This window comes from Oceanobacillus caeni (assembly GCF_019037185.1).
In the GTDB taxonomy this organism is placed as follows: domain Bacteria; phylum Bacillota; class Bacilli; order Bacillales; family Amphibacillaceae; genus Oceanobacillus; species Oceanobacillus caeni.
In genome coordinates this window covers 1-57,671 of the sequence record NZ_JAHHXM010000017.1, presented here as the reverse complement: position 1 = coordinate 57,671, position 57,671 = coordinate 1, and the positions used below count along the sequence as shown (strand labels likewise).

At 36.1% G+C, this 57,671-nt stretch carries 64 protein-coding genes, 1 tRNA gene, 1 riboswitch and 2 other annotated features (1 of these 68 running past the window's edge); of the genes, 28 read left to right on the top strand and 37 right to left on the bottom strand.

Annotation, left to right across the window (positions count from 1 at the left end; translation table 11 throughout):
- The 4 genes from KM885_RS10770 to KM885_RS10755 all read right to left on the bottom strand — a co-directional run.
- Nucleotides 1-260 carry the beginning of an NADPH:quinone oxidoreductase family protein gene (locus KM885_RS10770; RefSeq protein WP_216883947.1) on the bottom strand. 733 nt of this gene lie to the left of the window's left edge, so 260 of the gene's 993 nt are visible here — the first part of the coding sequence; the start codon lies at nt 258-260; the stop codon falls past the left edge of the window.
- Between the two features lie 80 nt (nt 261-340).
- Entirely contained in the window at nt 341-1,234 is an 894-nt protein-coding gene (thrB, locus tag KM885_RS10765; protein WP_216883946.1) for a homoserine kinase, read from the bottom strand.
- A complete protein-coding gene (gene thrC, locus KM885_RS10760) occupies nt 1,231-2,292 on the bottom strand; it encodes a threonine synthase (RefSeq protein WP_047185624.1) in 1,062 nt (353 codons plus the stop codon). Before thrC ends, thrB begins: the two co-directional genes overlap by 4 nt.
- Complete coding sequence (locus KM885_RS10755; RefSeq protein ID WP_047185623.1) at nt 2,289-3,590, bottom strand: homoserine dehydrogenase; 1,302 nt, start codon at nt 3,588-3,590, stop codon at nt 2,289-2,291. The genes thrC and KM885_RS10755 overlap by 4 nt, the downstream gene beginning before the upstream one ends.
- A gap of 257 nt (nt 3,591-3,847) precedes the next feature.
- On the opposite strand from KM885_RS10755, the gene KM885_RS10750 reads away from it, so the two are divergent.
- The gene (locus tag KM885_RS10750) at nt 3,848-4,006 is read left to right on the top strand and encodes a hypothetical protein (RefSeq protein WP_167507328.1); all 159 of its coding nucleotides are present in this window, start codon (nt 3,848-3,850) and stop codon (nt 4,004-4,006) included.
- 208 nt (nt 4,007-4,214) lie between these two features.
- Here KM885_RS10750 and ptsP read toward each other — a convergent pair whose 3' ends face one another.
- Entirely contained in the window at nt 4,215-5,921 is a 1,707-nt protein-coding gene (ptsP, locus tag KM885_RS10745; RefSeq protein WP_047185622.1) for a phosphoenolpyruvate--protein phosphotransferase, read from the bottom strand.
- Nucleotides 5,922-6,092: 171 nt separating this feature from the next.
- Nucleotides 6,093-6,857 (bottom strand): Cof-type HAD-IIB family hydrolase, encoded by a 765-nt coding sequence (locus KM885_RS10740; RefSeq protein WP_204798292.1) that lies wholly within the window; start codon nt 6,855-6,857, stop codon nt 6,093-6,095.
- Between the two features lie 221 nt (nt 6,858-7,078).
- Here KM885_RS10740 and KM885_RS10735 point away from each other — a divergent pair, with 221 nt between their 5' ends.
- The 7 genes from KM885_RS10735 (at nt 7,079) to KM885_RS10705 (ending at nt 12,129) form a co-directional block, all read left to right on the top strand.
- Complete coding sequence (locus tag KM885_RS10735) at nt 7,079-8,026, top strand: sugar-binding transcriptional regulator (protein WP_047185620.1); 948 nt, start codon at nt 7,079-7,081, stop codon at nt 8,024-8,026.
- A gap of 24 nt (nt 8,027-8,050) precedes the next feature.
- The gene (locus tag KM885_RS10730) at nt 8,051-8,485 is read left to right on the top strand and encodes a transcriptional regulator GutM (RefSeq protein WP_047185619.1); all 435 of its coding nucleotides are present in this window, start codon (nt 8,051-8,053) and stop codon (nt 8,483-8,485) included.
- Nucleotides 8,486-8,511: 26 nt separating this feature from the next.
- Complete coding sequence (srlA, locus tag KM885_RS10725; RefSeq protein ID WP_047185618.1) at nt 8,512-9,069, top strand: PTS glucitol/sorbitol transporter subunit IIC; 558 nt, start codon at nt 8,512-8,514, stop codon at nt 9,067-9,069.
- 3 nt (nt 9,070-9,072) lie between these two features.
- Nucleotides 9,073-10,101, top strand: a complete 1,029-nt coding sequence (srlE, locus tag KM885_RS10720; protein ID WP_047185617.1) for a PTS glucitol/sorbitol transporter subunit IIB — start codon at nt 9,073-9,075, stop codon at nt 10,099-10,101.
- 28 nt (nt 10,102-10,129) lie between these two features.
- Nucleotides 10,130-10,495 carry a PTS glucitol/sorbitol transporter subunit IIA gene (locus KM885_RS10715; RefSeq protein ID WP_047185616.1) on the top strand — a complete coding sequence of 122 codons (366 nt, stop codon included), beginning with the start codon at nt 10,130-10,132 and terminating at the stop codon, nt 10,493-10,495.
- A gap of 70 nt (nt 10,496-10,565) precedes the next feature.
- Entirely contained in the window at nt 10,566-11,363 is a 798-nt protein-coding gene (locus KM885_RS10710; protein WP_060668468.1) for an SDR family oxidoreductase, read from the top strand.
- An 85-nt stretch (nt 11,364-11,448) separates the two neighbouring features.
- Entirely contained in the window at nt 11,449-12,129 is a 681-nt protein-coding gene (locus tag KM885_RS10705) for a transaldolase family protein (RefSeq protein ID WP_047185614.1), read from the top strand.
- Nucleotides 12,130-12,319: 190 nt separating this feature from the next.
- Here KM885_RS10705 and KM885_RS10700 read toward each other — a convergent pair whose 3' ends face one another.
- From KM885_RS10700 to KM885_RS10690, 3 genes are all read right to left on the bottom strand, one after another.
- On the bottom strand, nt 12,320-13,459 hold the full coding sequence (locus KM885_RS10700; RefSeq protein WP_047185613.1) for an AI-2E family transporter: 1,140 nt from the start codon (nt 13,457-13,459) through the stop codon (nt 12,320-12,322).
- A gap of 150 nt (nt 13,460-13,609) precedes the next feature.
- Complete coding sequence (locus KM885_RS10695; RefSeq protein WP_114351375.1) at nt 13,610-13,981, bottom strand: hypothetical protein; 372 nt, start codon at nt 13,979-13,981, stop codon at nt 13,610-13,612.
- Nucleotides 13,982-14,236: 255 nt separating this feature from the next.
- On the bottom strand, nt 14,237-15,391 hold the full coding sequence (locus tag KM885_RS10690) for an MFS transporter (RefSeq protein ID WP_216883945.1): 1,155 nt from the start codon (nt 15,389-15,391) through the stop codon (nt 14,237-14,239).
- Between the two features lie 215 nt (nt 15,392-15,606).
- Here KM885_RS10690 and KM885_RS10685 point away from each other — a divergent pair, with 215 nt between their 5' ends.
- Nucleotides 15,607-16,434, top strand: coding sequence for a squalene/phytoene synthase family protein (locus KM885_RS10685; RefSeq protein ID WP_047185610.1), 828 nt, complete (start codon nt 15,607-15,609; stop codon nt 16,432-16,434).
- 288 nt (nt 16,435-16,722) lie between these two features.
- Complete coding sequence (locus KM885_RS10680) at nt 16,723-18,267, top strand: BCCT family transporter (RefSeq protein ID WP_216883944.1); 1,545 nt, start codon at nt 16,723-16,725, stop codon at nt 18,265-18,267.
- Nucleotides 18,268-18,321: 54 nt separating this feature from the next.
- Here KM885_RS10680 and KM885_RS10675 read toward each other — a convergent pair whose 3' ends face one another.
- Nucleotides 18,322-18,513 (bottom strand): hypothetical protein, encoded by a 192-nt coding sequence (locus KM885_RS10675; RefSeq protein WP_145523745.1) that lies wholly within the window; start codon nt 18,511-18,513, stop codon nt 18,322-18,324.
- A gap of 68 nt (nt 18,514-18,581) precedes the next feature.
- Entirely contained in the window at nt 18,582-19,064 is a 483-nt protein-coding gene (locus KM885_RS10670; RefSeq protein ID WP_204798290.1) for a hypothetical protein, read from the bottom strand.
- A gap of 271 nt (nt 19,065-19,335) precedes the next feature.
- Here KM885_RS10670 and KM885_RS10665 point away from each other — a divergent pair, with 271 nt between their 5' ends.
- Nucleotides 19,336-20,079 carry a MerR family transcriptional regulator gene (locus KM885_RS10665; RefSeq protein WP_047185606.1) on the top strand — a complete coding sequence of 248 codons (744 nt, stop codon included), beginning with the start codon at nt 19,336-19,338 and terminating at the stop codon, nt 20,077-20,079.
- Between the two features lie 458 nt (nt 20,080-20,537).
- On the opposite strand, the gene KM885_RS10660 is transcribed toward KM885_RS10665, so the two are convergent.
- Complete coding sequence (locus tag KM885_RS10660; protein ID WP_128723429.1) at nt 20,538-21,128, bottom strand: hypothetical protein; 591 nt, start codon at nt 21,126-21,128, stop codon at nt 20,538-20,540.
- 296 nt (nt 21,129-21,424) lie between these two features.
- Here KM885_RS10660 and KM885_RS10655 point away from each other — a divergent pair, with 296 nt between their 5' ends.
- The gene (locus tag KM885_RS10655; protein WP_047185604.1) at nt 21,425-21,745 is read left to right on the top strand and encodes a magnetosome magnetite crystal formation protein family; all 321 of its coding nucleotides are present in this window, start codon (nt 21,425-21,427) and stop codon (nt 21,743-21,745) included.
- An 87-nt stretch (nt 21,746-21,832) separates the two neighbouring features.
- Here the strand turns inward: KM885_RS10655 and KM885_RS10650 are convergent.
- A tRNA-Ala gene (locus KM885_RS10650) sits at nt 21,833-21,905 on the bottom strand.
- 128 nt (nt 21,906-22,033) lie between these two features.
- Here KM885_RS10650 and KM885_RS10645 point away from each other — a divergent pair.
- Both KM885_RS10645 and panF read left to right on the top strand, forming a co-directional pair.
- Nucleotides 22,034-22,324 (top strand): YhdT family protein, encoded by a 291-nt coding sequence (locus tag KM885_RS10645; RefSeq protein ID WP_047185603.1) that lies wholly within the window; start codon nt 22,034-22,036, stop codon nt 22,322-22,324.
- A complete protein-coding gene (gene panF / locus KM885_RS10640; RefSeq protein ID WP_204798289.1) occupies nt 22,321-23,775 on the top strand; it encodes a sodium/pantothenate symporter in 1,455 nt (484 codons plus the stop codon). Before KM885_RS10645 ends, panF begins: the two co-directional genes overlap by 4 nt.
- A gap of 20 nt (nt 23,776-23,795) precedes the next feature.
- Here panF and KM885_RS10635 read toward each other — a convergent pair whose 3' ends face one another.
- The 7 genes from KM885_RS10635 to KM885_RS10605 form a co-directional block, all read right to left on the bottom strand.
- Nucleotides 23,796-25,781, bottom strand: coding sequence for an acetoacetate--CoA ligase (locus KM885_RS10635; protein ID WP_204798288.1), 1,986 nt, complete (start codon nt 25,779-25,781; stop codon nt 23,796-23,798).
- 164 nt (nt 25,782-25,945) lie between these two features.
- Complete coding sequence (locus KM885_RS10630; protein ID WP_047185600.1) at nt 25,946-26,470, bottom strand: type 1 glutamine amidotransferase domain-containing protein; 525 nt, start codon at nt 26,468-26,470, stop codon at nt 25,946-25,948.
- A gap of 102 nt (nt 26,471-26,572) precedes the next feature.
- Nucleotides 26,573-26,821: a hypothetical protein gene (locus tag KM885_RS10625; protein ID WP_047185599.1), complete on the bottom strand. Its 249-nt coding sequence runs from the start codon at nt 26,819-26,821 to the stop codon at nt 26,573-26,575.
- A 401-nt stretch (nt 26,822-27,222) separates the two neighbouring features.
- A complete protein-coding gene (locus KM885_RS10620) occupies nt 27,223-27,669 on the bottom strand; it encodes a YueI family protein (protein ID WP_047185598.1) in 447 nt (148 codons plus the stop codon).
- A gap of 94 nt (nt 27,670-27,763) precedes the next feature.
- Nucleotides 27,764-27,946, bottom strand: a complete 183-nt coding sequence (locus KM885_RS10615) for a YfhD family protein (protein WP_047185597.1) — start codon at nt 27,944-27,946, stop codon at nt 27,764-27,766.
- 103 nt (nt 27,947-28,049) lie between these two features.
- Nucleotides 28,050-28,853: a TIGR00266 family protein gene (locus KM885_RS10610; protein WP_216883943.1), complete on the bottom strand. Its 804-nt coding sequence runs from the start codon at nt 28,851-28,853 to the stop codon at nt 28,050-28,052.
- Nucleotides 28,854-28,969: 116 nt separating this feature from the next.
- Nucleotides 28,970-29,581 carry a spore coat protein gene (locus KM885_RS10605; protein ID WP_047185595.1) on the bottom strand — a complete coding sequence of 204 codons (612 nt, stop codon included), beginning with the start codon at nt 29,579-29,581 and terminating at the stop codon, nt 28,970-28,972.
- 297 nt (nt 29,582-29,878) lie between these two features.
- Here KM885_RS10605 and KM885_RS10600 point away from each other — a divergent pair, with 297 nt between their 5' ends.
- A complete protein-coding gene (locus KM885_RS10600) occupies nt 29,879-30,826 on the top strand; it encodes an MBL fold metallo-hydrolase (protein ID WP_047185594.1) in 948 nt (315 codons plus the stop codon).
- A 42-nt stretch (nt 30,827-30,868) separates the two neighbouring features.
- Here the strand turns inward: KM885_RS10600 and KM885_RS17910 are convergent, their stop codons facing one another.
- Genes KM885_RS17910 through KM885_RS10590 form a run of 3 tightly spaced genes read right to left on the bottom strand, consistent with a single transcriptional unit; the run spans nt 30,869 to nt 32,077 of the window.
- The gene (locus KM885_RS17910; protein WP_244986986.1) at nt 30,869-31,060 is read right to left on the bottom strand and encodes a VOC family protein; all 192 of its coding nucleotides are present in this window, start codon (nt 31,058-31,060) and stop codon (nt 30,869-30,871) included.
- The gene (locus KM885_RS17905) at nt 31,057-31,266 is read right to left on the bottom strand and encodes a VOC family protein (protein WP_244986985.1); all 210 of its coding nucleotides are present in this window, start codon (nt 31,264-31,266) and stop codon (nt 31,057-31,059) included. The genes KM885_RS17910 and KM885_RS17905 overlap by 4 nt, the downstream gene beginning before the upstream one ends.
- Before the next feature lie 43 nt (nt 31,267-31,309).
- Nucleotides 31,310-32,077: an exodeoxyribonuclease III gene (locus KM885_RS10590; protein WP_047185593.1), complete on the bottom strand. Its 768-nt coding sequence runs from the start codon at nt 32,075-32,077 to the stop codon at nt 31,310-31,312.
- 447 nt (nt 32,078-32,524) lie between these two features.
- Here KM885_RS10590 and KM885_RS10585 point away from each other — a divergent pair, with 447 nt between their 5' ends.
- Genes KM885_RS10585 through KM885_RS10570 form a run of 4 tightly spaced genes read left to right on the top strand, consistent with a single transcriptional unit; the run spans nt 32,525 to nt 35,652 of the window.
- The gene (locus KM885_RS10585; RefSeq protein WP_047185592.1) at nt 32,525-32,884 is read left to right on the top strand and encodes a GntR family transcriptional regulator; all 360 of its coding nucleotides are present in this window, start codon (nt 32,525-32,527) and stop codon (nt 32,882-32,884) included.
- A 12-nt stretch (nt 32,885-32,896) separates the two neighbouring features.
- A complete protein-coding gene (locus KM885_RS10580) occupies nt 32,897-33,586 on the top strand; it encodes an ATP-binding cassette domain-containing protein (protein ID WP_060667801.1) in 690 nt (229 codons plus the stop codon).
- Nucleotides 33,583-34,425 (top strand): hypothetical protein, encoded by an 843-nt coding sequence (locus tag KM885_RS10575; protein WP_047185590.1) that lies wholly within the window; start codon nt 33,583-33,585, stop codon nt 34,423-34,425. Before KM885_RS10580 ends, KM885_RS10575 begins: the two co-directional genes overlap by 4 nt.
- 15 nt (nt 34,426-34,440) lie before the next feature.
- Nucleotides 34,441-35,652 carry a hypothetical protein gene (locus tag KM885_RS10570; RefSeq protein WP_060667802.1) on the top strand — a complete coding sequence of 404 codons (1,212 nt, stop codon included), beginning with the start codon at nt 34,441-34,443 and terminating at the stop codon, nt 35,650-35,652.
- Nucleotides 35,653-35,667: 15 nt separating this feature from the next.
- Here KM885_RS10570 and KM885_RS10565 read toward each other — a convergent pair whose 3' ends face one another.
- Nucleotides 35,668-36,006, bottom strand: coding sequence for a thioredoxin family protein (locus KM885_RS10565; protein ID WP_060667803.1), 339 nt, complete (start codon nt 36,004-36,006; stop codon nt 35,668-35,670).
- A 326-nt stretch (nt 36,007-36,332) separates the two neighbouring features.
- Here KM885_RS10565 and KM885_RS10560 point away from each other — a divergent pair, with 326 nt between their 5' ends.
- Both KM885_RS10560 and KM885_RS10555 read left to right on the top strand, forming a co-directional pair.
- Nucleotides 36,333-38,228 carry a heavy metal translocating P-type ATPase gene (locus KM885_RS10560; RefSeq protein WP_216883942.1) on the top strand — a complete coding sequence of 632 codons (1,896 nt, stop codon included), beginning with the start codon at nt 36,333-36,335 and terminating at the stop codon, nt 38,226-38,228.
- A gap of 91 nt (nt 38,229-38,319) precedes the next feature.
- On the top strand, nt 38,320-38,529 hold the full coding sequence (locus KM885_RS10555) for a heavy-metal-associated domain-containing protein (RefSeq protein ID WP_047185586.1): 210 nt from the start codon (nt 38,320-38,322) through the stop codon (nt 38,527-38,529).
- A gap of 32 nt (nt 38,530-38,561) precedes the next feature.
- Here the strand turns inward: KM885_RS10555 and lipA are convergent, their stop codons facing one another.
- The 10 genes from lipA to KM885_RS10505 form a co-directional block, all read right to left on the bottom strand.
- A complete protein-coding gene (gene lipA, locus KM885_RS10550; RefSeq protein ID WP_047185585.1) occupies nt 38,562-39,497 on the bottom strand; it encodes a lipoyl synthase in 936 nt (311 codons plus the stop codon).
- Nucleotides 39,490-40,335 (bottom strand): lipoate--protein ligase family protein, encoded by an 846-nt coding sequence (locus KM885_RS10545; RefSeq protein ID WP_379566292.1) that lies wholly within the window; start codon nt 40,333-40,335, stop codon nt 39,490-39,492. Before KM885_RS10545 ends, lipA begins: the two co-directional genes overlap by 8 nt.
- An 85-nt stretch (nt 40,336-40,420) precedes the next feature.
- Nucleotides 40,421-40,529: riboswitch (TPP riboswitch) on the bottom strand.
- Between the two features lie 63 nt (nt 40,530-40,592).
- The gene (trpA, locus tag KM885_RS10540) at nt 40,593-41,384 is read right to left on the bottom strand and encodes a tryptophan synthase subunit alpha (protein ID WP_047185584.1); all 792 of its coding nucleotides are present in this window, start codon (nt 41,382-41,384) and stop codon (nt 40,593-40,595) included.
- 1 nt (nt 41,385) lies between these two features.
- Nucleotides 41,386-42,582, bottom strand: coding sequence for a tryptophan synthase subunit beta (gene trpB, locus KM885_RS10535; protein ID WP_204798285.1), 1,197 nt, complete (start codon nt 42,580-42,582; stop codon nt 41,386-41,388).
- Nucleotides 42,560-43,198 carry a phosphoribosylanthranilate isomerase gene (locus KM885_RS10530; protein ID WP_047185582.1) on the bottom strand — a complete coding sequence of 213 codons (639 nt, stop codon included), beginning with the start codon at nt 43,196-43,198 and terminating at the stop codon, nt 42,560-42,562. The genes trpB and KM885_RS10530 overlap by 23 nt, the downstream gene beginning before the upstream one ends.
- Before the next feature lie 3 nt (nt 43,199-43,201).
- Entirely contained in the window at nt 43,202-43,987 is a 786-nt protein-coding gene (gene trpC / locus KM885_RS10525) for an indole-3-glycerol phosphate synthase TrpC (protein WP_047185581.1), read from the bottom strand.
- The gene (gene trpD, locus KM885_RS10520; protein ID WP_204798284.1) at nt 43,988-45,013 is read right to left on the bottom strand and encodes an anthranilate phosphoribosyltransferase; all 1,026 of its coding nucleotides are present in this window, start codon (nt 45,011-45,013) and stop codon (nt 43,988-43,990) included. It lies immediately after the preceding gene.
- Nucleotides 45,010-45,591 (bottom strand): anthranilate synthase component II, encoded by a 582-nt coding sequence (locus tag KM885_RS10515; protein ID WP_204798283.1) that lies wholly within the window; start codon nt 45,589-45,591, stop codon nt 45,010-45,012. The genes trpD and KM885_RS10515 overlap by 4 nt, the downstream gene beginning before the upstream one ends.
- Complete coding sequence (trpE, locus tag KM885_RS10510; RefSeq protein WP_047185636.1) at nt 45,572-46,978, bottom strand: anthranilate synthase component I; 1,407 nt, start codon at nt 46,976-46,978, stop codon at nt 45,572-45,574. Before trpE ends, KM885_RS10515 begins: the two co-directional genes overlap by 20 nt.
- Before the next feature lie 53 nt (nt 46,979-47,031).
- Nucleotides 47,032-47,261 (bottom strand) — a binding site (T-box leader).
- A 41-nt stretch (nt 47,262-47,302) separates the two neighbouring features.
- Nucleotides 47,303-47,552, bottom strand: a binding site (T-box leader).
- A gap of 284 nt (nt 47,553-47,836) precedes the next feature.
- Complete coding sequence (locus KM885_RS10505; protein WP_204798282.1) at nt 47,837-48,397, bottom strand: nitroreductase family protein; 561 nt, start codon at nt 48,395-48,397, stop codon at nt 47,837-47,839.
- 183 nt (nt 48,398-48,580) lie between these two features.
- Here KM885_RS10505 and KM885_RS10500 point away from each other — a divergent pair, with 183 nt between their 5' ends.
- The 3 genes from KM885_RS10500 (at nt 48,581) to KM885_RS10490 (ending at nt 50,725) form a co-directional block, all read left to right on the top strand.
- Nucleotides 48,581-49,039 (top strand): DUF2269 family protein, encoded by a 459-nt coding sequence (locus tag KM885_RS10500; RefSeq protein ID WP_204798281.1) that lies wholly within the window; start codon nt 48,581-48,583, stop codon nt 49,037-49,039.
- Nucleotides 49,040-49,919: 880 nt separating this feature from the next.
- Nucleotides 49,920-50,192 (top strand): hypothetical protein, encoded by a 273-nt coding sequence (locus KM885_RS10495; protein ID WP_204798280.1) that lies wholly within the window; start codon nt 49,920-49,922, stop codon nt 50,190-50,192.
- Entirely contained in the window at nt 50,183-50,725 is a 543-nt protein-coding gene (locus tag KM885_RS10490) for a TolB-like translocation protein (RefSeq protein ID WP_204798279.1), read from the top strand. The genes KM885_RS10495 and KM885_RS10490 overlap by 10 nt, the downstream gene beginning before the upstream one ends.
- Nucleotides 50,726-50,821: 96 nt before the next feature.
- On the opposite strand, the gene KM885_RS10485 is transcribed toward KM885_RS10490, so the two are convergent.
- Nucleotides 50,822-51,829: a D-alanyl-D-alanine carboxypeptidase family protein gene (locus KM885_RS10485; RefSeq protein WP_204798278.1), complete on the bottom strand. Its 1,008-nt coding sequence runs from the start codon at nt 51,827-51,829 to the stop codon at nt 50,822-50,824.
- Between the two features lie 295 nt (nt 51,830-52,124).
- On the opposite strand from KM885_RS10485, the gene KM885_RS10480 reads away from it, so the two are divergent.
- Complete coding sequence (locus KM885_RS10480; protein WP_047184930.1) at nt 52,125-52,331, top strand: hypothetical protein; 207 nt, start codon at nt 52,125-52,127, stop codon at nt 52,329-52,331.
- A gap of 236 nt (nt 52,332-52,567) precedes the next feature.
- On the opposite strand, the gene pepT is transcribed toward KM885_RS10480, so the two are convergent.
- Nucleotides 52,568-53,800, bottom strand: coding sequence for a peptidase T (pepT, locus tag KM885_RS10475; RefSeq protein ID WP_204798277.1), 1,233 nt, complete (start codon nt 53,798-53,800; stop codon nt 52,568-52,570).
- 125 nt (nt 53,801-53,925) lie between these two features.
- Here pepT and KM885_RS10470 point away from each other — a divergent pair, with 125 nt between their 5' ends.
- Both KM885_RS10470 and KM885_RS10465 read left to right on the top strand, forming a co-directional pair.
- Entirely contained in the window at nt 53,926-54,774 is an 849-nt protein-coding gene (locus KM885_RS10470; protein ID WP_216883941.1) for a sulfurtransferase, read from the top strand.
- A 194-nt stretch (nt 54,775-54,968) separates the two neighbouring features.
- A complete protein-coding gene (locus KM885_RS10465) occupies nt 54,969-55,793 on the top strand; it encodes an aldo/keto reductase (protein WP_216883940.1) in 825 nt (274 codons plus the stop codon).
- Nucleotides 55,794-55,855: 62 nt separating this feature from the next.
- Here KM885_RS10465 and KM885_RS10460 read toward each other — a convergent pair whose 3' ends face one another.
- Nucleotides 55,856-56,395: an HD domain-containing protein gene (locus tag KM885_RS10460; RefSeq protein WP_047184934.1), complete on the bottom strand. Its 540-nt coding sequence runs from the start codon at nt 56,393-56,395 to the stop codon at nt 55,856-55,858.
- A 140-nt stretch (nt 56,396-56,535) separates the two neighbouring features.
- Here KM885_RS10460 and fni point away from each other — a divergent pair, with 140 nt between their 5' ends.
- Nucleotides 56,536-57,585 carry a type 2 isopentenyl-diphosphate Delta-isomerase gene (fni, locus tag KM885_RS10455; protein WP_216883939.1) on the top strand — a complete coding sequence of 350 codons (1,050 nt, stop codon included), beginning with the start codon at nt 56,536-56,538 and terminating at the stop codon, nt 57,583-57,585.
- Nucleotides 57,586-57,671 lie beyond the last annotated feature (86 nt).

Below are 57,671 nucleotides of genomic sequence, written 5' to 3'. Positions count from 1 at the left end.
ACTTGATCGCCTTCTTTAAAACGTTTGTCTTCTGAGGAAATTACTACACCTGCTAAGTCTATACCTGGTACAAATGGATAGGATTTCACAATATTTCCATTTGGAATAGCAGCTAGACTATCTTTGTAGTTAACACCAGAATAATGGACTTGGATTAAAACGTTTCCTTTTGGTAAATCATCTATGGATAATGTTTTCACTTCTTTTAAGAATGTATCTTCTTGTTTGTCAACAACTAGTGCTTCAAATGATTGATTCATCATGAAACTCCTTTCTGAAACATAAAGATAATTTTATTATGAACAAAAAAAAGAGGAAAAACAATGTTTTCCTCTCTCGATTATTCTTGATAAAAAACCTGTAAACCTTCTGTACACATGTTCAAGGCTTTAACTTTATAGTCAGGCAATATTTGTTGCAATGCCCCTGCAATAGTTGTACCCTGTCCAGCTGGTACAAAGGAAATCATAGTTGGCCCAGCTCCACTTAAAATAGTGCCATAAGCACCTAGACCTTTTGCATCTTCACGTATTTTATCGTAATTTGGAATAAGTTCTTTCCGAAATGGTTCGTGGAATAAATCCTTTTCCATCATGCGTCCTGCAAGTGTATAGTCGCCTTGTAACAATGCTGCTACTACGAGATTGGCTATCCCACTAGATTTTACAGCGGTTTTCATTGGGTATGCTTCTGGAAGTACTTTCCTTGATGCTTCCGTTTTTAATTTTATATTTGGAATGTATACCACCGTATCCAATTCCAAATTAGGTAGGTCCATATGGACGATTTCCTCACCAAAATCCGTAGATATGACTAATCCGCCAAATAGGGCGGGTGCTATGTTATCCGGATGACCCTCTATTACTGTACCAAGTCGTAATTTATCGTCATCACTTAGATTTAAATGACAAACTTGATTGGCAATTTCAATACCAGCTAATATAGCAGAAGCGCTACTTCCAAGTCCTCTTGCTAAAGGAATATCACTTATTTCTGTTACCTTGCATGGGGGAAGTGTTTTATTATAACGTTCTGCTATTTGTTTAGCAATCTTGTATATGAAGTTTTCTTCATAAGGAATGTCAGAGTTAGAGACCGTGGGAGGGATAAATTCCCACTGGCCTGATTCTTCAACTTGTAATGTCAAGTATAACTTTAGCGCAAGTCCCATCGAATCAAATCCTGGTCCTACATTTGCCGATGTTGCTGGGACAGAGATTTGAAATGACTTCATACTCCCACCACAGACTCAATATATTCTTTCACAGCCTTTTCATCGTTTGGTAAAGATACTGGGTTAATTTCCATTTGGTCAATTGCTGTCTGTGGATCTTTAAGGCCATTACCAGTTAGAACTGTAACTACCTTGCTACCTTTAGCAATGGTACCTTTCTCTACCTGTTGTAGAACTCCGGCGATGGAAGCACATGATCCTGGTTCAGCAAAAACTCCTTCTGATTTAGCAATGAGTTTAAATGCCTTTAAGATTTCTTCATCCGTAACAGATCCAATCATACCGTTAGATTCATCTCTTGCATTGACAGCTAAGTTCCAGCTTGCGGGGTTACCAATACGAATGGCGGTTGCAACTGTTTCCGGCTGATCAATTACTTTGTCATTCACGATAGCCGCTGCTCCCTCAGCTTCGAATCCGAACATTTTAGGAAGACCAGTTTGTTTTTTGTCATTGTATTCTTTGAATCCCTTCCAGTATGCACTGATGTTACCTGCATTACCAACTGGAATTGCTAGAATATCAGGTGCTGAACCTAATGTATCACAAATTTCGAATGCAGCAGTTTTTTGCCCTTCTAGACGATACGGATTTACCGAGTTAACAAGTGTAATTGGAGAAGTTTTGCTAATTTCGCGAACCATTTTTAATGCTTCGTCAAAGTTTCCATCAATTTCAACAATTTCCGCTCCGTACATGACGGCTTGAGCAAGTTTACCAAGTGCTACTTTTCCTTTAGGGATAACAATAACAGCTCGGATGCCGGCTCTTGCTGCATATGCAGCGGCTGCAGCAGAGGTATTCCCTGTAGAAGCACAAATAACAGATTGACTTCCTTCTTCAATTGCTTTAGCTACGGCCATAACCATTCCACGGTCTTTAAAAGAACCTGTCGGGTTAAGTCCTTCATATTTTCCATATAGTTCGATTCCGAGTTGCTCTGATAAGTTAGCAAAGTGAATCAATGGTGTATTCCCTTCATGCAATGAAAGTTTAGGTGTCTTTTCTGTTACGGGTAAAAAATCTCTGTATTCATGTAGTAAACCTTGCCAACTCATTTTTCAGCATCTCCTTCAACTTTGTAATAACTTTTTGTTTCAATAACAGCATCAAGGTCTTTTAATTGATTTAATGCAGTTTGAAAGTTTTCTAATGATGTTTGGTGTGTAACAACAATAATTTCTGCATTTTCATCTTTTATAATTGGGTTTTGTAAAATTCGTTTGAAACTAATATTTAAATCATTAAATAATGCAGATATACGTGAGAATACTCCTACTTCATCTTTTACGTGTAATCTTACATAATACTGTCCAAAACGTTTATCGGCTGTTTTTAGCTGTTTATCAAAATGAGGATCAAGGTGTTGCGAGCCTGTAACACCTAATAACATGTTTTTGATAACCGAAACGACATCGGATGTGATAGCGGTAGCTGTAGGAAGACTTCCGGCGCCAGGACCATAAAACATGGTTTCGCCTACTGCATCTCCGTAAACATAAACGGCATTAAATTCATCATTTACACTTGCTAATGGGTGATTTTTTGCCAACATGGTTGGTTGAACATCTACTTCTATTTTATCATCTTTAAAATCAGCATTACCAATTAATTTCATCGTGTACCCTAATTTATTGGCATATTTTAAGTCATCTAAAGAAATATTGGAAATTCCTTTAACTTTAACATCTTCTAAATCAACATCCATTGAAAAAGCTAATCGTGCTAAAATCGCCATTTTTCGCGCTGCATCTAAACCTTCAACATCAGCGGTCGGATCTGCTTCAGCAAAACCAAGTTCTTGGGCTTGCTTAAGAGCGACATCGTAGCTCGAACCTTCTTTATCCATTTTGGTTAAAATGTAGTTTGTCGTTCCGTTAACTATCCCCATTATTTTAGTTATACGGTCAGAAGATAGCCCTTCGGTAATACCTCTTAATATTGGGATACCACCAGCAACACTTGCTTCGTAATAGAAGTCACATTTGTTTTTACGTGCAGCTTCTTGCAGTTCCGGACCGTGCAGTGCTACTAAGTCCTTATTTGCACTAACAACATGTTTCTTTGTAGAAAATGCTTTTAATATATATTCACGGGTTTGATCAATGCCACCCATAACTTCAACGATAATATCAATTTCCGGATCATTTAATATATCATCTGGGTTAGTAGTGAGCAATGTCCCTTCTAAGCTAACATCACGTTCCTTGTCCAAACTGCGAACTAACGCACTCTTCACTTGTACGTCCGATCCCAATTGATGAACAAGTTTCTCTTGATGATCTTTAATGATTTTAATTACCCCGGTTCCAACTACACCCAAACCTAATAAACCAATAGATACTTTATTCCCCACAGAATCACCTCATATATTTCCTTATAAATTATATATTTAATATATTGTAACCTTGAAAAGCGGAATATAGCAACAATGAATTTTTAAAAATGATTGATATTGTAAAAATTCTAAAAGTGAGTTTGAAAAGGAGGATGAAAAGGACCGAGCTCGCCTAAATGTGTAACGTTCCAGGCCTTTGTACAACCTTTAAAAACGAACCAATTTTATATAGAAAGAATAAAGTAATGGTATAGGCAAAACGTGGAGGTGAAGGAATGAATGATGCATTTATTGGATTACTTTTCTTAGTTTGTTTATTAATCGGGGTCGGGTTAGGCATTTTATTTCGTTCTGTAGAACTAGGTGGAGTGATTGGTCTTGGCTCCGGTTTATTACTAATTTTATTATTTCGAAATAAGAATAATAAAAGGTAGATGCAGGTTATCAGAAATAACTATAAAGAACACTTGCATCAGTGGGAGGGTTCTTCATATCTCACTGATGGTTAGGAGCTTTACAGACAGTTGATTTCCCACCTAACTTCTTTGTTTCTCCAGAGGCTTGAGGTGGAAGTCTTACTGCCCGTTTAGGTGGGATAAAAAAGCGTGAAAACCTAATTAAAGGCTCTCACGCTTTTCGTTCTTATTTTGTTTTCTCTTGAATAAAGTTAACTACTTCTTCCGCTGTTGCCATGGATAGCAATTCTTCTTTATAGGAAGCAATTTCTTCTTTGGATAAACCACGGATTTGGGTACGTGCTGGTAGGATGGATGTTGCGCTCATAGAAAACTCATCTAATCCTAATCCAAGTAAGATTGGAATTGCGATTGGATCTCCTGCCATTTCCCCACACATGCCAGCCCATTTTCCTTCACTATGTGCTGCTTCAATTACATTGTTTACCAGATTCAAAATAGCTGGGTGGTATGGTTGATATAAGTAAGAAACACGCTCATTCATACGGTCAGCAGCCATTGTATACTGTATTAAGTCATTTGTTCCTACACTGAAGAAATCTACTTCTTTCGCAAATTGTTTCGCTATAACAGCGGTGGAAGGAATTTCTACCATGATTCCTACTTCAATGGAATCTGAAACTTTAACTCCTTCATTAAGAAGGGCTTCTTTTTCATCTAGTAAAATTGCTTTAGCTTGACGGAATTCTTCAAGCGTAGCAATCATTGGGAACATGATTTTTAAGTTTCCGTAAACACTAGCGCGTAGTAATGCACGTAGTTGTGGGCGGAATACATCTTCATTCTCTAAGCAGAAACGAATGGCACGGAAGCCTAAGAATGGATTCATTTCTTTTGGTAAATCAAGATAAGCTAATTCCTTATCCCCACCAACATCTAATGTACGCACAACAACGGGTTTATCACCCATTTGCTCTAACACAGATTTATATGCTTCAAATTGTTCGTCTTCAGAAGGCAGTTCGCTTCTACCCATGTAAAGAAACTCTGTACGGTAAAGTCCAACACCTTCACCGCCATTATTAATGACACCTTCTACATCATTTGGTGTACCAATGTTTGCTACTAACTCTACATGTGAACCGTCTTTTGTCATGGTTGGCTCATTTTTTAATTTAGCCCATTGTTCTTGTTGTTTTGCATAGGCATCTTGTTTCTCGCGATAGGTTACCAACTCTTCTTCGGATGGATTAACAATCACTTTTCCGTCTAAACCATCGATGATTACCATTTCATCTTGTTTTACGGTTTCTGTAATATTCTTTGTACCAACCACTGCTGGAATTTCTAATGATCTTGCCATGATAGCAGAGTGTGATGTACGTCCACCGATATCTGTTGCGAATCCTTTTACAAACTCACGATTTAATTGTGCAGTATCTGATGGTGTTAAATCCTTTGCAATAACAATGACTTCTTCATCGATTAATGCAGGATTTGGAAAGGTAACGTTTAATAGATGCGCCATTACACGTTTTGTCACATCTTGAATGTCTGCTGCACGTTCACGCATGTATTCATTATCCATGTTTTTAAACATGTCAATAAACATGTTTGCTACTTCATCAAGTGCTTGTTCGGCAAGTACAAGGTCTGAAGTAATTTTATCTTTCATTGGATTAATTAGTTCTGGATCACTTAAAACTAAAAGGTGTGCTGAGAAGATCTCCGCATGTTCCTCACCTAATTGTTGTAATGTATGGGCTTTAATTTTTTCGAGTTCTTGTTTGGAAACTTCCAATGCATCTTCCAAACGTTGTATTTGCTCCTCAGGATTATCTATTTTTTTTGCTTCAAAAGTTAAATCTGGTGTTTCTAAACGGTATGCTTTTGCAATTGCAATTCCCTGGGATGCTGCTATTCCTTGAATCATGTGATATCTACTCCTATAAAAATATATTATTATTTCCTCTTATCGCAAATTCCATCATTTTTCGACAAAAACGGTAAAAAAAAGTCCCTTATAGCAAACTATAATACTACAATTATTCTAAAAATAACAAGTATAAGAACCTTGTCAAATTATGGCGAATTTTCGACATACCTAAATTAAATGATAATGTTTTAAACCTTGTTCTATTCCGTTATTCATATTCGTTTCTGTAACATAGGATGCTTTTTCCTTCAATGCTTCTCTTGCATTTCCCATGGCGATACCATAATCTACTAATTCGAACATTTCAATATCATTAAGTCCATCACCAAAAGCATAAGTAGGTAATCCACTTATTTTTAGAGTTTCCAAGAAGGTTTTAATTCCCGCAGCTTTTGAACCACCTTTTGGAATGATATCTATACTAGCAGGACCATTTCGTATAAATGAAAGCTCTGGAAATGCCTCCATATATCCTTTATCGCCTGTTTCGGATAAAACTAAGACCATGTTAATCTTTTCCTTCTCATACATACTTCCATCAATGCCTGGGACTGGTTCATGTATTAATTCATAAGCCTTTCTTGCTGTATCATTATGGCCTGTAATTCCAATTCTATCGGCATTATAGAAAGCTACATGTTCATTTCTAGAAAGTGCCATTTCTTTTAGTCTTTTTAAAACTTCAACATCCATTGTTTTTTCAAAGACTTCTTTCCCACGGTAAATACCAAGTTGACCATTCATAGAAATGATAGATGAAATTCCTGTCTTTTCCATAACGTGTTTGATCTCAAAAATGGTTCTACCAGTAGCGATAATTGGTTCATAATCATTCTTTTTAAGCGTTTCAATTAATTCTATGACATCGGGGTCGACATCAGATTTATTATTTAAAAGTGTTCCATCTAAATCAAAAAAAACTAAACCCTTCATAATATCTACCTTCCCTTTTTACATTACTTTTGTACTTATAATCAAACTAAAATTTATATAAAGTCTATCACAATTACAAAAAAAATCGAATTTGCTATTTTCTTATTGACAAAATTCGACAATGGTACTATTATTGTAAACAGTTTCATATTGCTCATTTGTTATACGGTTTGCTCATTTGTGCAATGGTGAAACGAATAGAAAAATTAGTGGAGGGAAAAATGAACTGGGAAGAGGAGCGATTACTATATCGCATTGCTAAACTCTATTACGAAGAAGGTTATACCCAAGCTAAAATTTCTAAAGAATTAGGAATTTATCGAACAACAATCGGGAGAATGCTTAAGAAAGCACAGGATAAAGGAATTGTGAAAATACAAATCCAAAGTAGCTCTGATGCATTATTTGACCTGGAAGACAAGATTGCGAAACATTTTGGAATGAAAGAGGTCATTGTTGTCCCTTCTTATAAAAATCAAAGTAATCAAGATAAAATGAAAAGCATTGGAAAAGCCTGTGGTTCGTTATTAGACAGAATTATTCTCGATGATGATATTGTTGGTGTAGCATGGGGTACAACATTAGGAAATATGATTCATCAATTAGATGAATTAAAGCCGAAAAAAATAGAATGTGTCCCATTAGTCGGTGGACCTGGAGGGATGAAATCAGATTATCATGTAAACGCTATTGCTCTCAGGTTATCAAGTGCATTGAATGGGAGGTCACATTTTATTAATGCCGCAGCAATTTACGAATCGGAAGAAACTGCAAAGGAAATTTTACAATCAACCTTTATGAAAGAAATACTTGAACTTTGGGATAAGGTAACTGTAGCCCTAGTTGGTATTGGTGCTCAAATAAGTTCTTCCAATATGGTTTGGTCAGGATTCCTAGGTGATTCCGAAAAATTGGAACTAAGAGAACATAACGCAATCGGTGATATTTGTTCTCGCTTTTATACCAAAGAAGGGGAAGTGATACAATCCTCTATTTCAGAAAGAACCATAGCAATCCGCTTAGAGAAATTAAAGGAATTACGATATTCCATCGGTGTGGCATATTCTAAAGAAAAAGTTCAATCCATTATCGGAGCAATGAATGGAAAGCTTATTAATACCCTTGTAACAAATGAAGAGACTGCACTGGGAATATGTGAATCAATTTAATTCAGGTATTGGAGGTTATTGAACATGGGAATTTTGATAATTATGGTCGGTATTATGGCCGCTTGGATACTACAAACAGTATTAGGTGCAGGACAAATTAAAAACTTCAATACTCATTATACTGAATTAAGAAAAAAGGGACGTGTATCTATAGGTAGATCCAAAGGGATATTTCGTACTGGTGTTGTGCTATTAATGGGTATTGATAAAAGAAATAGAATTCAAACAGCTAAAAAAATGCAAGGAATGTCCATTTTTGCCAAATTTAAAGACTTTAGTATTTTAGAAGGACAAAATTTACTAAAAATAGATCCAGAGGTTTATAACAAAATGGACCGTTTTACAAAAAAGGCATTTGATGATGCAGTTCTTATTTATAAGAAGGTAGAAAAGGGAGAGGAAATTCCACAACAAAAAAGTCCTTTCGGTAAGTTAGTATCAAGCTTTAGTAATAAATAAGTTTTCAAGTAGGAGGGAATAACAAGATGGATTTTTTAGTTAGTGCAGCTGAAGGCTTCATTGGTCTATTTGAACGTGGAGCAGAAACATTTATGGGATTTGTAACCGATATTATTCCATTAATTATTGTGTTAATGGTTGCAATGAACGCAATTGTAGCTTTTGTAGGGGAGGATAAGGTTAATAAGTTAGCAATGGCCTCTTCTAAAAATGTTTTCTTGAGATACCTTGTATTACCTTTCGTAGGTACATTTTTCTTATTAAACCCGATGACATTATCGTTAGGTCGTTTCTTACCTGAGAAGTATAAACCTGGTTATTATGCGGCATCAAGTTATTCATGTCATTCTATGAACGGTTTATTCCCACACGTAAATCCGGGTGAATTATTCGTTTTCTTAGGGGTTGCAGCAGGTATTACACAATTAGGTTTATCAACTGGAGACTTAGCCCTTCGTTATTTATTAGTTGGTATTGTAACGAACATGTTTAGAGGTTGGATTACAGATATGTGTGTAACGTATATGGAGAAAAAGCAAGGAATTAAATTAGCTACAACTTTAGAACAAGGAAAGGAGGAATAATCAATGGGAAAATATAAAACGTTAAAAGTAACTAAAGGCCAGGGTGGCTTTGGTGGACCATTAATTATTCCTGTTAATGAGAAAAAGAATAAAATCGTTAACATTACTGGTGGTACGATTTCATCAGTGGCCAAAAGGTTTGCGGAATTAAGTGGCGCCGAGTTAGTAGATGGTTTTAAAACAAGTGTTCCAGAAGATGAAATGGCAGCTGTTGTTATTGACTGTGGTGGTACATTACGTGCCGGACTTTACCCTAAAAAGCGGATTCCTACTTTAAATGTTATGGCTACTGGAAAGAGTGGTCCAATGAGAGATTTTATAACAGAGGATATTTATGTTTCCGCTGTCAAACCGGAAAATATATCTGTGGTGGAAGATACAGAATCAGTTAGTGATGTTACTAGCTCTACTGAAAATATAGAAAAAGTAGAAGAGGTGAAAGAGGAAGCAGTTGTAAGTAATAAATATGATAGTTCCAAAAAGATTAGCGAACAACGTAACGGTGGAATGATTGCAAAAGTTGGACAACTCATGGGTGGGGTTATGTCTGTACTCTATCAAGCAGGGCGTGATGCAATTGATACTGTAATCAAAACCATTTTACCATTTATGGCTTTCGTTGCCATGTTAATTGGTATCATTTTAGAATCTGGTATTGGTGATGTAGTTGCAAACGTACTAACTCCACTTGGTGGAAGTGTCTGGGGTTTAATCATTCTCGCAGCAATTGTTTCGTTCCCACTTTTCTCTCCTTTCTTGGGTCCGGGAGCTGTAATCGCACAGGTTATAGGTACTCTAATTGGTGTGGAAATCGGACGAGGTAATATTCCTCCACAATTTGCTTTACCAGCTTTATTTGCAATTAACGCTCAGGCAGCTTCAGACTTTGTTCCAGTTGGTCTTGGATTAGCTGAAGCAAAACCAGAAACAGTGGAAGTTGGTGTACCAGCAGTACTTTATGGAAGATTCCTAACAGGTGCACCAACGGTATTTATCGCTTGGCTAGCAAGCTTTGGTATGTATCAATCGTAACGATGAAAAAAAGAAGGAGTGTTTAGAAATGGCAGAAATTATTTATACAACAGAAGTAACTAAATTGGGAGAATCTGTAGGTGAGTTTTTAGAACAAGGCATGTTAATTACATTTAAAGACAATGCACCTCAGGAATTAGCTGAATTTTGTATTCTTCATTCTGAAAATAACTTACGTCAAGATATTACAGTTGGAGATACACTAACAATAGGGGAAGAAAGTTATCAAATTACCGCTGTAGGTGAAGCAGTAAACAAAAATTTATCTTCTTTAGGACATATTACTCTCCGCTTTGATGGTTCAACAGAAGCAGATTTACCAGGAACTCTATGTCTTGAAAATAAAAAGATAAATGAAATTCACGTAGGTGACAAAATTAAAATTGAAAGATAAGAAGTCGTCGTTTTAACGACTTCTTTCCATATTATATAGGTAAAAATCTAACAGATAGGAGTAATGTAGGATGCAAAAATCATGGACAGACCTTGAAGGAAAAGTAGTTATCGTAACTGGAGGAAATTCCGGAATTGGACAACATATTTCCAATACACTTCAACAAAATGGCGCGAAAGTTGTTATTGCCGACTTAAGTGTTGAAACAGGAGACGTAGATAATTTTTATCATGTAAAAACGGATGTAACGAACAAAGAAAGTGTTGAAAATATGGTCCAATTAACAGAGGAAAAATTTGGCCGCGTGGACGCACTTGTGAATAATGCTGGTGTTAACCTTCCACGTCTACTTGTAGATGTCAAAGGGGAAAAACCGGAATATGAATTAGATGAAAAGTCATTTGACTTCATGGTAAATGTAAACCAAAAAGGACCTTACTTATGTGCGCAAGCTGCTTCAAGACGTTTTATTAAGCAAGAAAAAGGTGTTATTGTTAATATCACATCAGAAGCAGGTATGGAAGGTTCCGCTGGTCAAAGTATTTACTCAGCAACTAAAGGTGCCTTAAATGGCTTCACAAGATCATGGGCAAAAGAGCTTGGAAAATATAACATCCGCGTAGTTGGGGTTGCACCAGGAATTAATGAAAAAACTGGTTTAACAAATGATGCTTATAATGAAGCTTTAGCATATACAAGAAATGTAAAAGTGGAAGACTTAGAAGGTAATTATACTAGCTCTATTCCATTAGGTCGTGTTGGTAAGTTAGATGAAATTGCTGACTTAGTAACATACCTTGTATCTGATCATTCTTCTTATATTACTGGTACTACTATTAATATTTCAGGTGGAAAATCAAGAGGATAAGCGAGATAGGATAATGTGTTTTTAGCAGGGAAGATAGTTTATGCATTCTTCCCTGCATAAATATAACTAATAAGGGGGAGAAAGCGTGAGACTTTATATTGATTCAGCAAATACAGATCAAATTACCCGATTAAATAAGTATTATCCAATTTCAGGTGTAACGACTAATCCTTCTATTCTTGTAAAAGAAGGAAAACCATATCTAGAAGTTGTAAAAGAAATCCGTTCCATTATTGGTGAAAATAAAGAGTTATTTGTTCAAGCTATAGGTGAAACAGCAGAAGAGATTGTAGAAGAAGCTCGTTTTGTGACAAGAGAGATTTCCGGAAATGTTGTTGTGAAAATTCCTGTAACCGAAGAAGGAATTAGAGCGATGCAATTATTAAAAGAAGAAAATATTCCAACATTAGCAACAACCGTATATACTGCATTCCAGGCTTTAATAGCTGCAATGGCAGGTGCAAAATATGTAGCGCCGTACGTTAACCGTATCGATAATCTAACCGGTAATGGTGTACGAGTTGTTGAAGAAATCGCTCAATTATTTAAAATATATAACCTTCCGTGTGAAATTTTAGCGGCAAGTTTTAAAAACTTACAACAAGTTCATGATGTATGTTTAGCTGGGTCAGAAACAGTAACAGTTGCTCCGGAAATTATTGGAAAAATGATAGCTTTTCCGACTACTCCAACGGATGTTAATGATTTTAAAAACCAATGGACAACTCTTTATGGTGTTGATCATACTAACCTTACAAATTCGTAGTATTTCAAAAAAGTGAGGCTAGGACATTACTAAATTGACCATCCATAAAGCCAAGTAATTTCTAACTTAATTAAGTGATATAATAAAAAACCCAAACTATTACGAAACTCTTAATAAGAATTTCACGTGATAGTTCGGGTTTTTTATTGTCTGGAACACTTAATGAATAAGAAAGTAAACACCAAGTCCCCTAATATTTCCCATACTCATCCCCATAATAATGGTTGTAACGATTTTTAAATTTATTATATAGATAAGAAACTAATACCTTAAGAATGGCATATCCTGGTATTCCTAAAATAACTCCAATTAATCCAAATAAATTACCTGCAACAAGTAAGACGATAATAATCGTCAAAGGATGAATCTGCATGGTTTTCCCCATGATGTTTGGAGATATAAAATTTCCCTCTAGAAATTGAACAACTATCCAAACGATGGCAAGTTTTAAAAGCATGAAAGGGGAATGAACAATAGCAATGATAATAGCAGGGGTGATTGCTATTGTTGGTCCAAGATATGGAATCACACTTGTTGTAGCAGCAACAATGGCAAGAGTGATTGCGTAATCGAGACCAATAATATTGTAACCAACAAATAACAGTAAACCAATACATGAAGCAACGATAATTTGTCCTTGGATGTATGACCCAACTTGAGTATCCATATTTTTCAGGATTTGATTTGTATCATCCCGAAATTTTGGTGGTAATAATTTTAAGAAAAAATCCCTAAATCGAGTTCCATCTTTTAATAGGAAGAACAAGATGAAAGGAAAAGTTATAATGGAAACAAAGACATTTGTGACAGTGCTGGCTACGTTTCTAAACCCTTGAAAGGCATCTACTAAATAAGTTCCAACCATGCCGGGAATATTACTAAAGTTAGTAACAAACCAGTTATATCCTTCATCGTAATATGGTCCTAAAAAGGAATTTTGAAGCCACATGGTAATTACATTCCCCAAATGGTTTAAATAATTGGGGAAATTCTTCGCTAAATCCTTTACTTGTACCTCAATAGAAGGAGCGATTAATAAAATAAGACCGGTTAATAATCCGCCAATCCCAAGTATAAGGATAATAATTCCCCATATCCGTTTAATACGGAACCTCTCTAAAAAATCTACAATTGGATTTAAGAGATAATAAGCGATAAATGCCAAAATAGTTGGTGGCATAATCGTTGAAAAGATAACAATGATCGGATGGAATATAAATGAAATTTTATTATAAATAAGGATAGTAATACCGATGAGGATCAATAAAACCAATAAATATAGAAGATTTTTCCCTCCCATAAATTTAATAAACCGACTTGTTTGTTTCATAGTAGATTTCCTTTCCAATTTAAAAATCAAACTTTAATGTGATTAATCTAATTATAGTTTAAAAAGAGAGTATGTTCCAATTACATTGCGTTATTTTAGGTATTGAAAAAGTGAAAAATAAAAGGAGTAGAAGCCAATTTATCAAGGCCTCTATCTCCAGTAATCATTTTTCTTATCCAAACACCAAGCAATGACTATTTTTTTATTAGCCGGTATATCCAGGAAGTCTTTTATAAAAATCTTGATCATTCGTTTGTTTTCTCGATCAGTGGACTGGGATAGGAAAGCTACTCCCAGGTACCAACTTTTCCCAACCTTTATTTTAATGTTATATGTCCCGGGTTTAGGTAAGTTTATTGATTCATCAATTGTGATTGCTGCTGTATGGTAATTAGGTATATTATTTCTAATGGTATCTAAGTGAATATTGCCGGGTGTATGGTACGTATATGTTGTTGAAATTAGCGTATTCTTTAGCTTTCTTTTTGTAATTGTATTTTTCTTAGCTAAATTTGTGTTCATAACCATCACTCCCTCTTGCTTAAATGTGAATTTATTCACTATATTTATTATACATGGAAACGTTTTATATTAGCAATGCCTTTTTGTGTCTAATTTGTTACAAGTTGATTTGTAAGTATTTGTTGTATTTTGTCCCTTGAATATATGGTTAGGAAGGATTGTGAAAATAGTAATAATCTTTGATGGGAAAAGTAAAATGACTATAGTTTATACTATAGCCATTTTATAATTGAAATAAACCTTAAACTAGTTCATTTAATAGGTTTGGATACTATGTTTCTTTCTCATTGAAAGCGTGGCAGTTCCTAACGAAAGGATTGCCAGCATTCCTCCAAACGTTGCATTGTTGGCAACGGATGTCATGTCAATAATGACACCTCCAATCGATGAACCTACTGCAATGCCTAAATGAAGGGATGAGTTATTTAAGCTAATTTGAATATTTGCTGTTTCTGGTGCTGTTGCCATTAAGTGACTTTGCATTGGTGGAGTTACAGCCCAACTCATCATGCCCCAAATGATTAAATTGAATAGAAATAATGGTAAAAGAAATGTGGTATGTGAAATAGTTAGAATAGCAATACTAAAAATAATAATTACCATTTTAATTGTTCTATTCGAACCATATCGATCTCCAAATAATCCTCCGATTGCACCACCACTTACAGCTGCGATTCCGAAAATAAAGTAAATAACACTAACCCACGCTTCATTTAAACCAATATAATCCTTTGTGAATGGGGTTAAATACGTATATAACGTGGAATGTCCTGCTAATAAGAGGAAGGTGGTCATATGGGCAAATAATATCCTGCTATCTTTAAGGGAAGCAAATTGCTTCGTTAAGGATGATTGTTTCTCAGCACCAACCTTTTCCATTAAAAAGTAAATACCTGTTATGGAAAGTAAGGTAAGGATAGTAATCATGATAAATGGTGCTCGCCATCCAAATGAATTTCCTAGCACCAATCCAATTGGTACACCAAGAACAATCGAACCACTTACACCCATATTAACAATTCCAATTGCTCTTGCACGATAGGCCGGCTTTACAATCGTTGCTGCCATGACAACGCAAAGCACGATAAGTAAGGAACTACTTGCTGCGGATACAATTCTTGCGATAAAGAGAATCGTATAGGATGGACTAATGGCGGCAATTATATTTCCTATTAAGAAAAAGAATAACGTGATAATGGTTAGCTTTTTTCTTTCTATTGTGGCAGTTAAGAAAGATAGGATAGGACCTGATATTGCAAACGTTAGTGAGAAAATCGTTATAAGCAATCCAGCTTGTCCAAGCGTAACACCTAGGTCATCCGCCACTAAATCTAAAATTCCTCCAATAATTAATTCAACCATTCCAACCACAAAGGAAACAATAGTTAATAAATAAACTCGTTTATCCATATATTTAAGCACCTTTCCAAGCTCGTGAATCATTTCCTATCGTATGATTATTTGGTAGTAATTACAAGTACAACTGCATTTTCATTTTATTTAAAAAACTAGGTTTATTTTTTTATAAATGGGGTATAAAAAATACTAACCTAATTATTTACAAAGAATTTAATTGGAATGTTTGTTATACTGGTGAATAGACATGGAAGGAGAAAAGCAAGTAAATGAGTAAAGAAAAACAACTTCAAAAAGATACAATGCGTGTATTAAAAGATACAAGTAGAACCTTTTACATTCCAATTAGTCTATTAAACCACACGTTAGAGATGACAGTAGGTTCTGCATATTTGTGTATGCGAGCAATAGATGAGATTGAGGATCATCCATCCCTTGAACCCGAGATAAAGCAGGAACTTTTATATTCCATAAGTGAATTATTAAATGGAATATCTTTTGACGAATCGGCTTACGAGGAATTATTAAGGCCTTACGCGGCTGATTTTCCTGAAGTAACACTGAGAATGTCAGATTGGTTATCCGTATGCCCAGAAGGAATAGTGGATAAAGTAAAAGAATCCACGAGTATTATGGCAAAGGGTATGGCAAAATGGGTTAAGAAGGACTTTGTCATTCAAACGAAAGAGGATTTGGATGATTATACCTATTATGTTGCAGGTCTTGTCGGTGTCATGTTATCTGATATTTGGAGATGGTATGATAACACAATAACCGATTATGAATTAGCTATTGGCTATGGCAGGGGATTACAAGCTGTTAATATGCTAAGAAATCAGGATGAAGATGCAGAACGAGGGGTTCGCTTTCTACCAGAGGGCTGGACTCGAGAAGACTTATTTCATTATGCAGAAGAAAATTTAAAAATGGCTGATCAATACATAAAATCGATAAAAACGAAGAAAATATTAGTGTTCTGTAAAATACCTTCGTCCTTAGCTAAAAAGACTTTACACGTAATGAAAAATGGCGAAGATAAGATGTCCCGTAAAGATGTGGAATCTACAGTTGATGAAATTTTAAATAATAACATATAAGCGTTTGTTTAACCGGTCTAGTGATTGGTTAAACAATCATTATGCGTCAGGATTATTCAGAATAATCAATTATATAGGGGAAAAGTATGAGGGCTTTCTTAAAGAAGTCTATTTGACGATTTTTGCACAGTTTACTATAATGGGACACTGGTCAAAGAATTGAGCAAGTTGGTGGATTTGTCATTGAATACTTTTGAACATCTTGTATTCAATTCCATCCAACGGTCTTTAATGGCAAAGCAATATTAAATTTTAGACACTTGCTCCTAAAATATTAGGAGGAAAAACGTGAAATCAAAACAGAATCTAGATTGGCCTGTATTTATTATTAGTGGTGGATTTTTAATTGTATTTATTGTTTTATCGTTTATAAATAGTGATATGGTGGGAAAAGGAATTGATAAACTATTCTCTCTTTCCGCTGAACTTTCTGGTGCTTATTGGCAAGTCTTGCTTTTATTAAATTTTCTTATTGGCATAGTCCTTGCCCTTTCTAAATATGGGAAAGTAAAATTAGGAAATATGGACAAGCCGAAGTATAGCTTCTTTGGTTGGGTTTCGATGATATTAGTTACGTTACTTGCTAGTGGAGGTGTGTTTTGGGCTGCCTCAGAACCGATGTATCACTTTATACAAGCAGCGCCATTATTTGGTGATGTGGAAAACAATAAAATCTCAGCAGCCTTTGCACAATCATATCTACATTGGGGATTCACTGCATGGGCGATATTAGGAACATTAGCTACCATTGTAATGATGTATGTTCACTACACAAAGAATTTACCATTACGACCTAGAGGATTATTATATCCGATTTTCGGGGAGAAAATATATCATAAAAGTGTAATTGGTACCGCTGCGGATGTTTTTTCTATTATTGCAACGGTAGCAGGGACTTTAGGACCTTTAGGTTTTTTAGGTCTACAAATATCGTATGGTTTAAATCACTTATTTGGTATTCCAAATACATTAACGATTAGTATTATTGTTGTGCTTGCATTAGTAACGATTTCCGGGATCTCAGCTGCAACGGGTGTTGACCGTGGAATCTATATACTAAGTAATTATAATGTTAACTTCACTATTCTTTTAGCAATTATAATACTCTTCATCGGACCTACATCTTTCATTATCGATGCTTTTGTAGGTGGTACAGGATTCCATGTTCAAAACTTTTTTGAAATGAGTTTATATCGTGGTGACCATGATTGGTTAGGCGGTTGGACAATTTTCTTCTGGGGATGGTTTATAGGATATGCACCTATGCTAATCGTTTTTATAAGCCGAATCTCACGTGGAAGAACCATTCGAGAATTGATCATTGCCGTTTCAATTGTTGCACCATTAGTTACTAACTTCTGGTTTTCCATTGTTGGTGGAACAGGAGTATTCTTTGAAATTGAAAAACCAGGATCTATTTCTAATGCTTTGAATGAAGGTGGGATGGAGACTGCGGTAATGGCGATTACCAGTCAATTGCCATTCCCAACATTATTTGGGTTAGCCTTTCTATTAGTTTCTATTATTTTTGTTGCAACAACTGCAGATACAATGGCTTATACGGTGGCTGCGACATTAACTGGTAACGATAATCCTAAAAAATGGCTTCGTGTATTTTGGGCAGCTATCTTTGGGCTTACTACTGCGGTGATCTTGACAATCGGAGAAGACAGCATTACTGCTATTCAAAATTCGATAGTCATATCGGCTGTACCCGTCTCACTTCTTATCTTACCACCGTTGTGGAATGCCCCTAGAATCGCTAGAAAAATGGCTTTACAACAAGGTTTAATTTGGGAAAGAGAAATGAGAAAGAAAGTAAATAGATATTAAAAAAAATCCTTTACCTATTCTAATATTGGAATTGGTAAAGGATTTTTATTAATTTTAAAGCTTATTAAAGAGCGAGCGAAGTCCAAGGAAGATGATTGCCACTGAAAATACAATTACTGTAATTGCCCCGATCCAAATCATTAAAGTTGCAATCGGGCCTGTAAAAAGTGTAGTGACTGTTGTTAGTCCGATTAGTGAAAAACCAGCGGCTATAGCAGCTAAATATAAAAGAGCTAAAATGTTCATCATTACCCCTCCTTTTATTCTAATTTTATGTGAAAGGAGGAAATATGATTGTACCAATAACTATATTATTAAAAACATTGAAAAGATTGTATTTGGTCAAGATCTATTCCGAAGTATACCCATCTCCAACCAATCCAGCGGTAACCTGCAACGGATCTTCTTCCAATAAAGGTTGGGTAAAACCAGAAAGCGTCTCTTCTTAACCAAACGTAAGTGAATCGAAATAAACAACCACGTATTGCACCGGGATCTACTGCAAAAAGTTGGGTTTGTGACTGTTGGGGAGTGAAGTTAGGTGGCGGGGCTGTTGGTGGCCCCGCCTGTTGCTCACCTTGCCCAGGTGTACCTGGCTGTCCCGGAAATTGACCAGGCGTACTTGGCTGTCCAGGAAACTGACCGGGCCCACCAGGAAATCCTCCACCTGGAATCCCGGATCCTGTTCCAGGGAACCCCCCTTGGCTAGGAAACATTTGATTCCATGGAAAATTAAATTGCCTTTCATCATCATCATAGTATTCGGTATGGTAGTAATAAGGATCATAATAGTTCATTACATATTCCTCCTCAAAAAATTAGGTCCTTACATTATATGGGGGAAAGTCTAGTTTGATATAGATATAGCAAAGAATAGGCAGTTACCCAGGAACCTAAACCGGCATTAGGACTACCACCTCAAACTTCTAGGAAACAAAGAGGGTAGGTGGGAGATCAACTTCTCACTGATGGAAGGTCTTCTTTATGGACAATGAGGAAAAAATGAAAAAAGCAGTTGACTCTAACGTAACGTAATACCTTATATTGTGAGTAAGGGAGGGGTTATTTTTGCATGTAAAAGAAGTATCTGAGCTAGCAGGGGTGAGTATACGTACGCTTCATCATTATGATGAAATTGGTTTGTTAACTCCGAAAAAGATAAACGGATCTGGGTATCGTATATATTCTGAAGCGGATTTAGAAAGGTTACAACAGATCCTGTTTTTTAAAGAGCTTGGATTTAGCTTGAAAAAAATAAAAGAGATTATGAATAGCTCTTCCTACAAACAAGAAGAAGCATTAGAAATACAAAGAGGGATGTTGATAGACAAAAGAAAACGAATTGATAAAATGATTCAAACCATTGATAAAACGATTCAAAATAAGAAAGGAGAAATTCAAATGACTGATAAAGAGAAGTTTGAGGGGTTTGATTTTAGTCATAACCCATACGAGGATGAGGCAAGAAAAAAATGGGGCGATCATGTTGTAGATGAATCCAATGCTAAAATTAAACAATTATCCAAATATGAAAGGGAATCATTAGAGAAAGAGTTTAATGATATTTACAGAAAGTTGGCGGAAATCCGTCATGAGTCTCCTGATTCTGATATAGCTCAGGAAAAGATTGGTTTATGGTACGTTTATTTAAATAAAATAGGTAATTACTCTCTTGATGCCTTCAAAGGCCTTGGACAAATGTATGTGGATGATGAAAGATTTACTAAAAATATTGATAAGTTTGGAGAAGGATTGGCGAAGTTTATGAGAGATGCGATGGCGGTATATGCTGAGCGTAATCAATCGGAATAAGATGGCACAAGATTAAGTAATGATTACGTTTTGACAATGTTCAACATTTCCTGGGAAATACCGACAGATTATTTGGATGTTATTTGTCTTAGGATGCGTACCAAACGGTATATAAAGATATTCCTAAACTAAAAGGAAATAGCAAAAGAAATCCAAATCATGTAATCACTCTCCAAATCTTGTGTTTTTGGTATAGATGTTGTATATTCTGAATAGAATATGGTGTAGGCGAGGGAATTATCCCTCACCTATTGTTTTGGTTAGGACTTTCGCTTAGTGGAGCGAGAGTCTTTTTTGTTTCTTTTGTTGTTTTAATAGCTTTTTAATAGCTATCGTGAGGTTAATTCCTGCAACAGCTAAATTAATCAAAGATGTTAGGAACACCAAAACGGTCACCACCTCCATAATTACAAAACAAAAAAGACACCCGTTTAAGAGTGCCTTAATAACATAATCTATTAAAAATCTACTTTCACATCATGTTCGGCTAAAGTTTCATAAGTTTCATCATCAACTATAATTAGTGTGAATTCAATATCCTCTTTCATTTCTGGTAGAGCGCCCTCATAATTTTCGATATCCATTTTACCGTTAGCTTTTTTATCTCCGGCAATATCTTCACTAAAGAATACCATGTCATCTACCATTGTACCGTCAATCGAAACGTCACGTGCTTGAACGGTCAGCTTATCACTTGTTTTATTTTCCAAATCGAAGTTAATCGTATATTTTTCTTCATCAAAAAGTTCATCCACCTTATGTTCTACACTTACTAATGTGGCTTTTATGTAATTATCATCAGCAACAACTTCCGCAACTTCCTTTGTTTCTGATTCCGCCTCTTCATCGTTTTCTTCATTTGCATTCTCTTCATCTGTGTTTACGGAATTAATATCTTTTTCTTCCGTAACTTCATCGCCACAGGCTGCTAAGCTTGCAACAACAAATAATGACATTAATAATATTAGTATTTTTTCATAAATACCGATTCCCCCTAACAATTTATCTAAATACGGGTATATTATCCTATATGTGGTAAAATAATGCAACAAAACACCTACCCTAGTATAAAGGAAATTTAGTTAGTTAACTCACTCCTTGACCCCTTAGAATAAATCGGTTATTCTAAGGGGAGAATATGGTTGGGCGAAGGAAATCTCTCGCCTTTGAATTTGGGGATTCTTACTTTGTCGAGTGAGAGTCTTTTTGTTGTCTTGGGCACATTTTTAAAAGCTATTGCCTAGTTTAGGTCTAAATGTAATAGGATTATTGATGATATTTCCGACTATGTTTTTGGTTGCTAAAGTTCAAATTGTTTATCTATTAATTAGGAAATCAGGTGATTATGATAGAAGAAAATAAATTATTATCTGCACTGTGTTATTGGAGTATCTTTTTTGCACCTATCTTATTTCCAATCCTTGTGTGGATTTTCGGAAATGAAACAACCAAACTACATGCGAAAAAAGCACTATGGACACATATAATTCCAGCCATTGCTTCACTTATTGCTATTCTTGTTCTTGGAACCTTAGGATTAGGGTTATCAGAACCTACTGGAGCATTTTTCATTGCAACCATCATCGCTGTAGTCATATGTTTCCTTATTGATATATACTACTTTATTTGGAATATAATTAAGGGGATAAAAGTAATTACTTATTAGAATTCCGATATGAAGGAGTTATGAAAAAAACACTCTTGCTCATTCTATAGTTGAATAAGCAAGAGTGTTCTTTTGTTTGGTTATGAATGGAGCATAGGGGGCTCGAACCCCTGACCTCTTCACTGCCAGTGAAGCACTCTCCCAGCTGAGCTAATGCCCCGATTTATTACCATTATATAGGGGAATACTAATTATTTCAATATCCATTTAATAAATGGTCTAAATGATTTACACTTAACTAAGTATTGCATTATTATATAGAATATATAATTACTAGGAGGATGGACCTTGAATAAGGATAAAGAGAATCAAAAGGTAGATTATCGTATAAAAATAGGCAATCGTGAAGCCTTAATTGGTGTGGGGTTATTTTTATTCAACTTTGTATGGTGGTTTGCCTTTGCATATGGACTGGGTAGTAAAGATCCTTCTGAGTATTCCTATGTTTTTGGATTTCCATCATGGTTTTTTTATAGCTGTGTACTTGGAAGTATCATCATATGTATACTAGTTTTTATCATAGTAAAAGGTTTCTTTAAAGATATACCATTTGAGGATGAGGAGTTAAAAGATAAATGAATTGGCAAGCTACCATTACCCTTTTTGGGACAGTAGTATTAATCTTTTTAGTTGGATTATTTGCTAGTCGGCAAAAAGAGTCATCAGAATCATTTCTTCAAGATTATTACTTAGGTGGACGAAGTTTAGGTGGCTTTGTACTAGCTATGACGATGATGGCCACATATGGAAGTGCAAGTAGTTTTATAGGTGGTCCAGGTGTTGCCTATAATGAAGGGCTAGGCTGGGTGCTTCTATCCGTAACACAGATAGCGACTGGTTACTTTACATTAATGATATTGGGAAAACGCTTTGCCATTGTAGCCCGCCAATATAAAGCAATTACCATTGTAGATTTTTTAAAGGAGCGTTATCAATCTAAGTGGGTAGAGCTACTTTCCGCATTTAGTATTGTTATATTCCTTTTCTCTACAATGGCTGCACAGTGGATAGGTGGTGGACGTTTAATTGAGTCCCTTACCGGATTACCCTATACTTCAGCATTGTTCATATTTGTAATTACTGTATTAGTATATGTTACATTTGGCGGATTTCGTGCAGTAACGTTGACAGATGCGGTTCAAGGGATAATTATGCTTGTTGGAACGTTAATTTTATTAATTGGTGTTGTTTTGGCTGGTGGAGGAGTTTCTAATATTATTCAGGACTTACGAATGGAAAATCCAAACCTTATCACACCATATGGAGCTGATGGGACATTAACTCCAACTTATGTTTCATCTTATTGGATTTTAGTTGGGATAGGTGTAGTAGCACTTCCACAAATAGCTGTGCGAGCGATGTCCTATAAAAATACAAAATCCCTTCATCGTGCACTTATTATTGGAACGATTGTAGTTGGATTTATTATGCTAAATATGCACTTAGTTGGAGTATTCGCACGATCCGTTATGCCTGGGGTCGAAATTGGTGATACGGTAATGCCATTAATTGCGCTTGAAGTATTACCTCCATGGTTGGCTGGTATTGTATTAGCGGCTCCACTAGCGGCAATTATGTCGACTGTAGACTCCTTATTGTTATTAGTAAGTTCCACTATCGTAAAGGATGTTTACATTAATTATATTAAACCAGAAGCATCAAGGAAAACGATACAGCGACTAAGCATGGGAGTAACAGGAATACTAGGAATCATTGTATTTTTAATTGCGATAGACCCACCAGATTTAATTATTTGGATGAATCTTTTTGCAATAGGTGGACTAGAAGTAACATTTATGTGGCCGATTATTATGGGGCTTTATTGGAAAAAGGGGAATAAATATGGAGCAATCGCCTCGATGGTGGTTGGTATCGTTTCCTATGTTCTATTCGAATCCTTTTATCCAGACCCACTAGGAATGCACACCGTTGTTTCAGCTATGTTTTTATCCTTTCTTGCCTATGTAGGATTTAGCCTTATGTATAAGAAAAAGCAGTTAAGTTTAAATGGGGAGGGGACCAATCTATGAGATTCGTTCCCCTCTTTTTTTTAATCGTATTTTTCAGCAAACTTTATAAAATAATCTAATGCCTTTGCATTGGTTAATGATCCTTTATTGACTACTTGATCGACTGGTTTCCCCATTAATAACTTCTTAATAGGTACTTCCAGCTTTTTGCCATTTAATGTTCTAGGTAAATCAGGAACTTCATAAATACCTGTAGGAACATGTCTTGGGGAACATTGAGTGCGAATTTGTTCTTTAATGGCTTGTTTTAACTCATTTGTTAAGGTGTAACCATCTTTCATCACAACGAATAGTGGGGTAGTCGAATCCCCATTTTGATTCGGTACATCCACAATTAAACTATCGGAAACTTCATTAATATTATCTACTGCACGGTATATTTCACTTGTCCCAATTCGGATTCCACCACGATTAATCGTTGCATCTGATCGACCATAGATGACACAAGTACCTCGATCTGTAATTTTTAAGTAATCCCCATGTCGCCAAATCCCTGGGTATACATCAAAATAGCTTTCATTTAGACGGGATCCATTTTTATCATTCCAGAAAAAGATTGGCATGGAAGGGAATGGTTCTGTTAAAACAAGTTCTCCAATTTCATTAATTTTACTTTGTGCTTTATCATCAAAACTCTCTATCTTTGCACCCAAGCCACGACATTGTAATTCACCGGCATGAACTGGAAGAATGGGCGAGCCTAAAATAAATGCTGAACATACATCCGTACCACCACTCACTGAAGCTATCCATAAATCCCTTTTGACATTATCATAACACCACTGGAAGCCTTCTGGAGGAAGAGGGGAGCCTGTCGAGCTTATATTCTTTAAGGATGATAAATCAAAGGATTCTCCTGGCTTCATACCATCTTTCATACAAGCGGAAATATAACTAGCACTAGTTCCAAAAACAGTTGCTTTTGTTTCTTCTGCTAACTTCCAGAGTCTGTTTTTATCGGGATAACTAGGATTTCCATCGTACAAAATGATGGTACTACCAGTAAGTAATCCTCCTACAAGGAAATTCCACATCATCCAACCTGTTGTCGTAAACCAGAAAAAGCGACTCTCTTCAGCAAGGTCAACATGAAAAGTTAATGCTTTTAAATGCTCTAATAAAATACCACCTTGGCTTTGAACAATTGCTTTTGGTTTACCAGTTGTCCCAGAGGAAAACAATATCCACAGTGGGTCATTAAAAGGGACATATTCATAGGTGAGTGCTGGTTTGGACTCGTTAAATGAAACAACTCGGTCCCAATGAATCGGATTTTTATAAGCATTAAAATTAGCATTTGAATCATCTAAATATGGAATAGCAATCGTTGCTTCTAGGGTTGGTAGTTCGGATTGGATTTTGGTGACGGTTTCCGTTCTGTTAAATGTTTTACCACCATATTCGTATCCGTCAATTGCAATCATTATTTTAGGTTCAATTTGTTTGAAGCGGTCAATAACACTTTGGGTGCCAAAGTCCGGAGAAGCGCTAGACCAGATTGCACCAAGGCTTGCTGTTGCTAAGAAACAAACAACGGTTTCGTAAATATTTGGCATATAAGCAACGACACGATCTCCCTTGACTACACCTAATTTTTTAAATGTTTGTTGCACTTTTGCTGTATCTTCATAAAGCTTCTTCCAAGTTACTTCGGCTTTCTCTCTATTTTCAGAAGTATGTATAATAGCGATTTGGTCATCTTTTCTATTTTTAAAAATGTGTTCCGTATAATTAATAAGTGATTCAGGAAACCATTTTGCACCCGGCATTGCATGAGTTGTTAACACAGTTTCATATGGATTTTTAGATTGAATTTGAAAGTACTCCCAAATCGATGCCCAGAATGATTCAACATCATCGACAGACCATTGCCAAAGCGATTGATAATTAGAGAAGTTTAAGTTTTTATGTGACTTTAACCAACTTATGTATTCGGTGATATTAGCTCTCTCTATTTGCTCTTCACTTGGTTCCCATAATAGAGTTCCTTCTTTAATTGTGCCCATTTCATCACTCCCCCTAATAAATAATTTGACTATTTATAATTATATATAATGTTACGGAGGAAAGTCTATTTAAAAAACCAGGCATTCGCTATCAATTAGAGAATACCTGGTTGTTTTTACTAAAATAATATGTTTATGAAAGGTTTAAAATGACAAGGTTGTTGCTACTTTTCAGCTAGGGTATCAATGAAAACCCTCATATAGTCTGGTAAATCAGGTGGCCTGCGACTTGAAACAATATGACGATCCGCCACGACAGCTTCATCAAACCATTCCGCTCCAGCATTCGTCATATCATCTTTGATTCCCGGTGTACTTGTTACTTTGACTCCGTTTAAAATATTTGCAGAAATCAGAACCCATCCAGCATGACAAATTTGGCCAATTACCTTTTGAGACTTGTCCATTGTCTGTACCATTTCTATCACTTGTGGATAGCGTCTTAATTTATCAGGGGCCCAACCACCAGGTACTAAAATAGCCTGATAATCATCAACTTTTATATCATCAAACGCAAAGTCAGATTCAGCGGGAACGCCATATTTTCCGATGTATTTTTTATTTGCTTCTTTCCCAACTAAATGAACGGTTGCCCCTTCTTCTCTAAGACGAAGCACGGGATACCAAAGTTCTAGATCTTCAAAGTCATCTTCAATAAGTGCTATGACTTTCTTATCTTTTAGACGCATCTTATTCCTCCTTGTAATGAGTCCTTATTTTAGTGTATCAGAGTAACGAATGTTTTTGTATGAAAAAACATTACTCTATTAGGAGTAATGTTTGGTAATTCTTTATTGCCCATCATACTTGGCGTACTGTATAAAAGTACGTTCATCCTCAATTAATCCACAATATGCACATTGAATCCGGTAATCTGGGCCTTTATATAGATTATGAAATACTTCTACTTGGTCATTTGTGTATTCATTTAAGACCTCACCAGTATTCGCATCTAATTTTACCGGTTTCGGAACTTGTTCAATTAAATTAAAACGTGATCTGTTTGTTTTGCAATTTGGACAACGATAAGCTTGACTCATTACAAAACACCTCCTTGGCTTATTATTCCTCGCTTTGAAAAAACTATTAGAATAAAATCGTTCTCATGGACAATTGAGGCTTGATCTGGGTATGAATTGTCCTTGATGGGCGTTCTCACGGCCAAAAATAGAGTGATCCGGGAAAGAATTGTCCGTGACAGGTGTTCTCACTGCCAAATGGGGCGTGAACCAAGAATGAATTGTCCGTGATCGGCATTCTCACGGCCAAATGAGGAGTGAACCAAGAATGAATTGTCCGTGATTGGTATTCTCACGGCCAAATGAAGCTTGAGCCAGATATGAATTGTCCGTGACAAGCGACCTCACAATTTTGCATGGAATTGCGCGGGATTTGTACTACGAAAAAAAGGGTCTGTTCCCTTTAGACCAGGAACAGACCATTATTTAAACCACTTCTTTACTTTTGAGAAAAGGGAGTTATTCTTTTCATCCTTTATACTATTTTCATCTTTCTTTTGTATTTCTTTTACAAATATATCCTCTTTATCAACAGCATAATCAAATGCTAAAACTGCACCAATATCTGTTTCATTTGTTTCATCTGTAATGATTGTATAGGGAATGTTATACTTATTGGCTAACGCTTTTTCCTCAGTTAAAAATCGTGATGAAACATGACCATTGATTAAAAGCTTAGCTCCCTTATTTTCCTTCATTGCATCTTCTAATTTATCGATTCCTTTATCAGACATGATTTGTCCAACTGTAAGAGCGAGTACGATTCTTTCTCGTAAGGTTCCTAAGTATTTTTTTCTTTCTTCTTCCTTTGGTAGTCGTGTACCGTACATTCCTTCTGTGAGATAATCATTTACTTCCTTACCGCTCAATTTATTTCATCCTCTATTCTATGTTGTATTCACCCTCATTTTACTAAATAAAGAAGGCGATTCAAATTAGAACCGCCTTAACAAGTCATTTTCTTTATAAATTTTTTCTTTGTTTTGCTCTCTGATCAGCAGCTTTACTTCTTTCTAATGCCTTTACATCCTCAGCATCAGCTAACTCTTGTGAGAATTCAATATCTCGACCATCGGATATTTGATTCTTCGGAGTTTGTGCTAAGAAGTTTTTACTGTTGCTGTTGTGGCTGTCTCTTCCACCCATGAAAAATCCACTCCTTCTTAAAGGATTTTACATAGATAGTATGTGTAAATTGTCTATTCTTACACCTTAAAAAAGGGGGCATATTATGGTAGACAAGTAAATGTTAATTTCGATCTCCACCTAGAAAATCGAATAATCCACCGGCTATACTACCTTCCCCTTTGGAATCAGAACCTGCACGTTGAGGCGCAGAAGCAAATACACGACTAGCTAATCTGCTAAATGGTAAGGATTGAATCCAAACGGTTCCTGGACCACGTAATGTTGCAAAGAATAACCCTTCTCCACCAAATAATGCTGTTTTGATTCCACCAACGTATTCAATGTTGTAATCGACATCTCCTGTCATAGCAACAAGACATCCTGTATCTACTCGAATCATTTCTCCAGGGGATAAATCCTTTCTATGAATCGTTCCACCTGCATGAACGAAGGACATTCCATCGCCTTCTAATTTCTGCATTAAGAATCCTTCACCACCAAAGAAACCTGTACCAAGTTTCTTTTGGAATTCAATACCAACAGAAACTCCTTTTGCCGCTGCAAGAAATGCATCTTTTTGGCAAATAAGTTTTCCGTTCATTTGACTTAAATCCATTGGAATAATTTTACCGGGGTAAGGTGATGCAAATGAAACATGTTTTTTACCTACTCCTAAATTCGTAAAAGCCGTCATAAATAGGCTTTCTCCTGTTAAAACACGTTTCCCAGCCCCTAGAAGTTTACCCATTAGTCCACTGCCTTGATTGGAGGAACCGTCGCCAAAAATGGTTTCCATCTTGATTGAGTCATCCATCATCATCAAACCTCCAGCTTCCGCAATTACGGTTTCATCCGGATCTAGTTCAACCTCGACAAATTGCATGTCATCTCCGTATATTTTATAGTCAATTTCATGGTTATTCATGTTTTCATTTCCTCTCCTTAATATGTAATTAATGAATATACGTTTTAATAAAGAATTAGGATTCAAAAACTTTTAAAAAAACGTGCGATCCTAAATAGAGCGCACGTTTTTCACTATTAATGAGTTTGACCTTGGACTACTCCAAAACTATTCATATAAATTTGCATGTCCTCTTGTTTTAATTGAGGAACTTGATAGTATTGGTTTCGGTTTTGATACAAGAACAGTTCATAAGCCATCTCAATAATGTTAGGAATACTATCAGCAAAAACTCGACGTACTACAGGGTTTGTAGCTTCAAGGGCAGCCAATGTGAAGGCAGACGCATTGGATTTTAAAATTCCCATCATAAACCCAGATACACACTGATCGTTAATTTCATTAACGGATTGTGCAGGGGTTTTAGGTTGAGTTGGTTGCATACCATAAATAGTGTTATTACTTGTTTGGCTGAAATTATACGTTTGTGTTTTGATTGTTGGTTCTTGACCTGTCTTCAAAGCTTGTACAAGTGAATTGTAAACTTGTGTGATATAAGCTTTATGCTTTGTCATCATCGTTTTTAATTCTGGATCTTGTACATGTTGCTCATAAAGCATGTACTGCTCCATTCCTCCAACTAATCCACCGATAGCTTCATGGGCATCCATTAGTTCGTGTCCACCATGACTAAACTGATCTGGGATTTGAGAAGAACCTTGTAAATTTTGGTTTTGTTGAGTATGCAATAAAATAACCTCCTTGAATTTGGTCACAATTATTATTAACGAACAAGGAAGACTTATTCGATTTTAAATCTGCTAATAAATGCAAAAAATGGTTTGGAGTTTTATCAGATGAGAAGTATTTTTCGCAAATCTATGCCGGGTGCTGATATTAAAGACGAAAGTTGATATTCCGCGAACAAGTCCTGATTTATCAATGCCTACTAAATTTCCCAACTATGTCAAACCCTTCAATGTAAACGTATTCCGCTTTTTGTGCTAACATAAAGGCAAGATTAATTTTTAAAGGGGGAAGGATTCATGAAGGAAAAAGATCCAATTCGAATTGATGAGAGGATTTCACTTATTGATGGATTTGATTTAGATATTGCCAACCGAACTGGAACGTATGTGATTGATGAGGAAGAACTTACACTTATTGAAACTGGGCCAAGTCCGTCCATTAAATATGTTAAAAAAGGGTTAGAATCACTTGGATTTTCTCTTGATCAAGTCAAATATATTATAGTCACACATATTCATCTTGATCACTCAGGTGGAGCTGGTTTATTGATTAGGGAATGTCCGAATGCAAAAGTTGTTGTACATCCAAGAGGGGAACGTCATTTAATTAATCCAAGAAAATTAGCTGCAGGGGCTAGAGCGGTGTATGGTGATAGCTTTTCGGAGTTATTTGATCCCATATTACCTGTACCAGAAGATCAAATTATTGTAAAAACAGAGGGAGATACGTTACAAATAGGTCCTAATTGTACGCTTAAGTTTTTCGATACACCAGGTCATTCCAAACATCATTTTAGTATATTAGACCCTGTTAGTAATGGAATATTTACTGGGGATACGGTAGGAATTCGATATGAACAACTTAGTCAACTGGGAATTGATTTCTTCTTGCCGTCCACTTCACCGAATCATTTCGACCCAAATGCAATGAAGAATTCAATCCATAAGATTAAAGAATTGAATGTTAGTCGAATTTATTATGGTCATTTTAGTTGGTCTGAAAAAGTAGACGATGCTTTAAGTCAAGTTTCTCGTTGGTTAGATATTTTTGTCGATGAGGGAGAACAGGTAATAGCTGAAGGAAAGGGCTATGATGTTCTTGCGCAAAGATTGTTAGGAAAAGTTAAAGAAGAGTTAAGAGAGTTAGGAATTCCCAATGAACATGAGGTATACATTATTATCAACTTAGATATGCAGGTAAGTGCTTTAGGAATTATCGACTATTTTCAGAAAATCAAACAGTAAAAAGCGAAAGCACTCAAGGTGAAGACTTGAGTGCTTTGTTAATTATTTTTTCGTATAATTTAATTCCCATGCTATTCCGTATTTATCTTTCACTATTGCATGTTTAGCACCCCAAAAGGTATCTTGTAACTCCATTTGGATTTCACCTTCTTGAGACAAATCATTATAAATTTTAGTTATTTCTTCTTCGCTTTCTAAATCAGGTCCGAAGAGAATGTTGTTTCCATTTATCATTTGTTTGCCCAGTGAGTCTGCAAATAGATAATACAATCTTCATTTATGTGTAATTCTGCGTGGATGTATTTCCCTTCATGCCCCTTAAACATTTCAATCCCATCTGCTAACTGTGTATTCTTAATTTTTCCACCAAAAATCTGTTGATAATATTCAATTGCTTCTTTACAATTTTCAATGCGTAGATGCGGAATAAGTTTATTCATTTCGTAACCTCCATAATAAACAGTATTTCTTTTTTTCTTTGATTTAATCTAGGTTTGGGGATTTTATCTCTAACATAATTGGACAATGATCGCTTCCTAATATGTCGGAGCGGACGTGGGAGTCAATTAAAAGGTCCTTCATTCGTTCAGAGACTATAAAGTAATCAATTCTCCATCCTATATTTCGCTCACGGATCGTTTTCATATAGGACCACCATGTATAGATGTCATCTTTATCCGGATAGAAATAACGAAGCGTATCAATAAATCCAGAGTCTAATAAACGCGTCATTTTTCCACGCTCTTCGGTAGTAAATCCAGAGTTACCATGATTTGTTTTATGATTTTTTAAATCAATTTCCTGGTGTGCCACGTTTAAATCCCCACAATATATAATTGGCTTTTTCTCGTCCAATTGTTTTAAATAATGGTATAGTTCATCTTCCCATTCCAAACGATAGTCTAATCTAGTTAGATCTCTTTTGGAGTTCGGTGTATATACATTGACTAAATAAAAGGTATCGAATTCTAATGTAATGATTCTACCTTCCTTTTCTGTTTCCTTTGTACCAACGCTATAGGTTACAGACAACGGCTTTTGTTTAGTAAAAACAGCTGTTCCCGAATACCCTTTTCTTTCAGCGTAATTCCAATATTGATGATAACCTTCTAATTCAAGGTTAATTTGTCCATCTTGTAGTTTTATTTCCTGTACACAGAAGATGTCTGCATCGACTTTATGAAAATAATCTAAGAATCCTTTTCGCACACAGGCACGTAATCCGTTTACGTTCCATGATACTATTTTCATTAATAAACTCTCCTTTGCCTTGCAAAAAATCAAGCTATTAGAGGTTGTTCAAAAAGTCCGGTGAAAATGACATAGGGAGAGCGTTGCAACAAATCTTTACGGTGGGACAAGTAATCGAAGTCCCAGGACATTACGCATTTAGCCGACCTCGTTCCTTTTCATCCTCCTTTTTGAACATGCACTATTAGACATTTTATCACAAATAAGCATGAAACAATGAAGGTAAAACAGCGAATAGGGTCTAATTTTGTTGAGAAAATATTACCAGGGAAATATTATGTCGAAATAAAATATTTTATTTGAAATTGTATTGACAGCTACGATGTATTAATCATATAATACACAGGAGGCTGTATTAATCGGATAATACATTATTAATATTTTTTTACAAAAGGTGTATTAAGGTGGTAATACACTAAAACTAAAACATACTTAGGAGATGTTTTTATGAAATTTAACAAAAGGGATCCTGTTTATATTCAAGTCGTTCGGCATTTTAAGGAACAAATTGCAACAGGTCATTACGAGCCAGGACAGGAAATCCCATCTAGAAGAGAAATAGCAAATCAATTAAAGATTAATCCTAACACAGCGCAACGTGCGTATAAAGAAATGGAGGAAGCTGGTTTGATTTTTACAGAGGGAAATAGTCCAAGTAGGATTACGAACAATGAAGAAGTAATTGGCCAAATGCGAAACGAAATAATTTTAGAGGCTATTGAAAATTTCGTAGCAGCCATTAAGCCGATTAATGCCTCATTTGATGAAGTAGTTGGATTATTGAAAGAGAAATACGTAGAAGAATAGGGGGGAAGAAATATGATCGAGGTAAAAGATATCAAGAAAAACTTTGGGCTTAAGAAAGTACTTAAAGGAGTTTCATTTACTGCAAATAAGGGAGAAATCACGTGCTTAATTGGTATCAATGGTGCGGGGAAAACAACGATTATGAATGCCATTATGAATCTCACCCCAATAAAAGGTGGGGAAATATTAATAGACGGCGAAAGACTAACAAAAGAAAGTTATGAAAAGATAACCTTTATTCCTGATGCCATTACTATGCTTCCACAAATGAAGATAGGTGAAGCGTTACAGTTTATGAAGGACTTTTATAAAAGCTGGAATGAAGAACGTGCTAAAGAATTACTTTCGTTTTTCCGTTTGAAAGAGGAAGAGAAAATATCGAGTTTATCAAAAGGGAATACAGCGAAGGTTAATCTGTTACTAGGTCTTGGACTTGATGTGGACTATTTATTAATGGATGAGCCTTTCTCAGGAATTGATATTTTTAGTAGGGAACAGATTGCGGAAGTATTCACCAGTCATCTGGTAGAAGATCGTGGGGTTATCATTACAACACATGAAATTAATGACATTGAACATTTAATTGATAGGGCTGTCCTTCTTGACGATGGAATTGTATTAAGGGATTTTCGTACAGAAGAAGTTCGGGAATTGGAAGGGAAGTCCGTCGTGGATGTCATGAGGGAGGTTTATCAGAAATGAAAAACTATGTAAAGTTAGTTGATTTCGAGTTGAAGCGGTTTATGAAAATCTATTTAGCTTTAATTGGGATTGTTATCATTTCGCAAATAGTTGGTGTGATTGTGGAATCTAACCAATTTATGAACCTGGCAAATGGTGAGATGTTAGATGGATCTATGAACTTAGCCCAATTTTTAGAAACGTATTGGCCGTTAACCATGTCTCGCATCCTGTTTTCTAGATGGTTTATCTTACCTGTGGGATTGAGTGCAGCAGCTTTAATCTTTTATTGCTTCTTTATTTGGTACCGAGATTGGTTTGGAAAAAACACGTTTATCTATCGTTTATTAATGCTACCGACAGCAAGAATTAACATTTTGTTGGCAAAAGCAAGTGCTATTTTCTTAATGGTCTTAGGTTTAGTAAGCATTCAATTAATCCTTCTTCCAATTGAGAATATCATATTTCAGACAATTGTTCCCTTTGATTTGCGGGTGGATATGACTATAAGGGAGATAGTTAATGGTTCTGGGTACTACGGATATTTACAAATACTTCTACCTACTAGCATTGTTCAATTTTTCATTAATTACGGAATTGGTTTTATGACGGTATTTACGTTGTTTACTGCCATTCTCTTTGAAAGAAGCTATCGTATAAAAGGAATTATCTTCGGTGTAGCGTACTGTATTTTTGCATTAGTTATCTTTTTATCACCATTTATCATAGAAGTGTTTTCTGAATTTGGCTATTTTTATCCAGAGGAATTATTCATTATAGAAGTTATTTTAGGCATTATTGTAACAGGAATTTCGATTTGGGTTAGTCATTATCTTCTAAATCGGAAAGTAACGGTTTAAAGGAGGGCGAGAAACATGCGTTATTGGAAAGTAATTGTACTTGCGGCAATTGTTATCTTAGGTATTGGAACCTATTATATTCAAAATGCCTTTGCTAGTCCTGATTATCCAGAATTTCATTTAGAGAAGGTAAGTGGCGATGAGGGTGTCGTGGACGGCTTAATATTTATGGGAAGCTACATTGACAACTACAAAGAGTTTGGGGAAGATGTTAGGATTACACCTGAAGATACGATTTATCAAAGTGAACGTTCTTATTTTGATAATATGACGGAAGGTTTTCAGGACTCAACGATAAAAAGATTACAATCAGATTATCGGAAATTCATGCGTGGAAAAAATGAAAGTTCATCATCCTTTTTTGAAGATGATAAAAGGTTAATCTATGCAGATACATTCGGTAAAGAATCTGACGAAGGTTTTAAAATTGAAATGTTAGATAAAGAAACAAATGAAACAACAGATTTCCAAGTGGAGATACCTGAAAATAATATCAACTATTTGAATGTGGTGGATGTTCAAGCGGATGAAAAGGACGTTTTTATCACTACACGAAACTTCTATACCCATGATCCAAATAAACCAGAAACAGAAGAGGGTTACCATGTTTACCGTATTAATATAGAGAATGGGTCTCTTATTGATGATGAAGTCATCTTTGAAAATAAAACAGATCATTCCGATAAAGGATGGACTGAGTTGGTTGAAGTAAATAATGATACAGATATTGGAAAGGAAGATTATTTTGTCTTCCGATTGGACCATATAAAAGAAGTCGGTGAATATGATGAATACGATGATTACGAAACATATTATAAAACAGAGAGTTCCGATTTCTTTGCTTATCATTTTGGAACAAATGAATTAAAAGAGCTGAAAATACCGGATGAAGGATTAGGCGCGGACAAAACAGCTTATGTTCACGAAGGGGCGGTTTACTTCTTAAATAAAACGAAAAGCGGATTTGAGTTAATTCGTTATCAAATGGATAATGGGGAGCTGAATACGACTGAAGTTCCAACTACATTAGATTTATATGATGGTAATATATTTATCGTTTTCCATGATGGAAAAATGTATATCCCTAATTCAAGTTTAGAAGGTTCCACCGCTAATTTATTTGTGTTAGACGAAAAGACTGGAAAGTTAGTTTATGAAGGGAAAATGAGCGCAGACAGAGAATTGGAAAATGTATTTTTAGATTTAAATGAACTAGCTTTTGAATAAAGAAAATGTGGTTGGTTAGGGACCAACCACATTTTCGTATATTTTATCGATTTTTTGTTCGAATAAATCCATGTGAACGATTCGTGCTTCTCTTATATACTCTTTCCCATTAACAAAGAGTAACAGTACCGGGGCTGTAAAAATATTAAATCGACCCACAATTTCTTCTACTGTATCTACATTAACATGTCCTAATGCAATGTTTGGGTATTTTTCCATCAATGCTTGTACTTGTGGAAGAAGTCCGTGACAAACGCTACAGTTGTTTTTTGAAATATATATAAAGGATAACTTGGAGTTTTGAATAAAGGTATCGACCGTTTCTAAACTAGTTAAATCTTCAAATTCTCTCATTTCGTTCACCTCTTTTGAATTTAGTATATCAGCCCATGCGTTTGAAAGAAAATTGTACGTATACCTTAGGGGAAGCAAACTATACGAGCTATTTTTAAATGAATATACATATAGTACATCTAGACAAGAATTTGTTTAGAGTGTAATTTCCTTTGATCCATGATTCGTTCTCATATTGGGGAGGCCAAAATTTGTTTGGCTTTCCCATTTTTTTATGGTTGTAAAAAGATAAAAATACTTTCCAAAACTTGACCGGCGTCAATTTCTTTCTCCTTCATATAGTTTAAGCTAGAACTAGAAAGAAGGAAAAGGAAAGGTGAAGTCTTATGATATTAAAGATAAACAAGTTTAAAAATCAGATTACAGCCATTGCGGGATTCCTATTGGTATTAGCGTTAGTTGCACATTTTTCAGGTTTAACGGATGTAAAACAAGTAGCATTACTGATAGCGACAGTGATTGCGGGTATTCCAATTTTTCTAAAGGCGTTTCAAGCATTGCGAATGAAGGCGTTTAGTATTGAATTACTTGTCACAATTGCCGTCATTGGTGCACTGTTTATCGGTGAATATGTCGAGTCTGCGGTGGTGACATTCTTATTTTTATTCGGTGACTATCTCGAAGCACGAACATTACAGAAAACACGTTCATCCTTAAAGGACCTAATCGATATGGCACCTCAAGAAGCGGTTGTTTTAAGAAATGGGGAAGAGGTAACAGTTGAAATGAATGCGGTAGAGGTAGGGGATCACGTTATTATTCGCTCTGGTGGGAAGGTACCAGTTGATGGAAGTATTATTTCTGGGCAAGCTTCTTTAAATGAAGCGGCAGTTACCGGGGAATCTGTGCCAAAGACGAAAAGGAAGGATGATAAGGTCTTTAGTGGAACGATTGTGGATAGTGGATACATGGAAATGGTAGCGGAAAAGGTTGGGGAGGACACAACGTTTGCTAAAATCATTGAGCTTGTGGAGGAGGCACAAGATTCTAAATCGAAAACAGAGAAGTTCCTTGATAAGTTCGCCAATGTGTATACTCCAACAGTAGTTGTTCTATCTGTACTTGTGTATCTCATCACAAGAGACTTACACATAGCTATTACTTTCCTAGTAGTTGCTTGTCCAGGTGCCTTAGTCATTGGTGCCCCAGTATCTAACGTAGCAGGAATCGGAAATGGCGCGAAACATGGCGTTCTTGTAAAAGGTGGAGAAGTAATGGATATATTCTCTAAAGTAGACACCATTGTATTTGATAAAACTGGTACATTAACAAAAGGGAAACCAGAAGTAACAGATATTAAAGTGTTCGGTGAGTATAAGGAAGAGGATGTATTACGATTGGTCGCTCAAGCTGAAACGGCTTCAGAACATCATTTAGGTAGAACAATCGTAAAAGAAGCGAATGATAGAGGAATGGAACTTTTCATGAAACCAACAGATGTTGAAGTCATGAAAGGTAATGGTATTCAAGCAACGGTAGAAGGCCATCATTTATCCATCGGAAATAGAAAATTAATGAATGCAGATGGGATCCATATGGTGGAGGAAGTATGCGCGTATGCCATAGAACGGGAGAAATTAGGAAATACAGCTATCTTTGTGGCCATTGACGGAAAAATTGCTGGAATCTTTTCCATTGCTGACCAAATTCGAGAAGATGCAGTAGAAGCACTAGCCGAGATGCGTGAAAATGGAATTAAGAAGATGATTATGCTTACAGGTGATAACAAACATACAGCAGAATTAGTTGCCGAAACATTAGGGTTAGATGAATTCCATGCTGAATTACTACCAGAAAACAAAGTGGAAATGCTTATGAAGTTAAAAGCGGAAGGTCATGTTGTTGCAATGGCTGGAGATGGAATTAATGATGCACCTGCAATTGCTACAGCAGATATAGGTTTAGCGATGGGTGAAGGCGGTACAGATGTATCAATGGAAACTGCCGATGTTGTCTTAATGGCGGATCAACTTATGCAATTCTCTCATGCATACGCTTTATCCAAAGCTACGATTCGTAACATGAAACAAAACACGTTTTTCGCAGTAGGAACTGTGTTTGTCCTATTAGCTGGGGTATTAGCAGGTTCCATCCATTTAGCCTCAGGAATGTTCATTCATGAGGCAAGTGTTCTACTAGTCATTTTAAATGCAATGCGTCTTATTCGTTTTAATCATGGAAATAGGAAGGGGGGAAGAAAAGTTCCAGTTGCAGAAGTTTAAGATAAAATTGTTAAAACTTGACCTAGGTCAAAGAAAAGAAACAAAAGGGATTTTATAATAAAGGTAGAACAAAACAAAGGAGAGATTTATAATGAAAACAATAAAATTCCAATTAGAACCACTAACTTGTCCATCTTGTATTAAAAAGATTGAAACAAAACTTGGTAAAATGGATGGTGTAGAAGAAGCGAAAGTTATGTTTAACTCAAGCAAGGTGAAAGCAACGTTTAACGAGCAGGAAGTAAAAGCGGAGGAAATGAAAGAGGTAATTGAAAAATTAGGATATCCTGTTCTAAATTAAAAAGAGGCCAATAAGGGCCTCTTCATTTTTAACTAAAAGATCTGCTTTTCTTCTTGATTTTCAATGCCCTTCATATATTTAATTCGATTTTGCTTGGAGGAATTACTAACTTGTTCATCCGCATGATAGGAAGAACGAACAAGTGGGCCGGATTCACAATGTTTAAATCCTTTTTCAAGTGCAATTTCTTTTAATTCGGCAAATTCATCTGGATGATAATAGCGTTCCACATTTAAATGTTTTTTGGTTGGTTGTAGGTATTGACCGATTGTCATAATATCCACGTCATGTGCTCGTAAATCATCCATTGCTTCGATGATTTCCTCTTTGGTTTCACCTAAACCTACCATTATACTAGATTTGGTTGGTATGTCTGGTGCAATCTCCTTCACACGCTGTAATAACTGTAAGGAACGATCATACTTGGCAATAGCGCGAACTTTCTTTGTTAATCTGCGAACGGTTTCTATATTATGATTAAAAATATCCGGCTTACTATCCATTAAGGTATGTAGGCTCTCATAATCACCTTTCATATCGGAAGGTAATACCTCAATCGTACAGCCAGGATTTGCGTTTCGAATGGCACGAACGGTGTTGGCAAATACAGCGGCGCCTCCATCATCTAAATCGTCTCGAGCTACAGCGGTTACAACGACGTGCTTTAATCCCATTATTTTAACAGAATCTGCAACCCGCTTCGGTTCTCCTAAATCTAATCCACTAGGTAGACCGGTTTTGACCGCACAGAACCTACAACCGCGTGTGCAGGTATCACCTAAGATCATAAATGTTGCTGTTTGTCTTTCACTCCAACATTCATGAATATTCGGGCATCTTGCTTCCTCACAAACAGTGTTTAGACTTTTCTCACGCATTAACTTCTTTAATCCAGTATAGGACTTATTCGTGTTTAATTTAATCTTTAACCATTCAGGTTTACGGAGATATTCCTCTTGTTTAGACACTTTTAATAGACTCCTTTAGTAATCGATGATAATTCCAATCCTCTGAACGATATTTAGTCTCTGCTAGATGATGTACTTCTTCCCATTGTTGTTTTGATAATTCAAAAGGACGGAAAGTAACGTTTAATCCATGTTGAAATCCTTGATAGAATGCATCCTTCACTTCGTCAAATGATTTCTGTTTATTTGTTAGTTGGTCGATAGTGATAGCTTTGCTTTGGAAAGCATCACGTCTACGTTGTTTTATTTTTTCAGATGGGAAACGGAATAAATCATAGAGCATCTTGATATCGAGACTCATTGGTATGGACCCATGCTGCAGTAGAACACCCTTCTTCCTTGTTTGCGCATTACCTGATAACTTTTTCCCATCTACTACCATTTCGTAAAATGCGGCCTTTTCAAAACATACAGCTGTCTTTTCTTTCATGGCGCTTCTATCGGGCATGGCATAATCAACCGTGATTCCTAGATTCTTGAAACCTTCATAAAGCCCTTTTGATAGGACGTGGTAGGCTTCTTTAATAGAGGTTGGAATTTCTGGGTGATCCTCTGAAACTACAATACTGTAAGTCAATTCATTATCATGTAGTACAGCGCTTCCTCCGGTTAGACGACGAACAAATTGGCAATGATAGCTATTTACATTGTCGAAATGGATTGATTTATGTACTTTTTGAAACTGACCAGCCGATAAAGTAGGATGTGACCAACCGTAAAAGCGTAATGTTGGCGGAATTTTACCCTCACTATGCCAGTTTAATAGGGATTCATCCATTGCCATATTAACTGCTGCATCCTGATGCCCACTGTCTAAAAAGAACCATTCTTCTTGCAAAAATTACCCCTCCTCTTAAATCAAAAAGACTGCACTCCAAAAAAGAGTGCAGTCTTTTGTACAATAGATGTATCTTACATCTAAAATCCTTTTGGCTGCACTTCCCCACGCTAGTATTATCCATATCGGGTTCAAAGGGTTTAAGCAATAGGGTATTGCTATTCTCAGCGACAAAGGCTCCCCTAGTGATTATTATATTACAAATTCATCATACCAATTGGTAAATCCTGGGTAAAGTAAATTGCTTTCTTAAAATGTTATGCATGAATACTAGTTTGAATGCTTCCTTGGATTAAATTTTTCACTTCGTTGTTTTTTCCTTGGTGTAAGAGGTCAACAATTTTACTACCAACGATAACCCCATCACAGTGAGAACTTAACTCATGCGCTTGTTCCACAGTAGATACACCAAATCCTGCTAATACAGGAACGGTACTATATTTCTTTAGGTTTTCTAAATAGCTTTTTACATTGTCGCCATGGGAACTTCTAGCGCCCGTAGTCCCCATTACGGCTACAGCATAAAGGAAACCTTCTGATTTACTTGCGATTTCTTTTAATCGTTCCTCTGGACTAGTCATAGCAGCAAGGCGAATAAATGCTATTTTCTCATTTTTTAAGTGGGTTGCAATCGGGCCTTCTTCTTCCATTGGGACATCTGGGATAATGATACCGTCTACCCCAGAATCCGCACAGTCCTTAGCAAACTGTTCCATTCCATAACGATAGATTGGGTTTACGTAGGTCATTAAAATAATCGGAATGGAGCGGTCTACCTTCGTTGACTTCAGAAATTCTAAAATGGATGCTAATGATGTACCATTAGCTAAAGCACGAATTCCAGCTTCTTGTATGGTTGGACCATCAGCGATTGGATCGGAAAAAGGAATGCCTAATTCAATGGCGGAAGCTCCACTTTCCTGTAAAAAGTTAATACGTTCTTCTAATAGATCTAATCCGCCATCACCAGCCATGATATAAGGAACAAACAAATTTTGGTTGGCTGCCTGTTTTTGTTGTAATGCCTGTTCTAGTTTTTGTCTCCCCATCTTATTCTGCCTCCAATCTAGCTTTTACTTGTTCCACGTCTTTGTCCCCACGACCAGAAAGACAGATTACTAGTGTTTCTTTAGAAGTCATTTCTTTTGCTAGTTTCATTGCAAGTGCAACAGCATGAGAGCTTTCTAAAGCTGGGATAATACCTTCTGTTTTCGATAAGAATTGAAATGCCTCTAGTGCTTCCTCGTCTGTAATTGGTTTGTATGTTGCTCGTTTTGTAACGTGTAAATGGCTGTGTTCTGGTCCGATTCCTGGATAATCCAATCCTGCTGAAATAGAGAAGGCTTCTTTTACTTGCCCGTTTTCATCCTGTAATAGATGAGACAACGTACCGTGAAAGATTCCAAGTTTTCCTTTGGTTAAAGATGCGGCGTGATCCTTTGTCTCGACACCTAAACCTGCAGCTTCTGCTCCATATAATTTTACTTCTTCGTCTTCAATAAATGGGTGAAACATGCCGATGGAATTACTTCCACCACCAACACAGGCTACGACAGCGTCAGGTAACTTCCCAGTTTGTTCGATGATTTGGAGCTTTGTTTCCTTACCTATAACGGATTGAAGGTCACGAACCATTTTAGGGAATGGGTGTGGTCCAACGGCCGATCCAAGAATATAGTGCGTATCATTCACATGACTAGCCCAATAACGTAGGGCTTCATTGGTTGCATCTTTCAATGTTGAGCTTCCCTGAGAGACACTACGCACCTCGGCACCTAATAGTTCCATACGAAATACATTAAGCTTCTGGCGTTTCATGTCTTCAGCACCCATGAATACGATACAATCAAGACCTAGAAGAGCACAAACGGTAGCAGTTGCCACTCCATGTTGCCCAGCACCGGTCTCTGCAACCACTTTTTTCTTACCCATTCTTATAGTTAGTAACGCCTGACCAATTGTGTTATTGATTTTATGCGCCCCAGTATGATTAAGGTCTTCCCGTTTTAAAAAGATTTTTGGACCACCTAGTTGTTTGGATAATTGTTCCGCGTAGTATAATGGTGTTTCTCTTCCTATATATTGTTTTAAATAGTAATCCAGTTCCTCTGTAAAGGAAGGATCAACCATAGCTTCCTCGTAAGCTTTTTCTAATTCTATTAATGCGGGCATTAATAATTCTGGTACAAACTGTCCTCCAAATTCTCCGTATCTTCCTTTATTATCAGGCATGGTGTACGTTGTCAATGTTCTCATCCTTTCTTGTTTGTTTAGCTATTTGGATAAATTGCTTTATTTTTTTATGATCCTTCACGCCATCTGTTTCAACGCCACTAGATACATCGACGCCTGCTGGGTTAATTGTAGTAATAGCTTCTCGAACGTTTTCAGTGTTTAGTCCACCTGCAAGCAGAATTTTACTGGAATCAATCGTAAGTTGATGAACTAATTCCCAATCAAATGTCTTTCCGTTTCCGCCTCGGTATTTACCTTTAGGACTATCTAATAGGTAAAAATCACAAGGATAATCAGAAATCGTAGAGACAGTTTCGGGTTCCATGGCAAAGGCCTTAATGACTTTATAAGGAATCCTTCGGGCGATATCAGGTGTTTCATCCCCATGTAATTGGATATAATCTAATCCAACCGTTTCGGCGATTTCTATCATTTTATCAATGGATTCATTTACGAATACGCCAACTTTTTTCACGTGATCTGGAATGGTTTCAGCAATTTTGGTAGCTTCTTCCGGTTCTATCTTCCGCTTACTTTTGGCAAAAACGAAGCCAATTAAATTTGCCCCATTTTCTACGGCAACCTCAGCAGCTGCTTTGGTCTGAATACCACATATCTTAACGAGCATGAATCATTTAGCTCCTTTCAATAGAAGGGGAACCTTTAATTCTCGGAAGGCCTCATCGATATCATCCGCTAGCATAAGTGTTTCTCCGACTAAAATTACCTTTGCACCAGCATCTCTAGCACGAATGACATCTTGCTGTGTTTTCATGCCACTTTCGCTGATTAGGATAGTGTCAGGATTTGTTACCATGGATGCTAGTTTTTCTGTAGTAGCTATATTAACGTCAAATGTCTTTAAGTTTCGGTTATTAATCCCGATAATCTCGGGATTTAATTTCAAGGCACGTTCCATTTCTTCTTCATTATGCACTTCAACGAGAATCTCCAAATCTAGGTTCTTTGCATAGTGATAAAGTTTTTCTAAATTTGTATCATCAAGTGCAGCGACAATTAGAAGGATAATATTCGCACCTGCTGCTTTAGCGCGGTCAATTTGAATCGAATCGATTATAAAGTCCTTACACAAAATAGGTAGGTTAACTGCCTTCCTTACTTCACGTAGATCCTCCATCGTTCCATTAAAAAATGCTGGATCGGTTAAAACAGAAATAGCTGAAGCTCCGGATGCTTCGTATTGTTTTGCTTGTTGAACAGGGTTTACCTCCATCTTAATGTTTCCCTTAGAAGGGGAGGACCGTTTAATTTCTGAGATGATACACATGGAATGAGATGATTGAACTTTTTCTTTTAATGAAATAGTAGAATCATAATCAATTGGTTCAAACGTTTGATTGAAATACTGTTTTATTTCCGTTTCTTTTTCTTTTAGGATTTTATCTAGAATAGTCAATTAATACACCCCGCTTGGAATTTTCTTACTATACTCGATTAGTTTTTCTAATTTCTCTAAAGCAGCTCCTGATTCAATACTTTCTCTTGCTAGTTCAATACCATCTTGGATTGTTTCGGCTTTTCCGTTTGTAAAAATACCGAGTCCTGCATTGAGAAGGATCGTGTCATAATAAGCACCTTTTTTTCCTTGTAACACACTTAATAAAATGTCTGCATTTTGTTTAGCGTCTCCACCCATGATTTCCTCTTTCGTATAGGTTGGTAATCCAACACTCTCAGGAGTTAAGGTGAGTTCTTCTATATGACCTTCATTTAAGAATATAAGGTTGTTTTTCCCGGATAATGTCGCTTCATCTACGTTTCCAGCGCCATTAATAACAACAGCGCGACGGCGTCCTAATTTTTTCAACGACTCGGCAAGAACGGGTAATAAGGCTTTGTTGTATACACCTAAGAGCTGCGTATCTAATGGAATTGGATTGGTTAATGGGCCAATGATATTAAAAACAGTTCGGATACCTAAGTCTTTTCGCACTTTCGTAAATGGTCTTAATGCTCCATGGACATTTGGTGCAAATAGAAATGCAATTTTATTCTCATGGAGTAATTCCTCCACATGGTCCTTGGATAAGCTTAGGGAGACACCTAATGCTTCTAAAACGTCCGCACTTCCAGATTTACTTGTAATACTCCGGTTTCCGTGCTTAGCAACCGTAATTCCAGCACCAGCTAGAACAAAAGCAGATGTGGTACTTATATTGAAGCTGAACGATTTGTCACCACCTGTCCCGCAATTATCTATGGCATCAGGGATTGGTGTGGTATGAAATGTTGACTTGGACCGAATAACTTCTACAATACCTGCAATCTCTTCCGCGGTTTCTCCTTTACTGTGTAAAGCCGTTAAAAGTGCGGCAATTTCTGAATAGGTAACGGTATCGGTTAAACAATATTCTGTTACTTCTTTCATTTCATCAAATGTTAAATCTACTCGGTTAATTAACTTTTCTAAATAGCTTTTCATTGAATACGCTCCTTTCTTATTTCCTTTAAAAAGTTTAGAATCATTGTTTTCCCTGTTGTCGTACCAATAGATTCAGGATGAAATTGTACGCCAAAAACAGGATATTCTTTATGTGCAATCGCCATTATCTCATCGTCTTCCATAGAGGCAGAAACCACCTCTAATTCAGCTGGAAGTTCATTAGAAACGTAGGAATGATATCGCATGACCTCTAAAGGATCAGGTAGTTGGTTAAAAATACCTTTTCCATTGTGGGTGATTAGCGATGTTTTTCCATGTTTTATTTCTTTTGCCTGTCTTAATGAACCACCAAAGGCTTCCGTGATTGCCTGATGACCTAAACAAATGCCGAGAATAGGAATCTGTTTGTAAAAGTGTTGGATAATTTCTATGCAATTCCCAGCTTGTTTAGGTAAACCTGGGCCAGGAGAAATGACAATAGCCTCAGGATTCATCTTCTCAATCTCATTTACTGTAATGACATCATTTCTAACCACGTTTACTTCGACATCAGCTTCACAAAAATACTGGTATAAGTTATAAGTAAAGGAATCATAGTTATCCATTAACAAAATCATACTTATCTACCTCCATTAAGGATCTGGCTTTATTTAATGTTTCTTCATATTCCGTTTCCGGGTTCGAGTCAAATACGATTCCTGCCCCAGCTTGAAGGTAAGCCTTGTTGTCTTTTACAATAAGCGAACGAATGGCAAGTGCTATATTAATGTCATGATTAAAGTTGATAAAGCCGATACCACCTGCATATGCCCCGCGTTTTTTCTCTTCTAATTCGTTAATAATTTGCATGGCGCGGATTTTAGGTGCTCCAGAAACGGTGCCTGCCGGTAAACATGAAATCAATGCATCGATACTAGAATAATTTGCTTTCAATTTTCCTTTCACTTCAGAAACAATGTGCATGACATGTTGGTATTTTTCGATGGTCATATAAGTAGGTATCGAAATTGTACCCGTTTCACAGACGCGCCCAAGATCATTTCGGCTCAAGTCTACCAACATTTTGTGTTCCGCAATTTCCTTTTCATCCTCAAGTAGTTCTTTCATTAATGCCAAATCTTCTTGAGCTGTTTTCCCACGTACCCTTGTTCCAGCTATGGGGTTTGTTATAATTTCGTCACCTTGTGTTTGCACAAGGCTTTCTGGTGAAGCACCTAAGAGTAGGTAGTCCTTAAAGTCAATGTAAAACATATAGGGGGACGGATTTGCTTCTCTTAATTTTTGATAAAATAGAAAAGCATCTCCTTCCACATCTGCAACTAAACGTTGGGACAATACGACTTGAAAAATATCTCCTTTTTGGATGTGCTCTTTTGCTTTGTTTACATTTTCCATAAAAGCTTCTTTAGAAATTTCTGGCGTGAAATTCATTGATGCATTATTAGGTACCTTATTACTGCCTTTCCTTTCTATACTTTTCTTTAATTTTTCTAAACGCTTATCTAGTACAATCTCAGCCTCATCTTTGATGTTAATCGTAATAAGATAGATTGCATCGCTATTATGGTCATAGACAATGATATTTTGAAAAAGCATAAAATGAATATCCGGCATGTTACGATCGTCTGGTAAGGTTTCACCAATGTCTTCAAACTGACGGATGGCATCATATCCGGTGTATCCAACCGCTCCACCATAAAAGGGGAGGGGGATAGGGAAATCTAATTTTGGTAGATGATTTTTTAAATAGATTAAGGCATTCTGTGTTATTACCTCTTGTGAATGTGAATCATGATTGATTACAGTTGTTTTATCGTGATATCCGATAATTTCTTCGTAAGGATTTGCTCCGATAAATGAATACTTTCCTTTTCTTTCATGTGGAAAGGTGCTCTCTAGTAAAAATTTCTTTTTCCCCGTTAATTTTCTGTAAATATCAGTAGGTGTTAAGGAATTGGCTTGTAATTTCGTTAATTTATAAGTTGGTGTACTCAATTTAGTCATTCCTTTCGTTAAAATAAAAGTCCTCAGGTAAACAAAACAATTTGTAATGTTTACCTGAGGACGAATTTGGTCGCGGTGCCACCCCAGTTGAAAAGATGTTATCTTTTCCACTTTTTCCGTTAACGTCGGAATCACGTGTTTCCCTACTTGAAAATGAACATTCACTTTATTTCAGGAAACCTCTCATAAGTCCATTCAGCAAAGATCGTGTACTGGATTTCCACCATCACCAGTTCTCTGTTTCACGATGATTTTGCTTACTACTCTTATTCAACGATTTTATTATTTAATAGTTTTTTTAAAATACAAAAAGGCCCCTCATCCTTAAAGGACGAGGGACCGCGGTACCACCTTTATTAGCTAAGTAGCTCAACTTTAGCAATACAAAGTTAAAATAATAACTTTTGTATTGTCTCGGGTAACGATGAGACGAAATCGCCAAAGCCTACTACAATCGATCGGTTCGGTTTGGAAGCTCGGAAGCCCATTCATCTACGTAATCACACTGGTTCGCACCATCCACCAGCTCTCTTAAGTGTCAGCATAGATTACTCTTCTTCGTCATTGCTTAGTCATTTAATTGATTGTGCTAATCTTAAAATAAATTATCTCAATTGTCAATAGTTATTTGAAAATTCCTTATGCGTAATTTTTTATCTCTGATCATTTATTTATCCCCAAACTTTATCCACAGATTGTGTTTCCCCTGTGGATAATGTTGTTAACCCTTTTTGTAAGAGAGGAGTGTTATGAACAATTTTATGTGCATAACCATATTGATTTCTGTGGATAATGTGCATAACTATAATACCCTATTTAATTGTGGATAAAAAAATAAAGCTGAAACAACACTCAGCTTTATTTTCTTAAATCGTTAAACCGAATAAACTTTTCATCTAATGAGATTCTTTCTTTCTTTTCTGGTGCCTGGTCAAAATATCCTAAATGAATAAATCCTACAATTTTTTCATTATCCTTCACATGAAGCAGTTCCTTTACCTTTGGATCATAGATATGTGGATTTGTTTTCCAAACTACACCAAGTTGTTTTTCCCAAGCTAATAACCAGAAATTTTGAATCATGGACGCGATTGCGCCAAAGTTTTCATCTCTTGTTTTTTCGATATCGGAATCTTCCATAATAGCAACAAGGATGGCGTTTGGCTCATTTAAATAATCTTCACGATTTTGTCTTCGCTCTTCAGGATATGTCGAAGCCACTTTTTTAGAGAAGTCAGGCAATTCATCTGCACCAACGAAAATAAATCGCCAAGGCTGGCGCATTCCATGAGTAGGTGCCCACATTGCAGAGTCTAATAAGTCTCGAACAACTTCTTCAGTTACTTCTTTATCTGTATAACCTTTTTTAATTGCACGGCGTTCACGAATGATATGAAGTAAGGAATTTTCTTTCTCCATTTGGTTTCCCCCTAGATAGTTATTAACCATAAATTTTACTTAAATACAGTACGAAAAGCAAATGATGCCGTTCTATAAACATGCTATTATCTATATATTAATTTTTTAGGAGAAATGTGATAAGAATCACAGCTTTGTTTATCGTCTTTTATTGTAAAATAGACATAGGCAGGGGGGAGATTAATGACGTTCTATGAATTTCTTGTATTTATCCATATTTTTTCTGCTATTTTAGGCATGGGTCCTGGTTTTGTAATGACCTTTGTGGTGACAAGCTCAAACCCTAGTAATATGACAGAATTAAGACAGTCATTTGCCATCCGAAATAAATTGCATATTTTAACTATGGTAGGAGGGACATTACTTCTTATTACGGGAATATGGATGGGAATTTTGAATACATATTGGTTTTCACAAGGATGGTATATAACTAGTTTGTTCCTATTTTTGGTTGCACTAGCATTTGGACCAACTTTACTTAAATCAAGATCCAAACCTTTAAAAAAGCTACTTCGGGATTATAGAGGGGAGGATATTCCTGTAGAATATTATCAACTATCCAAAAGGCTTTTCTTTGTAGAACATATTGAAAATATTATTTTTCTTATTATTATTGCGTTGATGATATTAAAGCCGTTTTAAAGGGAGAAAGAGAAAAAACAGCAATTTGTTCTTTTGTGAGAGTGTAGGAAATGAATATAATAATATTGCCCTTGCAGATGTCTGTAGTGCGGCCTAAAAAAGTTTACCTGACCATTTAATAGATACATAAAGGAAGAGCCACTCCGTTGAGGGGCTGATATCCTGGAGTGATTGCTGATATCCTTATATATCAGCAAAGATCTTCAGTAGGATATCGGTACTCGTGCACCATATATCAGCAAACGCTAGCAGAATATCAGTACACGTGCACCATATATCAGCAAACGCTGGTGGGATATCAGTACAGTGCACCATATATCAGTAAACGCAGGCAGGATATCAGTACACGTGCACGATATATCAGCAAACGCAGGCGGGATATCAGTACTCATGCATTACATATCAGCATCCGCTGGCTAGATGCCTCTTTATGTTATCCAATACCATCTACGGATATTTCTTAACCTGTCTTTTTGTAGGGGATTAATGTGAAAGTTATGTTTCGTCTTTTTTCCAATTATATGGTTTCTGGAGCCATTGCACAAAAATAAATAGTAACATTGCAAAAATAGAGGATCCGATATTTTCCACCCATTGTATTGTGTCATTAAAAATAAATTGTTTTATTGTTAAAAAGAGAAAAACGCTGATAAGTACAGTAATATTGTAAATCATTATTATTTCACTCTCTTTCATTTAAAGGTTAATTACTTTATTACTTAACGGGGTACTCATTTAACTTTATCATATAAGTAATTAGAGTGAAAAGTTAGTATATTAATTTGAAAAAGTACATATTTTTAACATAGACCTCACCTGAAAATAAAATAATAAAATCAGGTGAGGTCTATTTATTGAGGTGATTTATATGAGAAGGATAATGAGGTTTTCAATAATTCTTACTTCACTATTTTTTATTACTGTATTAGTGTTTAATTTAAACAAAACTGAAACTGTCTCTTCATTAACAGAAAGTGGGGATAATTATTTATACATAAATTTTGTAGATAAACAATTAAATCAAATATTTTATCAATATGATCTAAACAAAAAGACAAATAAGGAATTACTTAGAGAAAAAATAACAGAGTATCCGACTGCAACCTATTCTAAATCAAATAATGAAGTGTTTTTTACACAATTTTGGATTTAGAAAAGAAAGAAATCTATAAATGGGACAATAAAAATAACGACATATCGGTGCGGATGATGGATTATAACCCTAACAATAAACAACTACGGGTAGTTACGAATTCAGTAAAAGAAGAGTATGAAAAAATTGATCAAGCTAATAAAAAGGGGGTTGACCCTGTACCACCTGTTTTTACTTTTTCTATCTATAATATAAATGGGCAAAAAGTAAAGGATATAACAACTAGCAATACCTTCCTTACAGGTGCATCTCTATCTTCGGATGGAAAGAGCATACTGATTAGTTATTTTAATAATCACGAAGAGTTAATTTCCCATGTAGCAACAATTGATATAGCAACCGATAAAGTAACCGTGCTCTTAAAAGACTCAGAAATAGGTATACGAGAACCTGAATATAACAAAGATAAAAGTGGATTTTATTTCTTATCTGACCTAGATAAAGGAATAGTACTTAGTGATGAGGACCCTAATAAAGTAACTATAAACTTCTACGATATTAGAAAAAAGGAAATTACACAAATCTGGTCTTAAGTCGATGGTGATGTTGTGAATTTTGCTGTGGAAAACCAATAATTAAAGATCAATTTGGAAATAGTAAAGAAAAAATCCTGTTCAATTGAGCAGGATTTAATTCTTTAATATATATTCTTCTAACGTTAAATTATTTTCCATGATTTCTTTTGCGGCTTTTTCGCCAACATATCGTAAGTGCCAAGGTTCATATTGATATTTTGTAATATCTTCTTTTCCTTCAGGGTAGCGGATAATAAAGCCATATTCTGCAGCATGTTCCTTTATCCATTTACCTTCAGGTGTTTCACCAAATTCGATAATTAAATCAAAGTTAACCTCTGGACTAGTAACATCCATCGTTAGTCCGGATTGATGTTCACTTTCTCCAGGTCGTGCACTAAATATATTCGCTTCTTTTTCACCATCTTTTTCTACATTGGAAGCAAAAATGGCCTTCTGTCGATCATAGGAACGATAACCGGATTGAGCATATAGCTCTAGTTCCTCTTTTTCAGCTGCTTTAAACATTTTTTCTAAAGCATCAGCAGCCACTTTGCGCATTTGTTTCTTTGGTAGTTCTTCTGTAAAAGGAAAACGAACATTTGGTGTTACTAAGTCTTCAGGTTCATAGCTTTCCGGTAATGCAAATTCTTTATTAACAACAGCCAACACATCATATGGATTGGATAAAATTTTCGCATCTGACTCATCTGAAGTGGCTTCCTCGGCAAAAGGTAATCCTTTACCAGGTTCCACCGATTTATCTTCTTTTAAAAATTGGTTCATCATTTGTTCCGTGTCTTCATCATAAACTCCAGTGGCCATTAATTCTTCATTTTGTAATTGGAAGTCTGTAATTGCCCAAGTGGTAGTTTCGTCATAGATACCGTTCACTTCTAAATCATACCCAACTTTGTTTAAAGCTTGTTGAAGAAGTTTCACCTGTTTACCTTCATCCATCTTTTGGAGAAAAGCATCCGGAGCAGACGTGATATTATTTGTTGATGTTTCAACAGCCTCATTATCCTTCTTGCTATTAGGATTTGTACTAGAAGTAGAAGAGCATGCGGAAAGAAAAACAACTACTATAATAGAGAATAATAAAGCTTTGTTTTTAAACATGATAACTTCCCCTTTAAAAAAATAAGTTTCACTCTATTTTCTCACAGAAAGGGGAGTGCAACAATAGTGAATAAAAATCTCGGAATATTTTAGTAAAAGGCAAAAGTGCAAGCGCCCTTATAGGCTAAGAACGCAACGTCCTGTTGCAACGCCTGTACTCACACATCCTTTGCTTCGTAGCGATGTGTGGAGTATTGCGATTCTTGTTTCTCCTTCCTTCATAGGCAACAATCATATCAATTAAATAGTGAGTTATGTTAAAATGTTGTAATTATTAATAAGAGGAGATTGATTCATGATATCAAAGAAATTAAATGAAAATAATATCCGAATAAATATTTCTCGAACAATAATTACATTAGCTCTGATTTTTAGCATATATACTTTCTTTGGCAAGGAACAAATTGGAGCTAAGTTGCTTTCGGTTGGTGGTTTTATTGGATTCCTGTTTTTATTAATTATGTCATTTAAGTCGTCATCAAAATCAAAAGGGCAAAAATGAATTTAATGGAAATTACTTCTAAAAAGGTGGAAAATCCCTTTTCTTAATTATGTAAAAGTACCTTATTTTCAAATTCAAGAAAAATAGTAAGGCTCCCTACAAGGGGGTCAGCCTTAGGCAGAAGTAATCCACCAGAGCCGTTAACTCAAGGGTGGATTATTTTTTTGGTTAAATGACAGTACTGCAACATTCAAACTTGAAAAAGCTACAGCGAACATCCAAATCGAATCACTCGATTAATTTCTTTCCTCAAATAATCTACATATCTCAACAATAACCTTTGTAGCCTTTTCCATATTATCTATAGAAATATATTCGTATTTACCGTGGAAGTTTTCCCCGCCGGTAAAAATATTTGGAGTTGGGAGTCCCATGTAGGAAAGCTGAGAACCATCTGTACCACCACGAACCGGTTCGATAATCGGTTTGATATTTAAATTTTTCATGGCATCTTCAGCTAAGTCAACAATTTCTTTGACTGGTTCAATTTTGTCGCGCATATTATAGTATTGATCTTTTAATTCTAAAGAAACGCTGTCCTCACCGTGTTTTTCTTTGATTTCTTGAACATAGGATTTAACTGTCTTTTTACGCGCTTCAAATTTGTTTCGGTCATGATCACGAATGATATAGTACACTTCGGTATGTTCCACATCACCATTAATGGATATAAGGTGGTAAAAACCTTCGTAGCCTTCTGTGTATTCAGGAGCTTCTTTTTCCGGAAACTTCTTAATGAAATCGGCAGCAAGCTTAGCGGAATTTATCATTTTATTTTTCGCTGTTCCGGGATGGACGTTATTTCCTTTAAATGTAACCTTAGCACTCGCTGCGTTAAAGCTTTCGTATTGTAATTCCCCTAATGGTCCTCCATCGATTGTGTATGCAAAGGCGGCATCAAATCGTGGAACATTGAATTTATGAGGCCCTCTGCCAATTTCCTCATCCGGGGTAAAAGCAATACGAATTCTTCCATGTTCTATTTCTGGATGTTGGATTAAATAATTCATCGCGGTCATAATCTCAGCTATTCCCGCTTTATTATCTGCTCCTAAGAGAGTTGTGCCGTCCGTAGTTATTAACGTATGACCTTTATAACTAGGTAATTCTGGAAATTCTTTTGCGGATAACACGACGTTTTTTTCTTTATTTAAAACGATATCCTCGCCGTCAAAGTTTTCGATGACTTGGGGTTTTACGTCTTTGCCTGTAAAATCTGTAGCCGTATCAACATGTGCTAAAAATCCAATCGTTGGAATATTTTTATTCGTGTTAGAAGGGAGCGTTGCCATTAAATAACCATTTTCATCAATTTCGACTTCTGTCATTCCGATATTCTTCAATTCCTCAGACAATAATTCTGCAAGTTTTAATTGGCCGGGTGTAGATGGAGTTGTGTTTGAATTTTCATTAGATTGGGTATCCACTTTTACATAGGAAGTAAATCGTTTGATCAATTCATCTTTCATTTTCTTAGCTCCTTTATTTAGATTCTTATTCGTATCATATCAAAGTTGGAAATCATTTTGAAATAATGAAGGAAATACATTTCATTTGTCGTATACATAGAAAGAGATTAATTGGAGGGATCACTATGTCATTTTTAATTGGTGTTGATGAACTAAAAGAAAGAATGATAAATAAAACGGAAAGTACTGTCATTGTGGATGTACGTTTCGTGTTAACGGATCCAGATGCTGGAAGAAAATTGTATTTAAATGAGCATATTCCCGGTGCAGTTTATTTGGACCTGAATCGCGATCTAGCTAGCAAAGCTGCAAAGCACGGTGGTGCACACCCACTCCCAGACATGGAATTGTTTGCAGCTAAAATGGGGAATATTGGTATTGGTCACGAAACTACGGTCGTTATATATGATGAAGAAAATGACATGTTTGCAGCAAGAATGTGGTGGTTGTTACATTATCTAGGACATGAAAAAGCATATATTTTAGAAGGTGGTTATAAGAAATGGGTTGAAGAGGGGAATCCTGTAACTGCGGAACTTCCTTCATTAAAAAGAAAACAGTTTGAGCCCAAAATTCGTAGTAACGAAGTAGTCTCCATGAAGGATGTAAAAGAGAGGGTAGAAAACAAGAAAGCAATTTTAATTGACTCACGAGATAAGGAAAGGTATTTAGGTATTAGGGAACCGCTATATAGCAAAGCAGGTCATATTCCCGGCGCAGTAAATTATTTTTGGAAAGACGTTCTTAATTCCGATGGTTCATGGAAAAACAAAGAACAGCTCGCTAAACATTTTTCATCTTTACCAAAGGATAAGGAAATTATTGTTTCCTGCGGTTCAGGTGTCTCGGCTTGTCCCAATATCGTAGCGCTTAAGTCCCTTGGTTATGAAAATATTAAATTATATCCAGGTAGTTTTAGTGATTGGATTTCTTATGATGAAAATGACATTGAATTGGATGAGAGCACGTTGTGACGCATATCCGCAATTTTGTTAATCGATGGTAACCACCGATGAGTAGCGGAACAAAACAATAATGCGCTAGTCCCGCTACTCAAACGAGTGAATTCGATACCGACCTTTTTCAAAATCCAAAATAGGGATTACTTCTTAATGATAATCGAATTTGGTATGATTAATATATCTTAATTAGGAAGGGAGTAAATAATATGATAGATGTTACATTAAATAATGGTCTTAAAATGCCGCAATTGGGATTTGGAGTTTGGAAAATTCCAGATGAAGAAGCGACCGTTGCTGTAGAAAATGCATTCAAAGCGGGATACCGTTCTATCGATACTGCTAAAGTTTATGGAAATGAAGTGGGGGTAGGCAAAGCGATTGCTAATAGTAGCATTCCAAGAGAAGAATTATTTATAACAACGAAGGTTTGGAATACTGATCATGGATACGAAAATACACTTAAGGCATTTGATGCAAGCCTTGAAAGATTAGGCCTTGATTATGTTGATTTGTATTTAATACATTGGCCAACACCGAAGTTTGATCAATACGTTGAGACGTATCAAGCACTTGAAAAGCTCTATAAGGATGGTCGTGTGAAAGCGATTGGTGTTTGTAATTTTGATATAGAGCATTTAGAGCGTATTTTAAATGAGTGTGAAGTTGTTCCGGTTATCAATCAGGTCGAATGCCATCCATACTTACAACAAAAAGAATTGAAAGCATTTTGTGAACAACATCAAATTAAATTAGAAGCATATAGCCCACTTATGAATGGACGAGATATTCTACAAGATGAAGTAATCCAAGGGCTTGCGGAGCAATATGGTAAGACACCTGCGCAAATCATCTTGCGCTGGCACTTACAAACAGGTGCCGTTGTGATACCGAAATCTGTTACGCCTTCTCGGATTGAGGAAAATATCAATGTGTTTGACTTTGAATTGACCGAATCTGATATGGGTAAAATTGCAGAGTTAGATAGAAATCTTAGAATTAATAAAAACCCTAGTGAATTTAATGATAGATAAGATAAATACCAGATGGACGTAAAGTTTCATCTGGTATTTTAAATGCCTTCCACATCTTTAAGTTACTGAAAAAAACTCTTCACCGCTTCTTCGTACTCCCAAAAGTAATCAGGAATATCCTCTTTATCCAATCCAACATACATATTTTTAACGATCGATTCGTTGTACCATTTTTGTTTTTCATAACCAGCATTAAAATTCTTCCAAATTCGATCACCTTGTTCTTGTAAATCTGTTTCAAGACCGAGTAAATTATCTAATTTATCTGCTACAATGAGATATTTTACCTCCTTACTGGCGGCTTTAACCGTATCAATTGTATGTTGCTTGCGCTCTTGCCAAGGTTTCGTTTTGTCTTCTGTGTGGGCTGCGACTAACTGTGCAACCACTGGACCGAATGCCTTTTCGATATCATTTATCGTATAGGGAGTGTCTTCCGCTACATCATGGAGGAATCCGGCGCATATTAGTTCATCATTAAAGCCCGCTTCCTGCAATCTTTTAGCTACTCTTATTGGATGTGTAACATAGGGGGTATCAGAATTTTTGCGTTTTTGATCTTTGTGCGCATTTATAGCGAATGTTTTTGCCTTTTCAATCAAATGAAACACTCCCTTGTAAGATGATTTTATATTTAGTATATAGTAATCATAAGAAAAGTCCTATTTTCTTTCAATTTTTTTCGTTAATGGGTAAACTAATATCAACTACTATTATACATAATGTGGAGGTACCTATCAGTATGGAAAGAGGCATAAACCAAAGGAAGACCGAGCATATTCGCTTATGTTTGACGAGGGATGTGGAAGGGGTTAACAAATCTACAGGCCTTGAGGGAATTGATTTTATACATAATGCGTTACCAGAAATTAACTTTCATGATATCGAAATAAATACGAGCTTTTTGGGAAAAGATCTAAGAACGCCATTTTTAGTTAGTTCGATGACAGGTGGTTCGGAATTAGCTACGATCATCAATCAGAATCTTGCTCGTGCTGCTGCGGAAAAAGGTTGGACTATGGCAATCGGATCTACTAGAGCAATGCTTGAGAGCAACGCACATAAAGAATCCTTTCTCATAAAAGAATATGCACCAAATGTACCACTCATTGTAAATTTAGGTGCAGTGCAATTAAATTATGGGTATGGAGCGGAAGAGGCACAGCGAATTGTGGATTTAACGAATGCAGATTCCATTGTCCTTCATTTAAATAGTTTGCAGGAGGTTGTACAAGATGGGGGAGACCTCAACTTTGAAAATCTACTTCCTAAAATTGAGGAACTTTGCAAAGTAGTAAACGTTCCAGTTGGGGCAAAAGAAGTCGGATTTGGTATTGATGGAACGGTAGCGGAAAAACTATATAATGCGGGTATTTCCTATATTGACGTTGCAGGCGCTGGTGGAACATCTTGGAGCCAAGTTGAAAAATTACGTTCTAAAGATCCACTAAGAAGAGCGGCTGCAGAAGCATTTAATAGCTGGGGAATTCCGACAAAGGATTGTATCGTTTCCGTTCGAAGTAAATTACCAAGTGTTCCACTAGTCTCAAGCGGTGGAATGAAAACAGGAGTGGATGCTGCTAAGGCTATTACGATAGGAGCGGATATTATTGGTTTTGCCCGCCACTTATTGAAATCTGCTACGGAATCAACGGAAAAAGTGTTGGAAACAATGGAACAAATTGAAATGGAATTAAAAATGACTATGTTCGGTATCGGTGTGAAAAACTTGGATGATTTAAAGAATACGAAGCGTGTTCAAATTATGGGTAAATCTTTATTAGATGAATAAATAGGATAGGCTATGTGTAAAATAGTTCTCGGGGATTTGAAACAAAATTCTAGAAAAAAAAGAAAAGGCGCTCTATCATAAATGTA

Coding starts and splice junctions, on each gene's coding strand:
- thrB (WP_216883946.1), bottom strand. CDS start 1,234: ATGAAGTCATTTCAAATCTCTGTCCCAGCAACATCGGCAAATGTAGGA.
- thrC (WP_047185624.1), bottom strand. CDS start 2,292: ATGAGTTGGCAAGGTTTACTACATGAATACAGAGATTTTTTACCCGTA.
- KM885_RS10750 (WP_167507328.1), top strand. CDS start 3,848: ATGAATGATGCATTTATTGGATTACTTTTCTTAGTTTGTTTATTAATC.
- ptsP (WP_047185622.1), bottom strand. CDS start 5,921: ATGATTCAAGGAATAGCAGCATCCCAGGGAATTGCAATTGCAAAAGCA.
- KM885_RS10740 (WP_204798292.1), bottom strand. CDS start 6,857: ATGAAGGGTTTAGTTTTTTTTGATTTAGATGGAACACTTTTAAATAAT.
- KM885_RS10735 (WP_047185620.1), top strand. CDS start 7,079: ATGAACTGGGAAGAGGAGCGATTACTATATCGCATTGCTAAACTCTAT.
- KM885_RS10730 (WP_047185619.1), top strand. CDS start 8,051: ATGGGAATTTTGATAATTATGGTCGGTATTATGGCCGCTTGGATACTA.
- srlA (WP_047185618.1), top strand. CDS start 8,512: ATGGATTTTTTAGTTAGTGCAGCTGAAGGCTTCATTGGTCTATTTGAA.
- srlE (WP_047185617.1), top strand. CDS start 9,073: ATGGGAAAATATAAAACGTTAAAAGTAACTAAAGGCCAGGGTGGCTTT.
- KM885_RS10715 (WP_047185616.1), top strand. CDS start 10,130: ATGGCAGAAATTATTTATACAACAGAAGTAACTAAATTGGGAGAATCT.
- KM885_RS10710 (WP_060668468.1), top strand. CDS start 10,566: ATGCAAAAATCATGGACAGACCTTGAAGGAAAAGTAGTTATCGTAACT.
- KM885_RS10700 (WP_047185613.1), bottom strand. CDS start 13,459: ATGAAACAAACAAGTCGGTTTATTAAATTTATGGGAGGGAAAAATCTT.
- KM885_RS10695 (WP_114351375.1), bottom strand. CDS start 13,981: ATGAACACAAATTTAGCTAAGAAAAATACAATTACAAAAAGAAAGCTA.
- KM885_RS10690 (WP_216883945.1), bottom strand. CDS start 15,391: ATGGATAAACGAGTTTATTTATTAACTATTGTTTCCTTTGTGGTTGGA.
- KM885_RS10685 (WP_047185610.1), top strand. CDS start 15,607: ATGAGTAAAGAAAAACAACTTCAAAAAGATACAATGCGTGTATTAAAA.
- KM885_RS10675 (WP_145523745.1), bottom strand. CDS start 18,513: ATGAACATTTTAGCTCTTTTATATTTAGCTGCTATAGCCGCTGGTTTT.
- KM885_RS10670 (WP_204798290.1), bottom strand. CDS start 19,064: ATGAACTATTATGATCCTTATTACTACCATACCGAATACTATGATGAT.
- KM885_RS10655 (WP_047185604.1), top strand. CDS start 21,425: ATGATAGAAGAAAATAAATTATTATCTGCACTGTGTTATTGGAGTATC.
- panF (WP_204798289.1), top strand. CDS start 22,321: ATGAATTGGCAAGCTACCATTACCCTTTTTGGGACAGTAGTATTAATC.
- KM885_RS10635 (WP_204798288.1), bottom strand. CDS start 25,781: ATGGGCACAATTAAAGAAGGAACTCTATTATGGGAACCAAGTGAAGAG.
- KM885_RS10630 (WP_047185600.1), bottom strand. CDS start 26,470: ATGCGTCTAAAAGATAAGAAAGTCATAGCACTTATTGAAGATGACTTT.
- KM885_RS10625 (WP_047185599.1), bottom strand. CDS start 26,821: ATGAGTCAAGCTTATCGTTGTCCAAATTGCAAAACAAACAGATCACGT.
- KM885_RS10615 (WP_047185597.1), bottom strand. CDS start 27,946: ATGGGTGGAAGAGACAGCCACAACAGCAACAGTAAAAACTTCTTAGCA.
- KM885_RS10610 (WP_216883943.1), bottom strand. CDS start 28,853: ATGAATAACCATGAAATTGACTATAAAATATACGGAGATGACATGCAA.
- KM885_RS10600 (WP_047185594.1), top strand. CDS start 29,879: ATGAAGGAAAAAGATCCAATTCGAATTGATGAGAGGATTTCACTTATT.
- KM885_RS17910 (WP_244986986.1), bottom strand. CDS start 31,060: ATGATAAATGGAAACAACATTCTCTTCGGACCTGATTTAGAAAGCGAA.
- KM885_RS17905 (WP_244986985.1), bottom strand. CDS start 31,266: ATGAATAAACTTATTCCGCATCTACGCATTGAAAATTGTAAAGAAGCA.
- KM885_RS10590 (WP_047185593.1), bottom strand. CDS start 32,077: ATGAAAATAGTATCATGGAACGTAAACGGATTACGTGCCTGTGTGCGA.
- KM885_RS10585 (WP_047185592.1), top strand. CDS start 32,525: ATGAAATTTAACAAAAGGGATCCTGTTTATATTCAAGTCGTTCGGCAT.
- KM885_RS10580 (WP_060667801.1), top strand. CDS start 32,897: ATGATCGAGGTAAAAGATATCAAGAAAAACTTTGGGCTTAAGAAAGTA.
- KM885_RS10575 (WP_047185590.1), top strand. CDS start 33,583: ATGAAAAACTATGTAAAGTTAGTTGATTTCGAGTTGAAGCGGTTTATG.
- KM885_RS10570 (WP_060667802.1), top strand. CDS start 34,441: ATGCGTTATTGGAAAGTAATTGTACTTGCGGCAATTGTTATCTTAGGT.
- KM885_RS10565 (WP_060667803.1), bottom strand. CDS start 36,006: ATGAGAGAATTTGAAGATTTAACTAGTTTAGAAACGGTCGATACCTTT.
- KM885_RS10560 (WP_216883942.1), top strand. CDS start 36,333: ATGATATTAAAGATAAACAAGTTTAAAAATCAGATTACAGCCATTGCG.
- KM885_RS10555 (WP_047185586.1), top strand. CDS start 38,320: ATGAAAACAATAAAATTCCAATTAGAACCACTAACTTGTCCATCTTGT.
- trpA (WP_047185584.1), bottom strand. CDS start 41,384: ATGGGGAGACAAAAACTAGAACAGGCATTACAACAAAAACAGGCAGCC.
- KM885_RS10530 (WP_047185582.1), bottom strand. CDS start 43,198: ATGCTCGTTAAGATATGTGGTATTCAGACCAAAGCAGCTGCTGAGGTT.
- trpD (WP_204798284.1), bottom strand. CDS start 45,013: ATGAAAAGCTATTTAGAAAAGTTAATTAACCGAGTAGATTTAACATTT.
- KM885_RS10515 (WP_204798283.1), bottom strand. CDS start 45,591: ATGATTTTGTTAATGGATAACTATGATTCCTTTACTTATAACTTATAC.
- trpE (WP_047185636.1), bottom strand. CDS start 46,978: ATGACTAAATTGAGTACACCAACTTATAAATTAACGAAATTACAAGCC.
- KM885_RS10505 (WP_204798282.1), bottom strand. CDS start 48,397: ATGGAGAAAGAAAATTCCTTACTTCATATCATTCGTGAACGCCGTGCA.
- KM885_RS10500 (WP_204798281.1), top strand. CDS start 48,581: ATGACGTTCTATGAATTTCTTGTATTTATCCATATTTTTTCTGCTATT.
- KM885_RS10495 (WP_204798280.1), top strand. CDS start 49,920: ATGAGGTTTTCAATAATTCTTACTTCACTATTTTTTATTACTGTATTA.
- KM885_RS10485 (WP_204798278.1), bottom strand. CDS start 51,829: ATGTTTAAAAACAAAGCTTTATTATTCTCTATTATAGTAGTTGTTTTT.
- KM885_RS10480 (WP_047184930.1), top strand. CDS start 52,125: ATGATATCAAAGAAATTAAATGAAAATAATATCCGAATAAATATTTCT.
- pepT (WP_204798277.1), bottom strand. CDS start 53,800: ATGAAAGATGAATTGATCAAACGATTTACTTCCTATGTAAAAGTGGAT.
- KM885_RS10470 (WP_216883941.1), top strand. CDS start 53,926: ATGTCATTTTTAATTGGTGTTGATGAACTAAAAGAAAGAATGATAAAT.
- KM885_RS10465 (WP_216883940.1), top strand. CDS start 54,969: ATGATAGATGTTACATTAAATAATGGTCTTAAAATGCCGCAATTGGGA.
- fni (WP_216883939.1), top strand. CDS start 56,536: ATGGAAAGAGGCATAAACCAAAGGAAGACCGAGCATATTCGCTTATGT.